A 57,671-nucleotide genomic window follows, 5' to 3' on the forward strand; every position below is an offset into this window, starting at 1 on the left:
TCCAGCTTGTTCTGCAGCACTATTCTCCATTACTTTTCCGACCATTGGTTTGTCAACAGGAACTCCTTGTACAAATCCAAGAATCACAAAAATAACAAATGCTAGAATAAAGTTCATTGCAGGACCTGCAAAGATTGTTAGAGCACGTTGGCCCAATTTTTTAGAGCCAAATTGTCTATTGTACGGAGCGATTTGAATTTCTTCTCCCGCAGAAATGATACGAGCTTTTTCATTTACTCGGAATGTTTGCAGCTCTTCCTCGTACTCTTCATAACCCAAAATTGTAAGATTATGCTCTAAATCAGCTTGTTCGACTTCAATGACACGAACATTTGGATATTTTTCATGTCCGTCAAAAACTAATTTCACAACTTCGTCTTTTTCATTTAATACAAGTCCAACCTTTTTTCCAGGTTTTAACTCAACTGTGTCCGCATCCTCGCCAGCCATTCTTACATAGCCACCAAGGGGCAGTAATCGAATCGTATACACCGTTTCATTCTTTTCAAATGAGAATATTTTCGGACCAAAACCAATCGCAAACTCGCGGCACAAAATACCTGCTCTTTTTGCGAAATATAGATGCCCTAGCTCATGGAAAAATACGAGTGCACCGAAAATTAATATAAAGGCAATCGCTGTATTCAATTCCATAACCACCTTTGCTAAATTTGTTCCATCACAAACCGTCTTGTGGCTGCGTCAATTTCCTGAATTTCCTCTAAGCTCGGACGTGCAATGACAGTGTGATGGTGCATTGCTTTTTCAATGAGGTCTTCCACTGTTAAGAAACCAATTCTCTTTTGTAAAAAAGCTTCAACAGCTACTTCATTTGCCGCGTTCATTACAGCCGGCATACTTCCACCTGTCTTTCCAGCTTCATACGCAAAACGTAGACAACGGAAACGCTCTTGATTCATTTTCTCAAAATGCAATGTTCCCATTTCCCATAAATTTAACTGTTTCGTGTCTGAAAGAGGTAATCTATCAGGATATGTAAGCGCGTATTGAATCGGTACTCGCATATCAGGTGAGCCAAGCTGTGCCATTACACTACGATCTTCAAATTCAACCATAGAATGAATAATACTTTCTTTATGTAGAACAACATCGATTTGCTCATAAGGGATACCAAAAAGCCAGTGTGCTTCAATTACTTCTAGCCCCTTATTCATCATTGTAGCAGAATCAATTGTAATTTTCGAACCCATTGACCAGTTTGGATGACGAAGTGCATCTTCTACGGTCACTTGATGCAATTCATCTCTCGTTTTATCACGAAAACTTCCGCCTGAAGCAGTTATAATTAAGCGAGAGATTCTTTTTTCATTTTCACCATTCAAGCATTGAAAAATAGCTGAATGTTCACTGTCTACTGGAAGTAACGATACATTATGTTTTCGTGCTGCTTCCATTACAAGATGCCCTGCAGTTACTAACGTTTCTTTATTTGCAATTCCAATTGTTTTTTTCGCCTCAATTGCGCGGAGTGTCGGTAACAACCCTACGCTACCTACAACAGCATTCACTACAATTTCTGTATCTGGGTGCAGCGCTACTTCTAATAAGCCTTCGCTACCATATACTACTTTTGTATTACCAGAAACAGCTTGTAATTTTAAAACATCTTCCTCTCTTTGCACAGAGACAATTTGCGGGGAAAATTCTTGAATTACCTTTACTGCATAATCAACATTTTTCCCTACAGAAAAAGCAACGAGACGGAATTGGTCTGGGTGCGAGCGTAACACATCTAATGTTTGTGTACCGATTGATCCGCTTGCACCTAGTAAACTAATGTTTTTCATGACTCCAACCCCTCGTTCATTTATTAATTGTATTGTAATAAGAAGTATAGAATTGGTAACACAAATAACCAACTATCTGTTCGATCTAAAATACCACCATGTCCAGGTAAAATTGTACCTGAATCCTTTACACCATAATGGCGTTTAAATGCAGATTGCACTAAATCACCAATTTGTCCAAAAATAGAAATGATAATCGTCAGAACGATTAAAACTCCTACATTCGCTTCAACTGGGAAGAACATATTGTAAACAAGTGCAACAACAATTCCACAAACAATACCGCCTAATGAACCTTCAATCGTTTTATTCGGACTAATTTCTGGCCATAATTTTCTTTTTCCAAATGCTTTCCCTATGAAATATGCACCTGAATCAGTTGCCCATATGACAAATAGTGCACAGAACACATATTTGATTCCTAATATTCTCGTTTCATTTAAATATAAGAATCCCATTCCAACATATGTCGTTGCCATAAGTAAAAATGAAGCATTGTCAAAAGTAAATGTATTCTTAGAAAGGACTGTATATGATAAAAGTAATAAAACAATCACAAATGTGATTTCTAATTTACCTAACCCAATCCACGTAAACAGATCTGATGCACTACTCGGAATTAAAATAATCCACAATAATACTGCAGCTAAAACTGTTGGTACCGAAATAAGCGTAAGCTTGTTCATACGAATTAATTCATATAAACCTATAGAAGCAAGTGCATACACTAAAACTGTAAAAGGCACGCCACCGTAAATTACGATGGGAATGAATAGCGCGGCAGCAATCACTCCAGTAATAATTCTCTGTTTCACTACCAAACCCTCTCTTTCTACACGCCTCCGAATCTGCGCCCTCTATGTTGAAAGTCTGTAATCGCATTTAGCAAATGTTCCTCGGTAAAATCTGGCCAATACACATCTGTAAACCAAAATTCCGAATAAGCAATTTGCCATAACATGAAATTACTAATACGTAGCTCTCCGCTTGTACGGATTAACAACTCTGGATCAGGTAAAGAACTCGTCATTAAGTAAGAAGAAATCTTTTCTTCACTTATTTCTTCCGAACGAATTTTTCCTTCCTCACTATCTTTCATCATATGTTGCACAGCAGAAACGATTTCATCTCGACTTCCATAGTTTAACGCGAAATTAAGAATTAATCCCGTATTCTCTTTCGTATCTTCCATAGCTTTTTCCATCGCTCTGCGCGTATGCGTAGGAAGACGATCTTTTTGCCCTATTACTCGGACTTGTACGTTTTCTTCAATCAACTCTGGTAAAAATGCACCTAAAAATTCTTCTGGAAGCTTCATCAAATAATCAACTTCTTTTTTCGGTCTTTTCCAGTTCTCAGTCGAAAAAGCATAAAGAGTTAATACTTTCACATCAAGCTTACTTGCAAATTTTGTGATTTTCTTCACAACTTGCATACCTTCATGATGACCAGCAATGCGAGGCATGGCTCTTCTCTTTGCCCATCTTCCATTACCATCCATAATAATAGCAATATGTTCTGGGATATATCCTTTTTTCACTTTTTCAATGAGATGATCAAACGATGTGACCTTTTTACTTTTAAAAAAAGGAAACTTTTTAAACATCATTCATACCCTCCAACAAGCAGACGTATGCCTAAAAGTGTAAAAAGACCCCCTTAAGAAGAGGGTCATATTTGCGAAATTATCGCTATTACACTTCCATAATTTCTTTTTCTTTATTTTTTGCGATTTCGTCAACTTTTGCAATATATTTATCTGTTTCTTTTTGGATATCTTCAGTATATCCTCTTAAATCATCTTCTGTAATGTCGCCAGCTTTTTCAAGCTTCTTAAGGTCATCATTACTGTCACGACGTACGTTACGAACAGCAACTTTTGCTTCCTCAGCATATTTCTTCACAACTTTTACAAGATCGCGACGACGCTCTTCTGTTAATGCAGGGAATGCAATACGAATTACAGTTCCATCATTAGAAGGGTTTAAGCCTAAATCTGCTTTTAAAATTGCTTTTTCAATATCACCGATAGAAGTTTTATCATAAGGTTGAATTACAAGCAAACGTGCTTCTGGAACTGTAATGTTCGCTAATTGCACAACTGGTGTTGGTGCACCATAGTAATCAACTTGTACCTTATCTAATACAGACGAGCTTGCACGACCAGCGCGAACTGTTGCTAATTCACGAGAATAAGCAGCAACTGCTTTTTCCATTTTTTCATTTGAAGACTTCAATACTTGTTGTCCCATAATTTATTTCCCCCTTACAACTGTTCCAATATTTTCGCCTAAAACGGCACGTTTAATGTTACCTTTTTCCATAACCGAGAATACAATTAATGAAATATCATTATCCATACATAAAGAAGAAGCTGTAGAATCCATTACACCTAAACCTGCTTTTAATACATCTAAGTAAGTAAGTGTTTCGTATTTCGTAGCTGTTGGGTCAATAGATGGATCTGCACTATATACGCCATCCACATTATTTTTCGCCATTAAAATAACGTCCGCTTCGATTTCAGCTGCACGTAATGCTGCTGTTGTATCTGTAGAGAAGTATGGGTTACCTGTACCTGCAGCAAAGATAACAACACGTTTTTTCTCTAAGTGACGAATTGCTTTACGACGAATGTAAGGCTCTGCCACTTGACGCATCTCAATTGAAGTTTGTACGCGAGTTTGAATTCCAATATTCTCTAAGCTATCTTGAAGAGCTAATGAATTCATAACTGTTGCTAACATGCCCATGTAATCTGCTCCTGCACGATCCATGCCCATTTCACTTCCAATTTTCCCACGCCAAATGTTACCGCCACCAACAACAACAGCAACCTCTACATCAAGTTCTGCAATTTCTTTCACTTGTTCCGCAACTGACTTAATAACAGCTGGGTTAATTCCAAATCCTTGCTCGCCAGCTAAAGCTTCTCCGCTCAGCTTTAAAACGACACGATTATATTTCGGTTTACTCATAATGAACCTCCAATTGCTTACATCTTTATTTTAAAAAAGGGAACACAATGTGTTCCCTAATCTGTATTAGTTGTTACCTTTTACTTGGTTCATTACTTCTTCAGCAAAGTTGTCTTCGCGTTTTTCGATACCTTCACCAACAGCGTAGCGAACGAATCCTTTTAATGTTCCGCCTTTAGACTCAACGAATTGACGAACTTTCATGTCAGGATTCTTAACGAATGTTTGGTCAAGTAAGCAAATCTCTTCAAAGAATTTGCCAAGACGGCCTTCTACCATTTTCGCAACGATTTTTTCAGGCTTGCCTTCGTTTAAAGCTTGTTGTGTTAATACTTGACGCTCATGCTCAACTTCTTCAGCTGTTACAGCATCGCGGTCGATGTATTTAGGGTTAACTGCTGCGATGTGCATTGCTACATCTTTAGCAGCTGCTTCGTCAGTAGAACCTTCAAGAACTGTTAATACACCAATACGTCCACCCATGTGTAGGTAAGCGCCGAATGCATCAACATCAGTTTTTGATACGATTTCGAAACGACGAAGTGTAAGTTTTTCACCAATTTTAGCGATTGCTTCGTTGATGTGCTCTTCTACTGTTTTGCCGCCTTCGATTGTTTGAGCCATAGCTTCTTCAACGTTAGCAGGTTTGTTAGCTAATAAGTGAGCAGCTAATTCTTTAATTAACGCTTGGAAACCTTCGTTTTTCGCAACGAAATCAGTCTCAGAGTTTAATTCTAAGATTAAACCTTCGTTACCGTTTGTTTCGATGAAAGTTAAACCTTCAGCAGCGATGCGGTCTGCTTTTTTAGCAGCTTTCGCAATACCTTTTTCACGTAAGAAGTCAATTGCTTTCTCCATGTCGCCGTTAGTTTCTGTTAAAGCTTTTTTGCAGTCCATCATACCTGCGCCAGTTTTTTCGCGAAGTTCTTTTACCATTTGTGCAGTGATTGCCATATTTTTCATCCTCCTAAAATATGTATTTATACCTTTTATAAAGGTGTTTATACCTTAAAAAAGGTGATAAAAGGCCGAACCCCTTATCACCTTTCCAAATTTGTTACGCAGTAACAGTTTCTTCACCTTGTTTTGTTTCAAGGATCGCGTCTGCCATTTTAGATGTAAGAAGTTTTACAGCACGAATTGCATCATCGTTTGCTGGAATAACGTGATCGATTTCGTCCGGATCACAGTTTGTATCAACGATACCGATGATTGGAATGTGTAATTTGCGTGCTTCAGCAACTGCAATACGCTCTTTACGAGGGTCTACTATGAATAATGCACTTGGAAGACCTTTCATATCTTTAATACCGCCTAAGAATTTCTCAAGACGCTCTAACTCTTTTTTAAGTTGAACAACTTCTTTCTTAGGAAGTACTTCGAAAGTACCATCTTCTTGCATTCTTTCGATATCTTTAAGACGCTTGATACGCTTTTGGATTGTTTGGAAGTTTGTTAAAGTTCCACCTAACCAACGTTGGTTAACGAAGTACATACCAGCACGAGTTGCTTCTTCTTTAATAGCTTCTTGTGCTTGTTTTTTAGTACCTACGAATAAAATGTCTCCACCTTCAGCAGCGATGTCACGCATCGTTCTGTAAGCTTCCTCAACTTTTTTCACAGTTTTTTGTAAGTCGATGATGTAGATACCGTTACGCTCTGTGAAGATGTAACGCTTCATTTTTGGGTTCCAACGACGAGTTTGATGTCCGAAATGAACACCAGCTTCAAGCAATTGTTTCATAGAAATTACTGACATAATTTAGTTCCTCCTAAATGGTTTTTTTGATATCCTCCGTTTACTTCATCTCTAAGCGAAACTACGAACGTAGCACCAACACTTAAATCAGTAAACGTGTGTACTTTGTACTGACACCACTGCTTACTATATCATACTGAAATATTACAATCAAGTCGAAAATGCGAACAATGTAAAACTTTCTTTTTTTCACGCTCAAATCCTAGTATTACCAACCTTCAATTCCTTTAAGCAAGGAATTGAAGGTTAATTAATAGTTTTCTAATGAATGTTGTCATGACGCCTTACGTAAGCAAAATCATTCACTTAAAAAAACAAAAAACTCTCCTCAAGCGAGGAGAGTTTTTTTATAAATTAGTTTGTTTTTAATTTAGCAAGTTCCTGTAGAAACTTGTCGTTTAGCACTTTAATGTATGTTCCTTTCATACCTAAAGAGCGAGACTCAATAACACCAGCACTTTCTAATTTACGTAGTGCATTTACGATTACCGAACGAGTAATTCCTACGCGATCAGCAATTTTACTTGCAACAAGTAAACCTTCTGTTCCATTTAATTCTTCGAAGATATGCTCGATTGCTTCTAACTCACTGTAAGATAATGAGCTAATCGCCATTTGAACAACAGCTTTACTACGTGCTTCCTCTTCGATTTCTTCTGCTTTTTCACGTAAGATTTCCATACCTACAACAGTTGAGCTGTATTCAGCAAGAATTAAATCATCGTCTAAGAACTCTTGACCAAGACGAGCTAATACTAGTGTACCTAGACGCTCACCGCCACCAACGATTGGTACGATTGTAGTTAAACCTTGACCGAATAATTCTCTATTTTCTACTGGGAATGCTGTGTAGTCACTATCCACACCTAAATTTGAAGATGTTTCTGTAACATTGAATAAACTTTGCGTATACTCTTCTGGGAATTGACGCTCTGCAAGCATGTGCTTCATACGTTCGTTTTCGATTTGTTGGTGAATCGCATATCCTAATAATTTACCGCGACGACTTACAACGAACACGTTCGCTTCAATTACTTCACACATTGTGTCAGACATCTCTCTAAAGTTTACAGGCTTTCCTGCTGCGCTCTGTAATAACGCATTTAATTTTCTCGTTTTTGCTAATAATTCCATTTCAAAATTTCCTCCTACATGTTACTTACATATTTTTTCATCACTTGGAAACTAGGGCGAGTCACCTGATGACACTATTACAAAATAAACTGGCTCACATCTTTATTTTTAGCTATTGTCGCTAATTTTTCCTCAACATATTGAGGTGTTATCGTTATTTTCTCTAACGTAATTTCAGATGCCTCAAACGATAAATCTTCAAGGAGCTTCTCCATAACAGTATGAAGTCTTCTCGCTCCAATATTATCTGTATCCTGATTAACTTGATAAGCAATCTCAGCAATCTTACGAATAGCTTCGTCTGAAAATTCAATTTCTATACCTTCAGTCGCTAATAACGCCGTGTACTGTTTAATTAGCGCATTGTCAGGCTCGATTAATATTTTAACAAAATCATCCGCCGATAATTTTGTTAATTCTACTCGAATCGGAAATCTCCCTTGCAATTCCGGAATTAAATCCGACGGTTTAGACATATGGAACGCTCCAGCTGCAACAAATAAAATATAATCGGTTTTTACTGATCCGTATTTCGTTGCTACATTCGATCCTTCTACAATCGGTAAAATGTCACGTTGCACACCTTCACGCGATACATCTACGCTATTCGACTGCTTACCAGCAATTTTGTCAATTTCATCGATAAAAATAATCCCGAGCTGTTCAGCACGATAAACAGCCTCTTGTGTAACTTCATCCATATCAATTAAGCGCTGTGCCTCTTCATTTGTCAAGAGTTTTCTTGCTTCTTTTACAGAAAGTTTACGTTTTTTCGTTTTTTTCGGCATGATACTTCCTAGTGCATCTTGGAAATTCATTCCCATTTGCTCCATGCCAGTTCCTTGCAACATATCAAACATAGAAGACTGTTGTTCCGTCACTTCAATCGATATCACTTCATCTTCAAGAAGGCCTGCCGCAAGCTTTCTTTCCACATCTTGACGTTTCTTTTCGATTTCATCATCTTCCTGTGCATCAGATGTTTGGTTTGAATTTTGATTACCACCAAAAAGCATTTCTAATGGATTTTTAAATCCAGATTGCTTCTCCGGACTCGGCACTAAAATTTCAACAAGACGTTGATTCGCTTGCTCTTCTGCTTTATCTTGAACTTTAACTACCATTTCCTCTTTCACAATGCGAACAGACGTTTCAACAAGGTCACGGACCATCGACTCTACATCTCGACCCACATATCCAACTTCTGTAAATTTCGTCGCTTCAACCTTAATAAAAGGTGCTCCAACGAGTTTCGCCATTCGCCGTGCTACCTCTGTTTTACCAACACCTGTCGGTCCAATCATTAAAATGTTTTTAGGTGCAATTTCATCACGTAAATTTTCAACTAATTTACTGCGACGGTATCGATTTCGTAGAGCTACAGCAACCGCTTTCTTTGCATCTTTTTGACCGATGATGTATTGATCTAATTTTTCCACAATTTGACGCGGAGTAAAATGTAAATGCATATAAAATGCCTCCCTTACGATTCTACAATTCTTCAACAATTATGTTGTGGTTCGTATAAACACAAATATCGCCTGCAATTTCTAAACTGGCCTTCGCAATTTGTTTCGCTGTTAAATGTTCACTTGCATGTTGCTTTAAAGCACGACCAGCAGCAAGTGCATAATGTCCGCCTGAACCAATTGCTAAAATACCATCATCTGGTTCAATCACTTCTCCTGTACCTGAAACAAGGAGCATCGTTGTTTTATCCATGACAATGAGCATTGCTTCTAGCTGACGTAGCATTTTATCACCACGCCATTGTTTCGCCATCTCAACTGCAGCGCGCTGCAAGTTGCCATTATACTCTTCTAATTTTCCTTCAAACATTTCAAAAAGAGTAAATGCATCAGCAACTGATCCTGCAAAACCAGCTAAAACTTTCCCTTGGAAAAGTTTGCGAACTTTGCGAGCTGTATGTTTCATTACAACAGCATTTCCCATCGTTACCTGACCATCTCCAGCCATTGCACATTCTCCATTATGATGAACTGCAAATATCGTTGTAGCGTGGAAATTTCCCATAGAAAAAACTCCTTTATATGTTTTTATAGCCTTAAAAGCAATTTATGCCCGCGGGTGATGCTTCATGTACACAGAACGCAATCTTTCTTTAGAGACATGCGTATAAATTTGTGTGGTTGACAAATTCTCATGACCTAATAGCTCCTGCACAGTACGTAAATCCGCTCCTTCATCCAACATATGTGTAGCAAATGTATGCCTTAACATATGGGGACTTATCCGCATTGTAAGTGAAGCTTTCTTAATGAGTTCGTTCAAAACATAACGTACACCCTGATCTGTTAACGGCTTACCTTTCGCATTTAAAAATACCATATGAGATTGTTCTTCAGTCTTTTGAGCTAACTGTTTTCTCCCGTTCTCTATATAAGTAATTAAAGCATCTTGTGCATAGCTTCCGAACGGAATATATCTTTGTTTTTTCCCTTTTCCCATCACTAAAATTGTTCCCACTGCAAAGTCAATGTCGGTAAGTTGCAAATTAACGCATTCGCTTACACGAATCCCAGTTGCATACATCAACTCTAATAAAGCTTGATTCCTTTGACCTAATGGTGCCCCTGTATCAGAAACTTCAAACAATTCCTCTAACTCTTCAGCATATAAAAACTTTGGGATTGACAATTCTTTCTTGGGAAGTGACGCAAGTGCAAACGGATTATCTTTTTGATAACCTTCACGCATCAAAAAACGATATAAACTTCGTAAGCTTGATACTTTCCTTGCGACAGATTTACGGGCTAACTTCTGATCGTGCAACGTCGTCAAGTATAAACGAACATCCGCGTATGTAACATCTAAAAAAGAGGATATGCCTTCTCGCTCCATAAATTGCACAAAATGTTCTAAATCATTTTGATAACTTGCAATTGTATATTTTGAATAATTTCTTTCAATTTGTAAATAACCAACGAATAATTGTAACAATTTCTTCACATTCACATCCATATAATTCACCTCAATAAAGGCTACTAAATCGTATCACAACTTAGTAGCCTTTGCAAGAAATTTAATTAAATATTTACAAAATTTTGAATTGTTTCCAAAGCGCGTGTAGCATATGCTTCATTTCGCTCTTGTTTCTTTTTAATTTTCTTCTCTAACGGTGTAAATAAACCGAAGTTTGCATTCATTGGCTGGAAGTTTTTCGCATTTGTCGCAGTAATATAATTTGCCATACTTCCCATTGCAGTTACAGGTGGTAATACAACTGGCTCTTCACCTTTTACAAGTCGAGCAGCGTTAATACCCGCTAATAATCCTGATGCTGCTGATTCAACATAACCCTCTACACCAGTCATTTGACCAGCGAAGAATAAATCATCACGTTGTTTATATTGATATGTTGGACGAAGTAAATTAGGCGAATTAATAAACGTATTACGATGCATTACACCATAACGTACAATCTCTGCGTTTTCTAGTCCTGGAATTAGCTGTAACACTTCTTTTTGTGGCCCCCACTTTAAATGTGTTTGGAAGCCTACAATATTATATAATGTTCCTGCTGCATCATCTTGACGTAACTGAACAACCGCATACGGTGTTTTCCCTGTTTTCGGATCTTCTAACCCAACAGGCTTCATCGGTCCAAATACTAACGTCTGTCTTCCTCTACTTGCCATAACTTCTACTGGCATACAACCTTCAAAGAAAATTTCTTTTTCAAATTCTTTTAAAGGCACTGTCTCAGCAGCAATTAAAGCCTCATAAAAACGATCAAACTCTTCTTCTGTCATTGGACAGTTTAAATATGCCGCTTCACCTTTATCATAACGGGATTTTAAATATACTTTATTCATGTCAATGCTGTCTTTCTCAACGATTGGCGCTGCAGCATCATAGAAATAAAAATAATCTTCACCTGTTAGTTTTTTTAATTGTGCAGAAAGATCCGGAGACGTAAGTGGACCTGTCGCGATAACAGTTGGTCCCTCTGGAATTTCAGTGATTTCCTCATTCATTACAGTTACGTTCGGATGATTTTTCACATATTCAGTCACTTTCGCCGCGAATTCATGACGGTCTACAGCTAAAGCACCTCCTGCTGGTACAGAGCACTCATCAGCTGCACGAATAATGACAGAATCCATTAGACGCATTTCTTCTTTAATAACACCAACAGCATTTGTCAATGTGTTTGCGCGAAGTGAGTTACTACATACTAATTCAGCAAATTTATCTGTATGATGAGCTGGTGTTTGCCTTACTGGTCTCATTTCATATAATTTTACTTGGACACCACGCTTTGCAATTTGGTAAGCTGCTTCGCTTCCTGCAAGACCTGCGCCAATGACGTTTACTACTTGTGTTGTCATATATATCACCTTTCCTTTTCTTCCCGAAAAAAATGTGAGCAGTTACGCTCACATTTGTTGTTCTTCTTCATAATCACACGAAATACATTGTACTTGCACGCCTTTTTTTAACTTTTTCTCTACGAGCATACCTTCACACTTCGGACATTTACGACCAATCGGCTTATCCCAAGATACAAAGTCACATTCTGGATACGTACCGCATCCGTAGAAAAGGCGTTTCTTTTTATTACTACGGCGTTCAATAATTTGCCCTTTATCACACTTCGGACAAGTAACACCGATTTCTTTTACAATCGGTTTTGTATTACGACATTCCGGGAAATTTGAACAAGCCATAAACTTCCCATATTTACCCATTTTAAAGACCATCGGGTGACTACATAATTCACAGTCTTCCCCAGCTGGTTCATCTTTAATTTCCACTTCACGCATTTCTTTTTCCGCTTTTTCTAAGCGCGGTTCAAATCCTACGTAGAAATCATCAACAATTTTCACCCAATTTGCATTTCCTTCTTCTACTTCATCAAGGCTTTGCTCCATATTGGCAGTAAATTCAATGTTAATAATTTCTGGGAAAAACTCTAAAATAAGTTCGATTACTATTCCACCAAGCTCAGTCGGAACGAAGCGTTTATTATCTAAAGCAACGTATCCTCGTTTTTGGATTGTTTCAAGTGTCGGTACATAAGTAGACGGTCTCCCAATTCCAAGCTCTTCAAGTGTTCTTACTAGACGAGCCTCTGTGTAACGCGGCGGAGGCTGTGTGTAATGTTGCTTTGGTTCTATATCTTTTGAAAATACAGTTTCACCTACTTCTAACGGTGGCAACATCTTATCCTTTTCTTCCGCACCATCATCTTTCGACTCTACGTACACTTTCATAAATCCTGGGAACTTTACAACTGATCCACTTGCACGGAACTGAACATTGTTATTAATGAGTTTCGCTGTAACAGTATCCATTATAGCAGATGCCATTTGACTTGCAACAAATCGCTCCCAAATCAGTTTATACAAACGGAGTTGATCACGACTTAAGAAACTTTTTAGTTCCTCTGGCTTTCTCATTACCGAAGTAGGACGAATCGCCTCATGCGCATCTTGTGCTTTCGACTTTTTCGTTTCTTTCCTCTTCTCTGTTCCTATGTATTCCGCACCAAACGCCTCAGTAATGTAATCACGAGCCTCTGTTTGAGCTGTTTCTGAGATACGTGTTGAATCAGTTCTCATATACGTAATAAGACCTACAGTCCCTTGTTTTCCAAGATCTATCCCTTCATACAGCTGCTGTGCAAGCATCATTGTTTTCTTTGCTCGCATATTTAACTTACGCGCTGCCTCTTGTTGCAAGGAAGATGTTGTAAACGGTAATGCAGGGTTACGCTTTCGCTCTTTTCGCGTTACATTTTCAACCGAAAACGCATTGTCTTTCATCTTTTCGATTATTTCGTTCACTTGTGCTTCGTTCGTTAATTGAACTTTTTCACCATCTACACCGTAAAAGCTTGCTTCAAATGTGTCTTTCCCTTTCACAAATTCTGTTTTAATTGTCCAGAATTCTTCAGGTTCAAAACTTTGAATTTCTTTTTCACGTTCGATGATTAAACGAACTGCTACAGATTGTACGCGTCCTGCACTTAATCCTTTTTTTACTTTCTTCCATAATAAAGGACTAATATTGTAACCAACAAGACGATCGAGTATACGCCTTGCCTGTTGTGCATCTACTAAATCCATATTAATTGCACGAGGATATTTAAATGATTCTTTTATTGCATCTTTTGTAATCTCATTAAATACAACTCGGCAATCTGATTCAACGTCCACATTTAACGTATTTGCTAAATGCCAAGCAATTGCTTCTCCTTCACGATCCGGATCGGCCGCGAGATAGACTTTCTTTGCTTTTTTTGCCGCTGATTTTAAATCTTTTAAAACGGGACCCTTACCACGAATGGTAATATACTTCGGAGTGAAGTTATTCTTTACTTCTATCCCCATTTGGCTTTTAGGTAAATCGCGGACATGTCCCATGGACGCGACGACTTTGTATTTTTTCCCTAAATATTTTTCAATGGTCTTCGCCTTAGAAGGCGACTCCACGATTACGAGGTAATCTGACATGCTAGTGCCTCCTTAAGAGGTGGATTCAAGTCTTCATCAATCTTATTGATTTCTCTTGTTTTTGTCAATCAAGAATGAATATACCATACAGCGACAATCTACCATTTGTCAATAATTGTTTAATAAAAACATAAAAATATATGGTTAATTTAAAATTTCTTCAAGGATATCCTCCGCATTTCTTACTAGCTTGGCGCCTTGTTGAATTAGATGATTCGTTCCTGCTGCACTCTCTATAAATATAGGTCCAGGAAGCGCAAACACCTCTCTATTTTGTTCTAGCGCAAGGTCTGCAGTAATAAGGGATCCACTTCTCGTTTTTGCTTCTACAACTAAAACACCTTTACTTATACCGCTAATAATTCGATTTCTTTTTGGGAAATACCATTTTTTCGGCACATAATGGGGCGGATACTCTGTCAATAACAATATATAATCTTTCCACGTGTCATATAAACCTCTATTCTCCTTTGGATACATATAAGATAATCCGTGTCCTAATATTGCAATGGTCGGGCAATGCTGCCTTACTGTAACTTCATGAGCAATTGTATCTATCCCTCTTGCAAACCCACTAACAATAAGCCATTCTTTTTCAAGTAAAGGTTGTAAAATAAACTTCATACTCTCCTTTCCATATAAAGACGGTTCTCTCGTTCCAACAATCGCTAATTTATTTACTTTATTTAGAAAATCTCTTTCTCCTTTTCCGTATAAAACAAAAGGGGGATCTTGTATTTCTCGCAGTAATTGTGGATAGTCCTTATCCCATATTGTTATATAAAATATTCTCTTTTTTTCTAACTGGGATACATATTGTTGGAGATTTGAAATTTGAAGAAAATTTACTAGTTCTAAAGATTTTTTCGAGGATATTCCAGCGTAATATTCAAATTGTTTCGGACTAAAAGTGTATATTTCCTTCAGTTCTGGATCAACATATAGTAGTCTATCCATCGCCTTCCAATGATCCGCCAACATGTAATGAAGGTGCAATAAACGTTCTCTTTTCATCTCAATTCTCCTTACCCATAATTTTTATTATGTAAACAAAAAATGTGTAAAAAGACACCCTCTAATAAGAAGGTGTCTTTCAAAAAGATTAGTAGTTTTTACAAGTCTCAAATAATCCCTTTTCTTTTAAAACAGAGATTAATGTTTCACCCATAACAGCTGGTGTTTCCGCTACTTTAATACCACAAGCTTCCATTGTTTTAATCTTTTCAGCAGCAGTTCCTTTGCCGCCAGAAATGATCGCCCCAGCATGACCCATACGTTTGCCTTCAGGCGCTGTTTGACCACCAATGAAGCCTACAACTGGTTTTGTCATATTAGCTTGTACCCATTCTGCTGCTTCTTCTTCTGCCGTACCGCCGATTTCACCAATCATAATTACAGCATGCGTTTCTTCATCTTCATTAAATGCTTTTAACGCATCAATAAAGTCCGTACCGTTAACAGGGTCTCCCCCGATACCTACAGCAGTAGATTGGCCAATACCTTCTTGCGTTAACTGATGTACAGCTTCATACGTTAATGTACCAGAGCGAGATACGATACCAACATGACCTTTTTTGTGAATATATCCTGGCATAATACCAATTTTACATTCGTCAGGTGTAATGACACCAGGGCAGTTTGGTCCAAGTAAACGTGTATGTTTACCCGCCATATATCTCTTTACATTTACCATATCTAATACAGGGATTCCTTCAGTAATACATACTACTAAATCAATCTTTGCATCAACTGCTTCCATAATTGCATCAGCCGCAAAAGCGGGTGGAACGTATACAACTGAAGCGTTTGCGCCTGTTGCTTTCACAGCATCTTCTACTGTATCAAATACTGGTACGCCTTCAATATCAGTGCCACCTTTACCTGGTGTTACACCACCTACAATTTTCGTACCGTATTCAATCATTTGTTTTGTATGGAATAACCCTTGAGAACCTGTAATACCTTGAACAATAACTTTTGTATCTTTATTAACTAATACGCTCATTTTTCTCCCCCGCTTTCTATTAGCCCACTAGTGAAACAATTTTTTGTGCACCGTCTGCCATAGATTCTGCTGCAACAATATTTAAACCAGACTCATTTAAAATTTTCTTTCCTAGCTCTACGTTTGTACCTTCAAGACGTACAACTAAAGGCAACTCAAGACCTACCTGCTTCGTCGCTTCAATAACACCTTCTGCGATAACATCACACTTCATAATGCCACCAAAAATGTTAACGAAGATACCCTTTACATTTTTGTCAGAAAGGATAATTTTGAATGCTTCTGTAACTTTTTCAGCTGTTGCGCCGCCACCAACATCTAAGAAGTTAGCCGGGTCACCATGGTAATGTTTAATGATATCCATTGTAGCCATTGCTAAACCTGCACCATTAACCATACAACCGATATTTCCATCTAAAGGAATGTAGTTTAAATCATATTTAGAAGCTTCAATTTCTTTTGAATCTTCTTCTTCAAGATCACGAAGTTCTAAAATATCTTTATTGCGATATAACGCATTAGAATCAAAGTTTAATTTTGCATCTAACGCCATAACTTTACCGTCACCTGTTGTAACAAGTGGATTAATCTCAGCGATAGAGCAATCTTTTTCGATAAACGCGCTGTATAAGCCCATCATAAACTTCACAGCTTGTCCTACAAGTTCTTTTGGAATATTGATGTTAAACGCGATTCTACGCGCTTGGAAACCTTGTAAACCTACTGCTGGATCAATATATTCTTTAAAGATTTTTTCAGGCGTTTTTTCTGCTACTTCTTCAATTTCTGTTCCACCTTCTTCAGATGCCATTAAAACAACTTGAGAAGTTGCACGATCTAATACAAGACCTACATAATATTCTTTTTTAATATCGCAACCTTCTTCGATAAGTAAGCGTTTTACTTCCTTACCTTCAGGACCTGTTTGATGCGTCACAAGTGTAGTTCCTAAAATGCTTTCTGCATATGTACGAACTTCTTCTAAATTTTTCGCAACTTTTACACCGCCAGCTTTGCCGCGTCCACCAGCGTGAATTTGCGCTTTAACTACACATACTTCCGTTCCTAATTCTTTCGCTGCTTCTACAGCTTCTTCTACTGTAAATGCAACCTTCCCGTTCGGAACGCTAACCCCATAGCTTCTAAGGACTGCCTTACCTTGGTACTCATGGATATTCATGGTCCCATCCTCCCCTGTTTTCCTGTTTTACTCGAAAAGTTTTTTAATGTTTAAAAAACATTACATTGCCATTGTATAAGATGATTGGCACGCTGTCTACAATAAAGTGTCAGAAAACTGAAATCGCTTTATTCTTTTTCGAAAATAATAATGTTTATATACCAAAATAAAAAATAAGCTGTGAATATACAGCTTATTTTTGAATCATATCTTTAATTGGCGCGAATGATTTTCGATGTTCCTCTAATACTCCATGTACTTCAATCGCTTCTAAATGCTGTTTCGTCCCATATCCCATATGTTGTTCAAATCCATATGCAGGATACTTTCCTCCTAACTCTTTCATCATGCGATCTCTCGTCACTTTCGCAATAATAGATGCAGCTGAAATAGAGACACTTTTCGCATCACCTTTAATGATTGATGTTTGCGGAATTGATGTAGGAAGCTTCATCGCATCGATTAATAAATATTCTGGTGTACATGATAAATTAGCAACGGCATCTAACATCGCTTGCTTCGTCGCTTGATAAATATTTATTTCATCAATAACTTGTGGTGATATAATTCCAACTCCAATCGCAATTGCATGCTCTTTAATTTCATCATAAAAACGCTCACGTTTCGCTTCACTTAATTTTTTCGAGTCATTTAATCCTGGAATATAAAAATCTTCCGGAAGGACGACTGCCGCCGTCACAACCGGTCCTGCTAACGGCCCACGACCCACTTCATCAATACCAGCAATGTATGTGAGCCCTTTTTCACGTAACTCATTTTCGTACTTTGACATTTCTAGAAATTTTTCTCTTTCTTTTTGCGCTAACTCTTTTTGTTTATACCACTTCAAAATTAGTTTTTGAACACCTTTTCGCTCATCTTTCACTAACATTTGAAAACGCTCGTCTTCTTCATTCATAATTTCTTGCAGCAAACATTCCGCTTCATGAATAGTCATTTTTTGCATCTATTTACACTCCTTTTAAACGTAACCAAAAAGAAAAGACGTACAAACGCACGTCTTATACTTCTTCTACTTTTTCCGCATCTTCTACCTGCTCTGCAAACTCTTCTGGTGTTTCAAATGTCATTTTTCCTAATCTTCCACCACGAAGCTCACGAAGTATAAGCTCAGATGTTTTATCATAATCAATCATTCCGCCGCCCATTAAGCAACCTCTATTTTTTCCAATTGCATCAAATAACTCCACAATTTCTTCTGGAATGTCATTTAAATTATATCGCTCTTTTAAACGTTCCGGATAATGTTTTTCCATAAAACGTAACGCATAAATAGCTACATCCTGTAGATTTAATATAGAATCTTTAATTGCACCAGTCGTCGCTAAACGAAGACCAACTAATTCATCTTCAAATTTAGGCCACAAAATACCTGGTGTATCTAATAATTCCATTTCTTTCCCAACTTTAATCCACTGCTGGGCCGTTGTCACACCAGGACGATCTCCTGTTTTTGCTATATTCTTCTTCGCTAATTTATTAATTAGTGTAGATTTACCAACGTTTGGAATACCTACAATTAAAGCACGAATTGCTCTTGGTCTAATGCCTTTAGCAACCATTTTATCGAATTTTTCTTTGACAAGAACTTTACAAGCTGCTGCAATTTCTTTCATACCTTGTCCAGCTTGCGCATTAATTGAAATTGCCTTTTGACCTCTTTCATCAAAATATGCAATCCACTGCTTTGTAAGACGATCATCCGCCATATCCGCTTTATTTAAAACAACAAGCCTTGGTTTATGTGTAATAATTTCATCAATCATTGGATTACGAGAAGATAAAGGTAATCGAGCATCTACAAGCTCAATTACAACATCAATTAACTTTAATTTTTCTGTTACTTGGCGTCTAGCCTTTGCCATATGTCCTGGGAACCATTGAATTACCATGTTGCCACCTTCTTTTTCTTTTATTTCACAATACGTGCATCTTTTAACGGCCAATATAGCATATTTGCTTTACCAATCACTTGGTCCATTGAAATTGTACCAATCGAACGGCTATCTTTACTAAAACGACGATTATCGCCTAAAACAAATAATTGACCTTCTGGAACAGTTTTCTTTCCTGTCATTTCTTCAAGAGTAAAATCATATGTAAGCGGTCCGTCAGCAAGTTGTTTTTTCTGCTTATCTAAATACGGCTCCTCATAAGGTTTCCCGTTAACATATAGTTTATCATTACGGTATTCGATTTCGTCGCCTGGCAGGCCAATAATACGCTTAATATAATCTTTTTCTTCCGTCGCTCGGAATACAATAATATCAAAGCGTTTCGGATCACCTATGTGATAGCCAATTTTATTAACAATCATTCGATCACGGTCATGTAAAGTCGGCGACATCGATACACCGTCTACGAGAATTGGGGCAAAGAAAAACTGTCTAATTACGCCCGCTAATACAACAGCAATCAAAATTGCTTTGATCCATTCCCAAAGTGAGCTCTTCTCTTTCTTCATGCTTTCCCCTCCACTGTTATGTAAGCTGCTCGTATTATACCAAAATTTCATATAGATTGGAAAAAGGGAGCTTGTGTATTTACAAGCTCCCATACATGTCTTATCGAATTTCTTTAATACGTGCTTTTTTACCGCGAAGGTTACGTAAGTAGTATAACTTAGCACGACGTACTTTACCACGGCGAAGTACTTCGATGTTCGCGATTCTTGGCGTGTGAACTGGGAATGTACGCTCAACACCTACACCGTAAGAAATCTTACGAACTGTGAATGTTTCACTGATTCCGCCACCACGACGTTTAATTACAACACCTTCGAAAAGCTGAATTCTTTCACGAGTTCCCTCAACTACTTTTACGTGTACACGTAAAGTGTCTCCAGGACGGAATGAAGGAAGGTCAGTTTTCAATTGGCCTTTTGTGATTTCTGTGATTAATTGTTGCATATTAAATTCTCTCCTTTAAACAGATGCTCTTATAAAGTCTTATTAAATTACAGCGGAACATCGTTAATACGGCTACTGATTTCAGTAGCACAAATGTTATAATAGCATATTGCTAGGACTGTTGCAATAGAAAATATATCAAGCCCTTATCGGTCTTCTTTAATCTGTTCCAGCCATTTCTCTTCTTGCTTAGATAATTCTCGTTCTTCCAGTAAATCCGGTCTACGTGTGTACGTACGACGTAGTGACTCTTTATGGCGCCATTCATCAATGTTTTTATGATTTCCTGACATTAGTACATCCGGTACCTTCATACCACGAAAATCAGCAGGACGTGTATAATGTGGGTGTTCTAACAAACCTGTGCTAAAAGAGTCTTCCACTTGTGACGTTTGATTCCCAAGCACTCCTGGCAAAAGACGTACAACACTGTCAGTGACTACCATAGAAGCCAATTCTCCACCCGTTAATACGTAATCCCCAATAGAAATCTCATCTGTTACAAGATGCTCACGAATTCGTTCATCGTATCCTTCATAATGGCCACATACAAAAATAACATGCTCTTCTCCAGCAAGCTCTTCTGCCTTCTTCTGCGTGAAACGCTCTCCTTGTGGACACATTAAGACGATTCTCGGCTTACGGTCTGTTTCCTTCGTTAACTCTTCTACTGCGTCAAAGATAGGCTGTGGGGTTAATACCATACCAGCGCCCCCACCATACGGATAATCATCTACACTATTATGCTTACTAGTTGTATACTCACGAAAATTGACAACACGAAGCTCTACCGCTTCTTTTTCTTGTGCTTTCTTTAAAATTGAAGACCCAAATACACCCGTAAACATATCCGGAAACAATGTTAAAATGTCAATTTTCATTATAGTAGCCCTTCCATTACATGAATGGTTACTAATTTATTTTCAATGTTAACTTGAAGTACAACGTCATCAATATAAGGAATTAACAAATCTTGACCCTTTGGACGTTTAATCACCCAAACGTCATTCGCACCAGGAGATAGAATCTCTTTGATTGTCCCTAACGCTTCTCCTTCTTCCGTTACAACGTTGCAACCAATAATTTCATGGTAGTAGTATTCACCTTCAGCTAGTTCGCCTAACTGCTCTTCTGGTACTTTTATTAAAGAACCTTTTAACTTCTCTACTTCATCTACATTGTTGTATCCTTCAAGTGTTAATAAATCAAATGTCTTATGTTGACGATGAGAAGTTACCTTCACTGTAAGGTAGTCTGTACCTTTCTCATCCCATATGTATAACGTGTTCCCTACTTTATATCGCTCTTCTGGAAAATCAGTACGAGAAATAACACGAATTTCTCCTTTTACGCCATGAGTATTTACAATTTTCCCTACATTAAACCATTTTGTCATAAATAGTATGTCACCCCTGGTTTCTATATAAATTAAGCATTTCCATTTTATATATGGAACATGCAATTTCTCTTTAAATGTTAAAAAAGGGAGAGGAAATAACTCCTCGCCCTTTTTACGTTTATTGAATTTCCAGTGTGACGTTCTCATCATTATGATGTCCCACTGAATACAAGAGCATTCTAATCGCTTTCGCAACTTTCCCTTGCTTTCCAATGACTTTTCCAACATCCTCAGGATGTACAGTTAATCGATACTTTATTTCTCCGTTGCAAAGTTCCTGTGTAACTTTTACATCTCCAGGATGATCCACAAGAGGTTTAACAATTGTCTCGACTAACATTTTCATTGTCATTGCCTCAATTACTTACCTTGTTTAGATAAGTGGAATTTCTCCATGATACCTTGGTTAGAGAAAAGGTTACGAACTGTATCAGATGGTTTAGCACCATTTCCTAACCATTTTAATGCTGCTTCTTCGTTGATCTTAACTTCCGCTGGTTGAGCAACCGGATTGTAAGTACCGATTTCCTCAATGAAACGTCCGTCACGAGGAGAACGAGAATCTGCAACAACTACACGATAGAAAGGAGTTTTTTTAGCTCCCATACGTTTTAAACGAATTTTAACTGCCATTTATAAAGCACCTCCGAATTTATTTCACACAGATAATTATATTAGCAAAAAGACTATTGCTTTGTAAAGTATTTTTTCTTAACAGAGCCATCTTTTTTCCTTACATGAATGGAAACTTCAATCCACCTAGTCCTTTTTTCTTACCTTTTTGCATTCCCGTCATCGTCTTCATCATTTTTTTCATATCATCAAATTGCTTGATTAGACGATTGATTTCTTGTACCGTTGTACCGCTACCTTTGGCAATGCGCTTTTTACGACTAGCATTGATTATTTCCGGTTGTTCTCGTTCTACTTTAGTCATAGAACGAATAATTGCCTCAATATGCCCAATTTGTTTTTCATCAACTTGTGCATTTTTCAGCCCTTTAATTTTATTTGCACCAGGAAGCATTCCTAACAATTCGTCAAGCGGTCCAAGTTGACGCACTTGTCCAAGTTGTTCTAGGAAATCGTCAAGCGTAAACGAAAGCGTACGCATTTTTTGCTCAAGTTCTTTTGCTTTCTCTTCATCAACTGTAGCTTGCGCTTTTTCAATTAATGTTAAGACGTCGCCCATCCCTAAAATACGGGATGCCATACGTTCTGGATGGAACGCTTCAATTGCATCTAGTTTTTCACCCATACCAGCAAATTTAATTGGTGTATTTGTTACAGCCTTAATAGATAATGCCGCACCACCGCGCGTATCACCATCTAATTTCGTTAATACAACACCTGTTAATCCTAACTGTTCATGGAAACTTTGTGCTACATTTACCGCGTCTTGTCCTGTCATCGCATCGACAACAAGGAAAATTTCATCCGGTTTCGCAACTTCTTTGACTTTTGCTAATTCACCCATTAGTTCTTCATCAATATGCAGGCGACCCGCTGTATCGATTAAAACGTAATCGTGATGATCTTCTTTTGCTTTCGCAATCGCTTGTTTCGCAATTTCAACCGGACTTACTTGATCTCCTAAGGAGAAAACAGGCATGTCCAATTGCTTCCCTAATGTTTCAAGCTGTTTAATCGCTGCTGGACGGTAAATATCCGCTGCAACAAGCATCGGTTTACGATTATGCTTTTTACGAAGTAAATTTGCAAGCTTACCTGTCGTCGTTGTTTTACCCGCACCTTGCAGACCAACCATCATTATAACAGTAGGTGGCTTATTAGCAACAGCAATTTTGCTTTGCTCTCCGCCCATAAGTTCTGTAAGTTCTTCCTGTACGATTTTAATTACTTGTTGTCCAGGTGTCAAACTTTTCATTACATCTTGTCCGACAGCACGCTCAGACACACGCTTTATAAAATCTTTTACTACTTTAAAGTTAACATCCGCTTCTAAAAGAGCTAGACGAACTTCTCTCATCATTTCTTTTACATCGGCTTCAGAAACTTTTCCTTTGCCGCGGATTTTTTGCATTGTCTGTTGAAGTCGGTCGGCTAATCCTTCAAATGCCATATTGCCGCCCTCCTAATCTAATTTTTCGATAGCTTCAACAACTTGTTTCATTTCTTCATTTACATGCTCTTCTTCGCTGATTAGCTGTTTTAGCTTTGCAACAAGTCGCTGTCGCTCTTGAAACTTTTGAAGTAATACTAATTTATCTTCATATTCTTCAAGCATCGCTTCAGTCCGTTTAATGTTATCATACACGGCTTGGCGACTTACATCAAATTCTTCCGCAATTTCACCAAGAGATAAATCATCTAGATAATAAAGCGACATATAACTTCTTTGTTTTTGCGTTAACAACGATTGATAAAAATCAAATAAATAGTTCATTCTCGTTGTTTTCTCGAGCATGTTGGATCATCCTTTGTTAAGTGATTTCCCTTTACATGACTTAGTTTACATGGAGTATAAAAGAGTGTCAAGTTTTTTTCTTAACATCACATATTTTTATAAAAAAAGAAGCGGAAATACCGCTTCTTTCACTTACACTTCTTCTGTTTCTACTACGTTCGCAAACAAACCATAAACATATTGTTCTGGATCAAACTGTTGCAGATCATCCATTTGCTCTCCTAGCCCAACAAATTTCACCGGAACATCCATTTCGTTACGAATCGCTAAGACGATACCACCTTTAGCAGTTCCATCTAACTTCGTTAAAACAATACCAGTAACATTCGTGGCTTCACGGAATGTTTTCGCTTGGCTTAAACCATTTTGCCCTGTTGTTGCATCAATAACAAGTAATACTTCATGAGGAGCCCCTGGTACTTCACGCTCAATTACGCGCTTCACTTTCTCTAACTCATTCATTAAGTTTACTTTATTTTGTAAGCGTCCCGCTGTATCACATAGCAATACATCCACTTTACGGGCCTTTGCCGCTTGTACAGCATCATACATAACAGCCGCTGGATCAGATCCTGACCCTTGTTTAATTACTTCTACACCAACACGATCGCCCCATACTTCTAATTGCTCAATCGCCCCAGCACGGAATGTATCTCCTGCCGCCAATAGGACAGACTTACCTTCTGATTTAAATTTATGTGCAAGCTTACCAATCGTCGTCGTTTTCCCCACACCATTCACACCAACAAATAAAACTACTGTTAATTGATCCTCTTGTATATTAACTTCATTACTAAAATCGCTGTCACCTTTGTAAATGCCCACTAGCTTTTCAGAAATAACAGCCTGTACTTCTTTCGGATCTTGAATGTTACGACGTTGCACTTCTTCTTTCAACTGATCAATTAATTCCATCACTGTCGAAACTCCGACATCCGCACTAATTAAAATTTCTTCTAATTCTTCAAAGAAATCTTCGTCTATTTTGCGGTAACGGTACACTAAGTCATTTACTTTATCAGCAAATGAATTTCTCGTTTTTTCTAATCCTTGTTTAAACTTCTCTGTTACCGTATCCGTTTGTTTTGAAATTTTTTCTTTTAATTTTTTTAAAAAGCTCATACTTCCCATCCTTCCTATCTACTTGCAACAAGTTCTTCGCCATCATCTAAACGAACAGAAACAAGCTTCGACACCCCTGATTCTTGCATTGTTACACCGTACAATACATCAGACTCTTCCATTGTACCTTTTCGGTGTGTAATTACAATAAACTGCGTTTCATCACTAAATTTCTTTAAATACTGCGCAAAACGAGCAACGTTTGCCTCATCAAGAGCTGCTTCCACTTCATCTAGAACACAGAATGGAACTGGGCGTACTTTTAAAATACCAAATAAGAGCGCAATTGCCGTTAAAGCACGCTCTCCCCCTGAAAGTAAACCTAAATTTTGTAGTTTCTTCCCTGGTGGTTGCGCTACAATATCAATACCCGTATTTAGTAAATCTTCTGGGTTTGTCATTACTAAATCCGCTCTTCCACCTCCGAATAATTCAGAGAATACAGATTGAAACTCTGTTCGAATCCCTTCGAATGTAGTAGAAAAGCGTTTTTTCATCTCTTCATCCATTTCCGTAATAAGTTGATGCAATGTCGATTTCGCTTCTTCTAGGTCATCTCTTTGCTCTAATAAGAATGTATGGCGCTCTGCTACACGTTCATACTCATCAATTGCCCCTAAATTTACTGCGCCTAACTCTTCAATGGATAGTTTAATTAGTTTCACCTTTTTACGTGCATCTTCTGCAGGCATCATCATTGTATACTTAAGTTTTGCTGCTTCAAATGAAATAGTATATGTTTCACGTAAATGTTGCAATCTATTTTCCAGCTCTACATCAAGTCGGTTAATTTTCACTTCTTGATCTTTCAGCATCTCAAGAATATATTTATGTTTACCTATTGTTTCTTTCACACCGCGCTCTAAATGCTCGACTCTTTCTTGCAATGATACGCGTTGTTCACGACGAGAACGAATTAACTCCGAAGTTTGATTACGATCATACGCTTTCTTCTCAATCATATTCGTAATTTGTTCTTCGCCACTTGAATTAGATGTCATCTCTTGCTTTAAGAACGCTAAATCTTCTTTCGTTTTTACAAGCGTCGCATCAGTCTCTTCTTTTTCCTTCGTCAATCGTTCGACTTTTTCTTTTTGATTAGACAAACGTTGTTGTTGTTCAGCAGCTTGTACTTTTAGCTCCGTCATTTCCTTCTGAACTTTTTCTTTTGAAGAATATTGTTCACTTTTTTGTTTCGTTAAAACGACGATTTTGCTATCTAATTCCCCAATCTCAGCTTGAAGAGTCGCTAAAATCTTTTCTAACTCTTCTTTGCGCCCTTGCATTTTTACTTGATCTTGTAAAAATCCTTCAATCTCTAAATCGTAAATCGATAAACGATCATTAATACGATGTTCATCTAATTCTAAACGATTAATTTCTTCTCTTAGCTTCTGTTCATCTACACGTTCGGTCTCTACACCTTGGCGTAGCTCTCGTATTTGTACTTCTTTTTCTTGAATCTCTTGCTTTACTGCTTTAACAAAGTTTTCTAGCTTTGTTGTTTTTTCTTCCATGTCAGTTAGTTTTTTAGTCCACTCTTCAAGTTCACGTTGACGTCCCAATAAAGAGGATTTCGCCTGTTTTACAGCTCCACCCGTCATAGAACCACCCGGGTTCACTACGTCACCTTCGAGTGTTACAATACGATAGCGGTATTGCAGTTGTTTCGCTAACTCATTTGCTCCGCGTAAATCTTTCGCAACAACAACTGTACCTAATAAACTTGAAACTACATTCTCATATTTATTATTGTACTGCACAAGTTCTGCCGCTACACCGACAAACGATGGATGCTGATTCACAATGCGTAATTGATCAAATGATAGCGATCGGCTTTTAATAACAGCTTGAGGTAAAAACGTTGCACGGCCATGTTTATTTTGCTTTAAAAATGCAATTGCATTACGAGCATGCTCTTCTGTTTGTACTACGATATGTTGCATCGCTGCCCCAAGGGCGATTTCCATTGCGATTTCATATTCTTTCGGCACAGTCAGAAGTTCTGCAACAGCTCCCTCAATACCTTGTAGTCTATTTTCTCTAGCCTTTAATACTTCACGTACCCCTTGATAGAAGCCAGAGTAGTCCTCTTGCATCTCTTCTAACATTTCTTTACGAGAGCGCGCCTGTTGCACAAATTGATACGCTTGATACAGTTTCGTTTCATTTTCACTATACTGCGACTTACATTTCCCAAGTGCCGTTTCTGTCTTCTGTATGTTAGAAATAATGCCAGCTATTTTCTCTCTCGCTTGCTCATAGCTGTCTACAAGTTTCGCCTTTTTCGCTGTAATTTCCACACGCATCTGTACATACTTTTCATTTTCTTCATCAAGTCGTTCGTTTTTAGAGTTTTGCTGTTTTGATTGTTCTTCAATCATAGATAATTCATTACGAAGACTTGCTTGTTGATTTAAAAGTTCAATATAGTCACCTTTTAAATTCTCAATTTGTTCCTCTAAATTCTCAGCAAAAGTCGCAAGTAATTGCTCGTTATCATGCAATTTCTTCTCCAATTCTTTTACTTGATTCACAAATTGCATTAAAGCTTCTGTACTTGTTTCAATTTCGCCATCATAACTTGTAGTTTTCTCTGTTAACTCAACAATTAGCTTTTCAAGCTGCGCACAATGTGTCGTTGCATTTTGCTTTCTTTCCTTTAACAGCTCGCGTTGCCCTTCTAGTTTTTCTAGTTCTTTACTAGACAGAAGTAGAACTTCTTGTAAGGAATTTACAGATTCATCAACGGCTTGTAATTGCCCGCGTAATTCCTCAAGCTCTTCTTCACTTTTTTGTAAGTTCGCCGACATTTTAGCTTCTTCATCTTTATTATGCCCAAATTGATTTCGAAGCGCTTCCCACTTTTCATGTAATTCTTCAATTTCATGTACAATAAGCGCAGCTTCTACTTTCTCTAATTCTTCTTTTTTCTCAAGATAATCTTTCGCAATAGAAGCTTGTCTTTCTAGTGGTTCTACTTGACTACTTAATTCGTGAATAATATCTTGTACACGATTTAAGTTTTCTTGTGTTTCCGCCAATTTCCCTTCAGCTTTCTTTTTACGAAGTTTATATTTCAGCACACCCGCAGCTTCTTCAAATACACCACGACGTTCTTCTGATTTACTACTCAAAATCTCTTCGACTTTCCCCTGGCTAATAATCGAAAAAGCTTCCCTTCCCATACCAGAATCCATAAATAAATCAATAATATCTTTTAATCTACAAGATTGTTTATTAATATAAAAATCACTATCACCCGAACGAGATACACGACGCGTTACACACACCTCGTTATACTCAATCGGTAAGCGTTGGTCTTCATTATTTAAAGTTAATGTAACTTCAGCAACATTAACCGCTCTTCTCGTATCACTGCCGGCAAAAATAATATCCTCCATCTTTGCACCGCGTAATGACTTTGCAGATTGTTCACCAAGTACCCAGCGAATTGCATCAGTAATATTACTTTTCCCGCTCCCGTTAGGTCCTACTACAGAAGTTACACCTGGAACAAAATCGACAGATACACGCTCAGCAAAAGACTTAAATCCTGCTATTTCTAATCTTTTTAAAAACACGAAAGGCCTTCCTCCTATTCCCCGTTGTTGTAAACGTTGTCTATACGAAAACAAACTACTATACGGATTTCCCACTCCTTTTATTTATAAATAAAAGGAAAGTTTCATTCTATGCATAAGGAATCCCCCTCATTCAAAGGGGGATTCCTCATGATTGTTCTTTTAATTTTTTCAATGCTTCTGCAGCAGCTTGTTGCTCTGCCTCTTTTTTTGACTTACCACTTCCAAGACCTAATGCCTCATTATTTAAAGTTACACGGGACACAAATTCTCGGTTGTGGGCCGGTCCTTTTTCTTGCAAAATTTGATACTCAACATTGCCACTACCATCACGCTGAATCAATTCTTGCAATTGACTCTTATAATCCATCACATGAGAAAAAGCACCTTCATTAATTTTTGGATATACAACTTCTTTTAAGTATCCCCAAACTGTTTCTAGCCCTTGATCAAGATAAAGGGCACCAATAAACGCTTCAAAGACATCCGCTAATAAAGCTGGTCGTTCACGTCCACCCGTCATTTCCTCACCTTTCCCTAATAAAACAAGGCTACCAAATGACATTTCGTTTGCAAAACGAACAAGAGATGGCTCACATACAATAGCTGCACGTAGTTTTGTTAACTCTCCTTCGCTCATTGTCGGATATTTTTGAAACAGATACTGTGATACAGTGAGTTCCAATACAGCATCGCCAAGAAACTCAAGACGCTCATTGTCCTCATGCGGTTTTTTTCGATGCTCATTCACATACGATGAATGCGTAAACGCTTGAATCAATAATTTTTCATCTGTAAACGTAATACCTATCTCTTCTTGAAATACTTTAAAAGCTTCACGATATTTTGCTTCGTATTTTTTTTCTCTATGTTTTCGGTACGGCATAGGTCCCTCCAGATATAAGCCGAGAAGCCCCGTTAAAAAACGGGACTTCACTTAAGCATTATAGATGACTCTCTATGTAAGTCACAGCATCGCCAACAGTAGCAATCTTTTCAGCATCTTCATCAGAAATTTCCATTTCGAATTCATCTTCTAATTGCATTACAAGTTCTACTACATCTAGGGAGTCTGCGCCTAAATCTTCTTTGAAGCTTGCAGCTGGTACTACTTCAGTTTCTTCTACTCCTAAACGATCAACGACAATTTTGGTTACACGCTCTAAAACATCTGCCATTCTATTCACCTCCCCTCAAATATTATATAAAATATTGTCCAAAAAAACTAGGTGAAATCGATTCTTTTATTACATTACCATACCGCCATCAACATTTAACGTTTGACCTGTAACATATTTACTTTGATCAGAAGCAAAAAACGTTACAGTATTTGCGATATCTTGTGCTTCTCCAAACTGAGCTGCAGGAATTAATTTTAACATTTCGGCTTTTATATTTTCATCTAATACATCCGTCATATCAGTCGCAATAAACCCTGGAGCAATTGCATTTACAGTAATATTTCGGCTCGCTAATTCTTTTGCTGATGTTTTTGTTAATCCAATTACACCAGCTTTAGCAGCAACATAATTTGCTTGTCCTGGGTTTCCTGTTACACCAACAACAGAAGCGATATTAATAATACGTCCATGACGTTGACGCATCATATAGCGCGATACTGCTTTCGTACATAAGAAAACACCTTTTAAGTTTGTATTAATAACTGTATCCCATTCTTCTTCTTTCATACGCATTAATAAATTATCTTTTGTTACACCAGCGTTATTTACAAGAATATCAACTTGTCCAAACGTATCTACAGTTTGTTTCACCATTGCAGTAACATCATCAGCATTTGCAACATCTGCTCTTACTGCAATGGCATCTGAACCTAATTTCTTTATTTCATCAACTACTTCATTCGCCTTTTGCTCATTACCAGCATAATTTACTACAACATTTGCCCCTTGTTTCGCTAAATCAATAGCAATCGCACGACCAATCCCACGTGAAGCACCAGTTACTAATGCTACTTTCCCTTTTAACATCAGCTTTCTCCTCTCAAATTTGAAATGGTATCTCTTAATGTCTCTTCATCATATACCGCATATGCTTTCACTGAAGAATCAATCGACTTCATAAGACCAGCAAGTACTTTTCCAGGTCCGATTTCAATAAATGTATCTACCCCTTGATTCACCATATACTCAATAGATGGGTACCATAATACAGGCGAATAGAGCTGTTCAATTAGCTTTGCTTGAATATCTGTACCACGCGTAATAACATCTGCCGTAACATTTGCAATAACAGGAATATTCGTGTCTTGAATTGTAATTTCATTTAAAACACTTTGGAATTTCTCAGCAGCTGGTTTCATAAGCGAGGAATGAAACGGTCCACTTACTTTGAGCGGAATTGCTCTTTTAGCACCATTTTCTTTCGCTCTTTGAGAAGCAAGTTCTACTCCTTGCTTTGTTCCAGAAATAACAATTTGCTTCGTACTATTCATATTAGCAATTTGTACTGCATATCCTTCACTTGTTACTTCTTCTGTAACTCGTTTCAGCATATCCGGATCCGCACCTAAAATAGCTGCCATTGCACCTTCCCCGCCTGGAACAGCTTCTTCCATATATTCCCCGCGTTTCCTTACAGCATATACAGCGTCTTCGAATGTTAATGCACCAGCAGCTACAAGAGCGCTATATTCACCTAAACTATGTCCTGCGACAAAATCAGGTGTAATATCATACTCCTTCAAAGCTGTTAAAATTGCAAAGCTCGTTGTTAATAGTGCCGGCTGCGCATTTGTTGTTAATGTTAACTTTTCTTGCGGTCCTTCAAAAATCACTTCTGAAAGAGAATCATGCAAAACCTCATCCGCTTTTGCAAACACTTTCGCAACCTCTTTATTATTCTCCGCTAACTGTCTACCCATTCCAACTGCCTGTGAACCTTGGCCCGGAAAAAGAAATGCTATTTTTCCCATTTCAAATCCTCCTCTTATTGAAGCGGCTCCTTCTCCATTACACTTGAAATTGTAGGAATTACTTCTTTCGCTACCATTTCTCTCGTTTGACGAATCGCACTAAATATCGATTGGTCATTAGAAGAACCGTGAGCCTTAATGACAGGAGCTTTCAATCCAAACAACGCCGCTCCCCCATACTCCGAATAATCCATTTTATCTTTCAATACCATAAGTTTTGGTTTTAATACCGCTGCTGCTAATTTGCTCGTAAACGAACTCATTAATTGTTCTTTTAACATAGAGAATAACGCAAGTGCTGTTCCTTCTAATGATTTTAGCGCTACATTACCCGTAAAACCATCACATACAACAACATCTGCTACACCTTGCAATAAATCTCTTGATTCAACGTTTCCAACGAAATTAATTGGTGCATCCTTGAGCATAGCAAAGACTTGTTTTGAAAGCTCGTTTCCTTTACCATCCTCTGTTCCAACGTTTAAAAGTCCAACGCGTGGATTTTTAATTCCTCTTACCTTCTCTGCGTAAACAGAGCCCATTACTGCATATTGATATAAATGAATTGGTTTTGCATCAACGTTGGCTCCAACATCTAACATAACAAAACCTTCTCCATCAACAGTTGGCATTGTAGGTGATAAAGCTGGTCGTTCAATTCCTTCCATACGACCAACAACAAACAATCCAGCTGCCATCAAAGCTCCTGTACTACCTGCTGATATACAAGCATCCGCTACGCCGTCTTTTACTTGCTGCGCCGCTAGTACCATTGAAGCTTGTTTTTTTCGACGAACCGCTCTTACTGGTTCGTCTGTCGATTCAATTTTTTCGTCCGTATGAAGTATAGTAATTCGCTCTTCACTCGTTAAATATTGACGAATTCCCTCTTCTTTCCCTACTAACGTAATATGTAAATCTGAGTATTCCTTAATAGCTTTCATTGCTCCTAATACTACAGCCTTTGGTGCATGATCGCCGCCCATTGCATCTATTGCGATTTTCATAAGTTGTTACCTTCCTCACTATAATTACTAGATCGATACATTTCAAAAGTGCCTGTAAAGACAAGTTCTTCTCCAACAAAACTACGCACTTTGACAACCGTCCGTCCTTTATCATTCTCTACATCTTCAACACGTACTTTTGCAACAACACGCTCTCCTAATTTTACAGGACGAATATATCGAATGGTGGACTTTGCAGTTAAAGCTAATTCTTCATCAATAACCGCAACAGCTAGTGAGTTTGCTTGTGCAAACAAATGATGCCCACGAGCAATTTGATTTCTTTTAAATACATGTTCTACCTTTACTTCAAAGATAGAAATCGCATGTCTATCTAATTCTATATCAATAATTTCTCCGACAACCTCTTCTAACGGTAAAGATTTCACGTCTTCTTCATGTTGTTTTGTAGCCACATGCTTAATTCGTTCTCTTAATTCAGGAATAGATAATTCCATACGATCAAGACGAACAGTTTGTATGCTCACTTGAAATTTTTCCGCTAAATCTTCATCCGTTATAAAAGGATTCGTTTCTATTGTTTGTTGTAATAATTCTTGTCTTTCTTTTTTACTTCTTCTTTTTTTCATACCGCACCATCCATTTTTATGACTAGGTACTAAAAGTAGTATATAATCATTAAAAGTAGAATGCAACAAAAACTTTTGCAGACTACTTTTAATCGAGCTTCTCTCCCTGGAACACACCTGTCCCATCAAGATAAGTACGCAGCGAAGCATACTGATCATTATGCCAAAACGCTTCTGAATCAACTAGTATCGCTGCATCTTGTCTTGCTGTTTCTAACGCCCGATAATCATGTACCATATCAGCAACCTTAAATTCTGGTAGACCACTTTGCTTACTTCCAAAGAAATCCCCAGGACCTCGTAACTCTAAATCTTTTTCTGACAATACAAATCCATCATTTGTTTCAGTCATAATGCGCATTCTTTCTTTTCCCGTTTCTGATTTCGGGTCCGCAATTAATAAACAATATGATTGTTCACTACCACGCCCAACACGCCCCCTCAGCTGATGGAGCTGTGATAAACCGAAACGTTCCGCGTCATAAATAACCATAACAGTCGCATTTGGTACATTCACGCCTACTTCAACAACTGTTGTCGACACAAGAATTTGCACTTTATTTTCACTAAACTGTCCCATTATCTCTTCTTTTTCTTGAGATGATAGTCTCCCATGCATTAATCCAACTTGGCATTTCCCTTGATAATGATGAGTCAGCATACTATGTAAGTCGATAGCATTTTGTACATCAAGCTTCTCAGACTCTTCAATAAGAGGGCAAATAACATATGCCTGTCTTCCTTTTTTTATCTCTTTCTCCACAAAGCCGAGGACACGATCTAACATATCATGTTTTGCCCAGTACGTTTCGATTACCTTTCTACCAGCTGGCATTTCGTCGATAATAGAAACGTCCATCTCTCCAAATGCAGTGATAGCTAACGTACGCGGGATTGGGGTCGCCGTCATAAACAATACATCTGGACTTTCACCTTTCTCACGTAAAACCCGGCGCTGCACCACACCAAATCGATGCTGTTCATCGGTAATAACGAGACCTAACCTATGAAATATAACTTCGTCTTGAATTAAAGCGTGCGTTCCAACAAGGATGTCTACTTCTCCCTGTTCTAATCTCGACAAAATTTCTCGACGTCTCGCACCTTTAACAGAACTTGTTAGCAATTCAACCTTCATACCGAAATGTGAAAACGTCTCCGCGAGCGACTGATAATGTTGCTCGGCTAAAATTTCTGTAGGAACCATCAAAGCACCTTGATAATGAGCCAATTTCGCCGCATAAAGAGCAATCGCAGCAACAACTGTTTTCCCAGAACCTACATCCCCTTGCAATAATCGATTCATTCGGTACGGAGATATCATATCTTTCATTATTTCATCTACAACCCGGCGTTGTGCGCCAGTTAATGGGAACGGAAGCGCATCAGTAAACTCTTGCAATTCTACTAATGAAATTTCCTTTTTCGTCCCTTTCGAGTTTTCCCTTTCCATTTTCCGTAATGTTTGCATTTTCAACTGAAACAAGAAAAACTCCTCATATACAAAACGGCGACGCGCTTGCTTTAAGTCTTCCTGTCCCACTGGAAAATGTAACCCTCTGAGCGCTTCATAGCGTGATAATAATTTATATCGACTTAACAAACCATCTGGTAACACTTCGACTATAGAATCTCCATACTCCTTAAATGCTTGTGCAACAAACCGGCGCATCTGTTTTACTGTCAGTTTTCCTTTCACTGAATATACAGGTTCTACTTCTTGTTGTCGTACAACCGGTCCAAAATTCAGTTCTGATACAGCAATTGTTTGGCGATGCTGATCCCATTTACCAGTAATCGTTACCGTTTCATCTAAATTTAACTTTTGTTTATAGTATGGTCTATTAAAACATACAGCTGTAATTAAATAACGACCGACGAGAACACGAACTGTAAGACGTGACTTCTTCTTCCCATAATATTGCAGTAAAGGAGCACTATGAACTTTCCCCTCAACCGTTACACGCTCGTCATGCTTTACTTCAGCAAGATCTTTCATCGCATAGTCTTCATAGCGGTACGGAAAATGTTCTAATAGATGAGAAACTGTATAAATTCCCATCTCGTGTAACAACTCAGATGTTTCTCCTCCGATTCCCTTTACATCCGTAACAGGAACTTGTACAACTTCATTCAATATTCTCACGCTCCGTCACATTATTTTCTTTGATTCATTCTATTGATTATCCATTATTATCATTGACATCTGTAATCGCTCTCTTTCACCTTATATATTCTATCATAGGCATTCTAAGAGAAACTACTCTAATCCCTCTATATAAAGTGAAACTATAATCAGTGGGCGCTTACGGGCAGTTAATCTCCCACTTAACTTCTTTGCTCCAGCCGAATATAGGGGTGGAAGTTTTACTGCCCACAAATAGCGGGATAAAACAAAGTTGTACAATACGTAAGAAAAGAGCCTCACTATTAGCAGCAAGGCTCTTTTCTATCATCAATATGCTAGCCTTTTGAATAAAAACTAGTAATAAACTTCATATCACTATTTCTTATCCATTAGCTAGTAAGTAACCCATTTATTTTCAAATCGAATCTTTTCTTATTCTACAGAGAAGATGAAAGAATACACCGGTTGGTTCCCTGCATGTACTTCTACTTCTGCATCTTCAAAGTTCTCTTCTACAAACGCAACTAATTTAGCCACTTCTTCATCTGTTGCATCTTCACCTTGTAGAATCGTTACGATTTCAGAATCCTCATCAATTAGCGCTTCTAGTAATTGCTTTGCAGCTCCTACTTTCTCAGCATTTGTAGATACAATTTTCCCATCTGCAATACACATAAAATCATCTTTTTGAATCGCTACACCGTCAATTTCCGTATCACGAACAGCATACGTAATCTGACCTGTTTTCACATGAGCTAAAGCTTCTTTCATGTTTTCTTCATTCTCTTCTAGCGTTCCAACTGGATTAAATGCTAACATTGCAGCCATACCTTGAGGAACTGTTTTTGAACGAATAACAATAACTTCTTGTTCTACAACTGACGCTGCTTGTTCTGCTGCCATCACGATATTCCCGTTATTTGGTAAGATGATGATTTTTTCAGCATTCGCCTCTTCAATCGCCTTCACAATATCCTCCGTACTCGGATTCATCGTTTGGCCACCTTCGATAACTTTCGTTGCACCAATGCTCTCAAATAGAGTTTTAATACCCGATCCCATAGCTACAGTTACAATACCATACGGTTGTTTCTCTATTGGCTGATTCGTTTGTTCAGGTACCATGCTAGGTTCATCTAATAAAGCAGTATGCTGTTCACGCATATTTTCTACTTTGATCTTAATTAGACTACCGTAACGTTGTCCATAGTTCATAGGATCTCCAGGATGTTCCGCATGAATATGAACCTTTACAACCTCATCATCCGATACAACAAGTAGTGAATCTCCGTACACACTAATATCTTCACGGAATTTTTGTTCAGAGAAATTATGTTCCTTCATTTTTCCAGGCTCTAATTTCACCATGAACTCCGTACAATATCCATACTTAATATCTTCTGTACTCAATTGGCTTTGTACACTACGGTGATGTTCTGCACGTACCATGTCATTCATAGATGGTTGGGCAGGCATATCAGAAGAAATCGTTTCTCCTTTTAAGTCAGCTAAAAATCCTTCATATACAACAACAAGACCTTTACCACCGCTATCTACAACGCCAACTTGTTTTAATACAGGTAATAAATCTGGCGTACGATTTAACGATGCGTTTGCTTCTTTTACAACGTCTTCCATAAACAAAACAAAGTCGCGCTGTTTTTTCGCAACTGTCACTGCATATTTACCCGTTTCTCTTGCAACCGTTAAAATCGTTCCTTCAATTGGTTTCATAACCGCTTTGTAAGCTGCCTCTACTCCAGCTTCTAAAGCTGCAGCAAAATCAACTGTCGTTAATTCTTCTTTTTGTTCAATGGATTTAGAGAAACCACGGAATAACTGAGATAAAATAACCCCAGAGTTACCACGAGCTCCCATTAATAATCCTTTGGCTAAACTTACACCGACTTTACCAGCATGCTGCGAAGGATTTGCTTTCACTTCACGTGCGCCTGAAGTCATTGATAAGTTCATGTTTGTACCGGTATCGCCATCTGGAACTGGGAATACGTTTAATGCATCAACAAGCTGAACATTATTTGTTAAATTATTGGCTCCTTGAATGATCATTTGTGATAAACGTTTTCCATCAATTTTTTGAATTGACACAGATTTTCCTCCTTAATGCACATTACAAGTTTATTACTTTAACTCCTTGTACGTAGATGTTTACAGAATCTACTGCTAGTCCTACAGTTTGATCTAATGTATATTTCACTTTAGTCTGCACGTTATGTGCTACTTCTGAAATTTTCGTACCATAGCTCACAATAATATACATATCAATATGTACTTCATCTTCATTTTTACGAACAATAACGCCTCTAGTGAAGTTTTCTTTTCGTAAAATTTCTGTTAATCCATCTTTTAACTGATTTTTTGATGCCATACCTACGATACCGTAGCAATCTACTGCGGCACCTCCAGCAATTGTTGCAATTACATCTGTACTAATATCAATTTGACCGTACTTCGTTTTAATTTCAATTGACATCTCGTTTCCCCCTTCATAAATGGTGAAAGTGAGCTAGACTACTTTAGTTACTATCATATAATCTTTTTAAAGAAAATTCCATCGTTCTTTCTTTTTCACTCTCATATTTTATGTTTTAAATTACATTTTTTTATGATGAGCAAAATAGTCCATTGTTATTATACAACATGTACCACTATAATATGTCAAGCAATTTTTCTTGATTTCACCTTTTCTTCATTGACATATAGTGTCAAGTATTTTTTCTTGATTTCTTTTTCCTACGGTGTTGCATTCTCTTTTTAGTTGTGTTAAATTATAGTAGTGTTTTTAGCATCGCATAAAAGACTAATATTGAAAAATTACGTATGTTACGGTAGTTAAGGGAGGGAAATATAAATGGCTCGTGTTTGTGCTATCACTGGAAGAAAAGCTCGTTCTGGTAACTCTCGTTCTCACGCAATGAACGCTACAAAACGTAAATGGGGCGCTAACCTTCAAAAAGTTCGCGTACGCATCGACGGAAAAGTTCAACGTGTTTACGTTTCTGCTAGAGCATTAAAATCTGGCAAAATCGAACGTGTTTAATAATAAAAAAAAGAGCCGCTAGGCTCTTTTTTTATTATACCATTGGAAAAAGCACCGGTAATAGGTGCTTTTTTTAGTCTTTTTTGAAGGTATTTAACATCGCACGAACAATTCCACCAAGAAATTTAGGTAACTTAATTGTATAAAATCTCATGGTTTCCCTCCTAATCCCCATTACTCCACTTGTTCACTATATGATGCAAGGAGCAAAATTGTTTCTTCAATCAGTGCTTCTTATCATCATTAATATGCCAGAAGTGAATGAAAAAGTACCTTTTTCCTCAACGAGTTCATTACTAATACAAAGTGTCGATCCCCACTCTATTGTTTTATTAGTAAGGGGATACTTAAAACCGTGAAGTGTAATACCTTCTACCCTTTCAGTAACTGGTACAAATGATACGTATGGAAAATGTTCGTTTCCTTCAATTATATACATACCAAACTTTTTCACCATTATTTCATTTTTATTGTCCACAATACACATTTCTATATTTACTTCTAATCCCTTTAAAAGCATCTGAATATTTGCTAAACCATGATCAAGTCTTCCACCAGTAGCACCAAAAATACGAATTAATTTTGGTTTCTGTTCTAAAGCCCAGCTAATTGCAATTTCTAAATCTGTTTGATCTTTTTCTCGCGGGACGATATGTAATTCATTTGTTTGTTGCCTCATCCATGCTAATTCCTCATCAGTAACTGAATCATAATCCCCAAACGCAACAGCCGGAGTGATTCCTCTTTTCAACAAACGGTACACTCCTCTATCAACGGCCGCCCAAACTACTTCTTCATTTTCATACCGCGAAAAATCTGCGCAGTATTCTGCAGGTCCTCCCGCTAAAATATGAATAATCATTTTTCCTTCCCCTTCTATTGTAAAAAGGCAATCTGCCATTCGGTAGATTGCCTTTCTCCTTATTTGCCACTCTAACATGTATAAATAGTGAAGTCTTAATGAACTAGAAGCTTCACTAGGATAAAGGTTCGTTCATTCTTTATCCGCGAATTACACGAATTGCTTCACCACGGTCTTTTTGATTGTATACTGCTGATCCCGCTACAAGAACATTCGCTCCTGCTTCAATACAAAGTCTTGCCGTTTCAGCGTTGACACCACCATCAACTTCAATTTCCACTTCTAGATTTCGCTCTTTAACCATTTCTGCAACTTGTTTGATTTTCGGTAATACAGAATGAATAAACTTCTGCCCGCCAAATCCAGGATTTACTGTCATAAGTAATACCATGTCTATATCTTCTAATACATGCTCAATCGTTGAAACTGGAGTATGCGGATTTAATACAACCCCTGCTTTAATGTCATGAGATTTAATTAACTGAATTGTACGATGTAAATGAGGACACGCTTCTACATGAACAGTAATAATATCCGCTCCCGCTTTTGCGAAAGTTGGGATATAGTTATCAGGATTTTCAATCATTAAATGTACATCTAACGGTAATGATGTAATCGGACGGATTGCTTCTACAATTAATGGTCCAATCGTAATATTTGGTACGAAATGCCCATCCATTACATCGACGTGAATGTAGTCAGCTCCGCCTTTTTCTACATCTTTAATCTCTTCCCCTAATCTTGAAAAATCTGCTGATAAAATCGATGGTGCAATTTTAATCATGACTAATACCTCGGCTTTCTCTCTCTAATTTCTTCTACGAATTGTTTGTAATTCTTATAACGATATTCGGTAATCTTTCCTTCTTCAACCGCAGCTTTCACCGCACATTTCGGTTCAGCAAGGTGTGTACACCCTCTAAATTTACAGTATTGGCTCGCTTCTTTCAACTCTGGAAAACAATATGTAAGATCTTCTACCTCTATATCTATGAAATCAAGCGAACTAAAACCAGGTGTATCCGCAACAAGTCCGCTTCCAACTGTAATTAATTCTACGTGTCTTGTCGTATGCTTTCCACGTCCTAAATGTGAAGAAATATCATTAGTTTTCAACTCTAAATCTGGACGTAATACGTTTAGCATTGAAGATTTCCCAACACCAGATTGGCCTGCAACGACGGAAATACAACCTTCTAAGAATGGTTTCAGAATATCAATACTTTCCGATGTATTTATAGAAGTAAACAACACATCATAACCCATTTCACGATAATCATTTGCATAAGATTCAACAGTTTCTCTCATTTTTTCATCTACTAAATCCATCTTACTAATACAAATAATTGGTTTAATGTTATGATATTCAATTAATACTAAAAATCGATCTAACAGTCCTGGATTAAAATCTGGTTCTACCGCAGAGAAAACAAGAATAGCTTGATCAACATTAGCAATAGGAGGTCTAACAAGTTCATTTTTCCGATCAAATACTTCTAACACATAACCTTCATTCGGATTATCCGCTTGAAAAACAACTTGGTCTCCTACAAGTGGCGTAATTTTATTCTTTCTAAATACACCACGCCCACGACATTGTGTAATCCCTTCCTCATTCTGCACATAATAAAACCCACTTAGAGCTTTTACAATTTTTCCTTCTGGCATATAATTCTCCTTTATTTTGTATAAAATGAAACTGCAATTAAATATGAATAGACTAGCGTTCTTTAAACAATTAGTTCAAAGCCCACCAAATATATATCCAGGTTCATATATTTAATCTACCATCAAATTTGAAATATTATTTACAACAGTATCACTTTTACAGCTTTTTGAATCATATATTTTTGCCTGTTATACAGTCCACGATGTAGACAGCATAACAGGCAAGAGTAATAAATTCCATTTTCTATATAAGGACGATGGAATTCACTATTATTGAGCTGGATATGGTACTTCCTTGTCCATAATCGTTACTCCATCTCGGACAATTTTATAGTGTCCCTTTGCACCTTCTTGAATTACAAATTCTAAAGAAATAATCGCTGACTCAGTAATTGTTCTCGTTTCAACTGGTTTATCCATTTTTTGCTGCATATCTTCTTTATAAATTTCTATTGTTTGCGGCTTTTTCTCACCTGTTGCAGAAGCTTCATATGGGATAGAAATGTTATCCACTTTTACCGTTTTCGTCACTTTAGGCTTCGGACCATCGGAGATAACAATCGATACTTTATCTCCTTCTTTTAAAGGTGTCCCAGGCTTTGGTAACTGTGAAATAACAAGACCTTTATCAACCGTATCTGAATACTCTCTTTTTATATCAGAAACAAGCTTTCTTTCATTTAAATAACCTTTTACACTATTTTCAGTCCATCCTGAAAAATCACCTGGTCTTATTTGATAAGGTCCTTTACTTACCCAAATTTTCAGTTCTTGTTCTGTCTCTATAACCATTTGATCAGGCGTTGGTATTTGCTCTACAATTTCACCTTTCGGCTTATCATTTTCAATATAATTTATTGTAACTTGTTTATATTCTTCTTCTAACTCAGCTCTTATACTCTCGAAATCTTTTCCTGTCAAATCACGCATCTTACTTTTCTTTTTCCCACCTGATTGATAGATAGTAATTTTAGAGTTTTCTTTCACTACTCTTCCTGCTATAGGATCTGTTTTTATCACTTTTCCGGCTTCAACATCATCTGTATATACAAGATTAGGTTCAGTAACTTCAAAACCTTTTTCAACTAATGTATTTACAGCTGTCGTATATTTCATACCAGCCACATCAGGAACCTTCACATCTTTCGGAATAAAGAAGCCTGGAATAACAGTAAGTGCTAATGTTATCCCTATCGCTAAAAGTAAAAATGTTGTAATTAAAACTTTCAGCCATTTATTATTTCGCTTTTTCTTCTTACCTGATTTGGTCTCTTCTTTTCTTACTTGTTCATCCACTTTACTTCCTTTTAATACAATCGTTTCATCACTTACATTTTGAAATAGTTGTTCTTGTTGAATAATTGGAATCGCTTTCGTTGCTTCCATATCTTCTGGTATGTAAAATGGTTGTTCATTTATTCGTTCTGGGTATAGTGCTGTTTCAATATCTCGTTTCATCGCGTTAGCAGATTGATATCGATGGAACGGATCTTTCGCAGTTGCCTTTAATATAATATTTTCAACACTTTGTGGAATATTGTCATTCCATCTTTTTGGAGATGGCATTTCATTTTGTAAATGTTTTAACGCAATTGCAACAGCAGATTCACCAGAAAACGGTTGTCTTCCTGTTAACAATTCAAACATAACAATCCCAAGTGAATAAATATCTGATTGTTTATTCGCTATACCGCCGCGCGCTTGTTCTGGTGATAAATAATGCACCGAACCGAGCACCGAATTTGTATGTGTAATTGTTGCTGCACTTGTAGCTGTCGCAATTCCAAAGTCTGTTACTTTGACCACTCCGTCATCTCGAATCAAAATATTGTGCGGTTTAATATCACGATGTACAATCTCAAAATGATGGGCGTGTGCCATAGCGGACGTTAACTGCTCCATTATATCAAGAGCCTCTCCTATCGGTAACATCCCTCGATCAATTATGTATTGCTTCAATGTTCGTCCAGGTACATATTCCATTACAAGATAATATATATCATCCTCTTCCCCAACATCATACATATTCACAATATTTGGATGCGACAACGTTGTAACAGATTGCGCTTCTCGATGGAAACGTTTAATAAACTCTTCGTTATTTGAATAGTCGAGTCTTAATATTTTTACCGCTACATCTCGGCCGAGTATATCATCATGAGCTAAATATACATTGGCCATTCCTCCACCGCCAATCATTTTCAGCAGCTTATAACGGTCATTTAAGCGTTTTCCAATCAGCACGTTGCACTTCACCTACTTTCGTTTGTCGAATCCGTATAATCAATAATAACGAGGGTAATATTATCTTCTCCACCACGATCATTTGCTAATTGAATGAGATGCTCTCCCTTCGCCTCGAGCTGTTCATTCAATTGTAAAATTTGTTGCATATCAGCAATAGAAACTTTGTTAGACAATCCATCTGAGCAAAGAAGTAATTGATCATCTTCTTCAAGCACCAATGTTTTAACATCTAATCCAACTGTTTCTTCATTTCCTAATGCTCTTAACAAAACATTCTTTTTCGGGTGATATTCTGCATCTTCCTTTGAAATTTCGCCATGTCTTACAAGTTCATTTACAAGCGAATGATCTTCCGTTACAAGCGTCATTTTCCCCTCTGATACCATATAACACCGACTATCTCCTATATGACCTATCGTCACAAAATTCGATGTACAAATGGCTATTATAAGTGTTGTTCCCATGCCATTACATTCTGCATGCTGCTTAGAGTAAGCATATATGCGCTCATTAATAATTCCAACGTTAGTATGTAACCACTTTTCTACCTTTTTAGGCTCATTCATATTATGCGTTTGCTTCCAATAATCATGGAATAATTGAATAGCCATCGAGCTAGCTACATCGCCAGCTCGATGACCTCCCATTCCATCTGCTACTACCGCTAAAATATTTCCATCTAAATTGCGAAAAACTCCTGCACTATCTTCATTATGTTGACGAACTTTTCCTTTATCCGATAGAAACACGGCTTTCATCTAGTCACCTCGTCTCTTCTTTGCGCTCCTTTGCACGCAACTGACCGCAGGCTGCATCAATATCATGACCTTGTTCACGGCGAATGGTTACATTCACTCCACGATCTTTTAGCGTCTTTTCAAATAAGAAAATTTGCTCTCGTGGCGTACGTACATAATCACGTTCTGGCACGTAGTTTACCGGAATTAAGTTTACATGACATTTTACACCTTTTAAGAGCGCAGCAAGTTCTTCAGCGTGCTCAACTTGGTCATTTTCTCCTCCAAATAAGCCATATTCAAATGTAATACGACGCCCTGTTCTATTTACATAGTATTTAACAGCTTCCATTAAATCAGGTAGCTTATAAGCACGGTTGATCGGCATTAATTTTGAACGTATCTCTGTATTTGCAGCATGCAATGAAATCGCAAAATTAATTTGCATATCTTCTTCAGCGAACTTATAAATTTTTGGAACAATTCCACTTGTTGAAACTGTCATATGTCTTGCACCAATATGAATTCCTTTTTCATGATTTACAATGCGTAAGAATGACATTAAGTTATCATAATTATCAAATGGTTCTCCAATTCCCATAACAACAAGAGAACTTACACGTTCTTCTGTTTCATCAAGCGCACGCTGAACTTCTACTACTTGCGCTACAATTTCTCCAGCCTCTAAGTTTCGTTTTAACCCACCAAGTGTAGAAGCACAGAACGTACAGCCAATGCGGCAACCCACCTGTGTTGTTACACAAATGGAATTTCCATATTCATGTCGCATTAGTACAGTTTCAATAGAGTATCCATCGTATAACTGGAATAGGAATTTAATCGTTCCATCCGAAGACGTTTGTTTTACTAAAGTGTTTAAAGTAGTAATATCAAAGGAATTCGACAATTTATCGCGCAATCCTTTAGCAAGGTTTGACATATCCTCATAATTTTTTACACGTTTTTTATATAGCCAATCAAAAATTTGTCCTGCACGGAACTTAGGTTCTCCTTGTTCCTTTAACCAATCTTGCATTTCATGAAGTTGTAAAGAATAAATTGATGGTTTCTTTGTTTCTAGATTTTTCTTTTGTTTTTTTACAGTCGTTTCCATGATGCTACACCTTCTTTCTTAAACAAGCAATATAAAAGCCATCTGTTGCAAAATAATGCGGTAAAATTCGTACTTGACCTTCATCAATATACGGATTTAACTTTTCTGGCATGCGATCTTTTATCGTAGTATCCCATTCAAATTCAGGATGCTCTTGTAAAAATTGCTTTATTACTTGTTCATTTTCTATTTTTTCAATTGTGCACGTACTATAAACAAGGCGACCACCTTGTTTTAACAATGGTGCTATTTTTTCTAGTATCGCAAGTTGAATCGTTGATAACCTTTCACTATCGCCCTTATCTTTACCTAACTTAATATCAGGTTTACGTCTAATAACACCAAATCCAGAACATGGTGCATCTACTAATATTTTGTCAAAAGATTCATTTGCAAAATGCTCTTGAACTTTTCTAGCATCTAAAGCCATCGTTTCTACATTTTCTAAACCAAGTCTCTTCGCCTGTTGTTCAATTAAACGTACTTTATGTGCGTGTAAATCAAGCGACATTACCTTACCAGTTCCGTCCAAACGCTCTGCAATATGAGTTGTTTTTCCGCCAGGAGCAGCACAACTATCTAGAACTGTATCTCCTTTATTCGGTTCTAAAGCACGTGCTACAAGCATTGAGCTTTCATCTTGAATAGAAAGGAAACCTTTTTTGAACGCTTCTGTATGTGCGACATTTCCTCTTTCAATTTGAATTGCATCCTCTGACAATTCACCACGTTTTGCTTCTATACCCTCATCAGCTAATAACGCAACCGCTTCTTCTACCGTTACTTTATCAACATTTACACGTGCTGTTGGTACAGGTGGCAACATATTTACTTCACACATTTTCTCTGCTGTCTCTAAACCATATTCGGATGCCCATTCTTGTACAAGCCACATTGGATGACTCGTTGCAATCGCAAGACGTTCTACTGGATTTTCGATTTCTTCTAACGAAGGTACACCTTCTCGCTGAATTGAACGCAATACTCCGTTCACCATGCCTGAAATCCCTTTATGCCCACGACGCTTTGCAATCTCAACTGCTTCATGAATAGCGGCTCTTTCTGGAACTCGGTCTAAATATAGCATTTGATATAGAGATAGGCGAAGCAACACTCTTACCCACGCTTCAACCTTTTTTCTTAAAAATGGTTGTAAATAATAATCTAGTGTGTCACGACGTTGAATTGTTCCATATACCATTTCAGTTAATAAACCAATATCTTTTCTGTCAATTGTATTTTTTTCAATCAAATTATTTAAAAGTAAGTTGCTATATGCACCACTTTTTTCTACTTGAATTAAGCCATCCAGAGCTAACTCACGAACATTTTGTCTCATGCATTTTCTCCTAACTTCGTACCAATTTCAGGTTTTGTTCCACGTAAAAATTGTGAACAACTCATACGCTTTTTACCAGATGGTTGCAATTCAGTGATTTTAACGCCTGTCTCGTTCCCTGTTGCAACAACAAATCCATCTTCTTCAAGAGCTACTATTGTACCTGGTTCAGCTTTCTCTGTAATAGAGACCTTCTCTCCCCACCATACTTTAATAACTTGTCCTGCCAAAGTCGTATAAGCAACTGGCCATGGATTCAATCCGCGAATGTGATTGTATACTTCTTCACCTGTTTTTGTCCAATCAATTATCTCTTGCTCACGTTTTATATTATATGCAAACGTCACTTCAGCTTCACTTTGTTTAATTGGTTCTAGTTTACCCTGAATTAGTAAAGGAACCGTTTTAGATAACAGGTGTGCTCCTGCTTCGCTTAACTTATCAAATAATGAACCTGTTGTTTCACGCTCTTCAATTTCTACTTCTACTTGCGTTAATATATCGCCCGCATCTAATTTTTCTACCATATACATAATTGTAATACCTGTTTTCTCTTTACCTTCCATGATCGCATAATGAATTGGTGCACCACCGCGAAGTTCTGGAAGTAATGATGCGTGGACATTAATACATCCATACTTTGGCGCTTCTAAAATTTCATTCGGTACGATTTGTCCAAATGCTGCTGTTACAATTAAGTCTGGCTCTAGTGCTAATACTTTTTCATATTCGTCTTTTTCACGAATTTTTAACGGCTGTACTACTGGAATACCATGTTTCTCCGCTTCTACTTTAACAGGAGTAGGTGTTAAAACCTTTTTTCTACCAACTGGACGATCAGGTTGCGTTACAACACCAACTACGTCATATCCGTCCTCGATAAGACGACGAAGCACCGGCACAGAAAAGTCCGGTGTCCCCATAAATACTACTTTCATCATTCAAAAACCGCTCCTTTTAAACCTATTCTAATTCGCCTGCTTCATAATACCTTTTCACTTTAGATGTAAATAAAACACCGTGTAAATGATCGATTTCATGCTGAATTGCACGCGCTAAGAAGTCATCCGCTTCTAATAAAAATATTTTACCGCGACGATTTTGTGCACGTACTTTAATGTAATCTGCACGCTCCACTTCACCATAAAGTCCCGGAAAGCTTAAGCAGCCTTCGGGACCTACTTGTTCACCACGTTTTTCTAAAATAACAGGATTAATTAATTCAATTTTACCCGTATCATCACCTATATCAACAACAGCAACTTGTAAGCTTACACCCACTTGTGGCGCAGCTAAACCAACTCCGTCTGCAATTAACATTGTTTCATGCATATCTTTTAACAATTTCACTAACTTTTTATCAAAGTTAATTACTCTTTCGCATGGTGTTTCTAACACTTCATTTGGATGCTTTACAATTTCTAAAACTGCCATATTTCCCTCCGCTACATTAACATTGTTGGATTAAAATCAATTGAGATTTGTAGCTCTTTTTGCATTTCTGCTTGATAATGTTCATTTACCATTTTGAGCACGTTCTTTAAGTTTGGTTCCCGTTTGTATTTTATCATGCATTGGTAACGATATCTATCTTTTATCCTTGGAATTGCTGAAGCAACCGGCCCTAACACCATCGTTTGCCTTGAACAATGCGTTCGTAAATGACCGACAATTTTTTCCGTCACTTGGACTGCCTTTAATAACTCCGGATGAGATACAGTTACAAGTACAACGTAGTAATATGGCGGATATTGTCTCATTTGCCTCATTTGCATTTCGTGCTCATAAAATACATCATATTGTTGATTCTTTGCTAATTCTACACTGTAATGTTCCGGCGTATACGTTTGAATTACAACTTCACCTGGCAATTCATGTCTTCCTGCACGTCCACTCACTTGTGTCAATAGCTGATACGTCTTTTCACTCGCCCGAAAATCAGGTAGATGAAGCATCGTATCCGCCGTTAAAACGCCAACAAGCGTCACCTTCGGAAAATCAAGCCCTTTTGCAATCATTTGTGTTCCAAGTAATATATCTGCTTTCTCTTCACCAAACGCCTTTAATAATTTTTCATGCATTCCTTTACGGCTTGTTGTATCCACATCCATTCGAATGACCCGCGCCTCAGGGAATAGTTTTGTGATTTCTTCTTCAACCTTTTGCGTCCCTGTACCAAAGAAACGAATATACGTACTATTACAAGCAGGACACTCCGTTGGCATATTTTCCTCATGACTACAATAATGACACTTTAAACGATGGTTCATTTTGTGATATGTCAACGAAATATCACAATGCGGACATTGTACGACATACCCACAATCACGACACATCACAAACGTAGAATGACCCCTTCTATTTAAAAAGAGAACCATTTGTTCTTTTTTTTCTAATCGATCTGCTATTTTTTCATGCAGTGCCTTTGAAAACATTGAGCGATTTCCATCACGAAGCTCTTCACGCATATCAACAATTTCTACAGTCGGCAAAGCTTGTTTGTTCATACGTTTTTCCATTGTAAGCAACCCATAGACACCTTTTTTCGCTCTAGCAAACGATTCAAGTGTCGGCGTTGCACTTCCGAGAACGATTGGACACTTATGGTATTGTCCTCTCCACACTGCTACATCTCTTGCATGATACTTTGGGTTATCCTCTTGCTTATAACTTGATTCATGCTCTTCATCAATAATAATGATTCCTAAATTTTCGAATGGAGCAAAAATAGCTGAACGCGCACCAACTACAACTTTCACTTCTTTTCTTAATATCTTTCGCCATTCATCATATTTCTCGCCAACAGAAAGCGCACTGTGAAGAACTGCAACTTGCGAACCGAACCTACCTTTAAAGCGATCTACCATCTGGGGCGTTAGCGCAATTTCAGGAACAAGCACAATTGCTTCTTTTCCTTTCTCGAGCACCGCTGCTATAGATTGTAAATACACTTCAGTCTTACCACTTCCTGTAACACCATATAGTAAAAATGGATTGTAAGTTTCATTTGTAATTGATGACAAAATCGGTGTAATTACTTGTTTTTGTTCCTCAGTAAGCGGAAATGGTTTCGTTTGTTCAAAATCATCATCGTCATACGGACTCCGGTATACCTCTACATACTTTTCTGAGATTAGACCCTTTTTAACAAGTGCTTTTATTGGAGCATCTGTTATTTGTAATTCTTCTGTTAAATTTTTTAACGGTACACTTTTGTAGTTTTCTACAAAATAATAGAGTACATCTTGTTGTTTTTTACTTTTCAGTTCAAATGCTGCTAATTCCAATTTATCTGCCGGCAACTCCGGTTGAACTACTCTTTGTTTCTTCTTCTGCACTTTATCCTTTACTTGATAAACCACTTCAGTCGTACCATTTTTAATTTCTTGTTGAATAGTGCGATATAGGTGCGGCTGTGCTTCGATAACTTCCCAATCTATCGTTTCCTTCCCTTGAAATAAAGAAAGAATTTCTGGTGCTACTTCTTCTCGGTTACGAAGTTGCAGACGCTTTTTATATGTTGCTTTAATCGCCGTCGGAAGCATCACCTGAAAAGCTGAAATCATATAACATAACGTTTCACTTGTAAGCCAATACCCAAGTTTTAATAATTCATCATTTAAAACCGGAGTGACATCTAATATTTCATACAACGCTTTTAACTTTTTACTTTCTAGTTCAACCGAATCCTTTATGCCAATAATAAAACCTTGCAATTTCCTCGGACCGAATGGGACTACTACACGCATTCCTGTTTGCACGATATCTTCCCATTTTTTAGGGATAATATAATCAAACGGTCGATCTGTTTGACGTGCAGGTACATCAACAATTACACTTGCAAACTTCATACATAATCATCTTCTAACATCATTTCTATTTGCTTTAATATTTCACGAGCCACTTCTTTCTTCGTTAAAAGTGGCAGCTCAATGATTTCTCCATCTTTTCTATACATTGTCACAATATTTGTATCCGTACCAAACCCAGCTCCTTGCGCTTTCACGTCATTCGCAACAATCATATTTGCATTTTTCTCACGTAATTTTCTCGTTGCGTATTCCTCTATGTTTGTCGTTTCAGCTGCGAAACCGATAAGTAACTGTCGGTCCTTCTTCTCACCTAACGTTTTTAAAATATCCACTGTTCTTTCTAATTCAATTACAGCATCGCCATTTTTCTTTTTCATTTTATTATCATGAACATATTTCGGACGGTAATCTGCAACGGCTGCTGTTTTGATGACAACATCCACACTCTGATAATGCTGAAGGACTGCCTCTAACATATCTTGTGCAGATTCCACTTGTATTGTTGTGACATGTAATGGTGACTCTAATGCTGTCGGTCCTGACACAAGTATGACATCAGCACCTAAGCCTGCTGCAACTTCTGCGATCGCATACCCCATCTTTCCAGAAGAAAAATTCGTCATAAAACGAACCGGATCAATCTTTTCACGTGTCGGTCCAGCTGTTATTAATATTCGTTTTCCTTGCAATGGTTGTTGTTCCGAGAAAGCCTCTTCTAATCGTCCAATAATCGCTTCAGGTTCTTCCAGTCTTCCTTTTGCTACATAACCACATGCTAAAAAACCTTCCCCAGGCTCAATAAATGTATATCCTAATGTTTTTAACGTCATCATGTTTTTTTGAACAATTTTATTTTCATACATATGCACATTCATAGCAGGTGCAATCCACACTGGAGCTGTAGTAGCTAACAAAGTAGTTGTAATCATATCATCAGCAATACCGCCAGCTAACTTTCCAATGCAATTAGCTGTAGCAGGTGCAACAAGTACAACATCTGCCCAATCCGCTAAATCAATATGAGCAATAACAGCGGAGTCTCTCTCATCAAACGTATCCGTATATACATCATGGCGAGAAAGTGCTTGAAATGTAAGAGGCGTAACAAACTTCATTGCCGACTCACTCATCATTACTTTTACAAGAGCGCCAGCTTGTGTCAATTTACTTGTTAACGCAGCCGCTTTAAAAACTGCAATGCCTCCTGTTACACATAGAAGTATCTTTTTCCCTTTTAGCATATGACTCGTCCTCTTTCTTTTTCAAACTTATTCTACTGAAATAGAATTTCCAGCTCGTCAGTACCAGTATTTCGTTCCGTCTTTTTCGATTCCTTTTCATCCCTATCGTAAAAAAATAACAACCTACTTGTAAATAGGTTGTTACCGTTACATAGAAAATTATAAAGTCTATGTTTTAATTTGTCGAAAAGAATGTCTTAATCAATTATTGTGTCATCGCTTGGTACATATTTTAATACTTCTAAATCGATTTCTTCTAATGCTTTACCTACACATTTATAAGAAACAGGCTTTTCAATAACACAATTGTCAGCAATTTGCATTTCACGTGCACGCTTTGCAGCTACTGTTACAAGTGTATATTTAGAATCGATTTTTGTTAATAATGAGTCAATTGATGGATTTAACATAATTATAGACCCTCCGTCATTTCTTTATAGTATTTTGCCACTCTTTCGCGGCGGCAATGTTCACCAACCACAATTGCTTTAATTCGGTCGCAAGCTAATTCAACTTGATCGTTTTCTACAACATAGTCATAAGCGTCCATCATTTCGATTTCTTCTTTCGCTACAGTTAAACGATTTTCAATAACATCTTCAGTTTCTGTACCACGGCCGACAATTCGGTTCTTTAGTTCAGATAAACTTGGAGGTGCTAAGAAAATAAATACACCTGCTGGGAAGGCTTTCTTAACTTGAATTGCTCCTTGCACTTCAATTTCTAAGAACACATCTTTTCCTTCTTGTAACGTTTTTTCAACATAATCAATCGGTGTTCCGTAATAATTACCAACGAACTCAGCCCATTCAAGTAACTTTTCATTACGAATCATTTCTTCAAATTCTTCTCTCTCTTTAAAGAAATAATCCACACCATCTACTTCACCTTCACGCGGTTTACGTGTCGTTACTGAAATAGAGTACTGAAAACGTGTGTCTTCATGGCTAAACAGCTCTTTTCGAACCGTTCCTTTCCCGACACCAGAAGGTCCCGAAAGAACGATGAGCAATCCTCTTCTACTTCTCATAAATATGTAAAACCTACCCTTCCTCACTTAAATCTTCTTTATTATTCAAACGATGTGCAATCGTCTCTGGCTGAATTGGACTTAATACTACATGCCCATCATCCATAACAATAACCGCCCTTGTTTTTCTCCCATACGTAGCATCAAGCAAAGCATTATGTTCACGCGCTTCCTGTACTGTCCGTTTAATAGGAGCTGACTCCGGACTTACAATAGCAATAATTCGATGAGCAGATACAATATTTCCGTATCCAATATTTAAAAACCGCATGGCCATAGTTTGCGCCTCCTAGTAAGTCTATCCGATTTCTCCACCACGTATAACTTTATATATTTTTTGAAAGCTACTCAATATTTTGTACTTGTTCACGAATTTTTTCAAGGTTATTTTTCATTTCTACGACATATTTTGAAATTGTTAAGTCATTTGCCTTAGAACCTATCGTATTAACTTCCCTATGCATCTCTTGCACGATGAAGTCCATTTTCCTTCCAACAGGCTCTGTAATTTGCAGTGCTTCACGAAATTGATCTAAATGACTTTGTAATCGAACTAATTCTTCGTGAATATCTGAACGCTCTGCAAATATTGCTACTTCTGTCAGCAATCGTTGTTCATCTAAATCTTGGTTATGTAATTCTTTTAAGCGATTTTCTAATCGTTCACGATATTTTTGTGTAACAATTGGTGCATGTGGAATAATTGCATTTACACAATTATGAATCTCTTGCAAACGATATGCTATATCTTTATGTAATCGTTCTCCTTCGCCATCTCTCATCGTTTTCAACATATGAGCAGCTTGACGAACAGCTTCATATAAACCGGTTTCAAATTGTTCATTTACATTTTCTATTTCTTCAACTGCCGTTACTTCTGGCATTCCCATTAGTTGCCCGAGTGTAATAGAATCTTGTAATTGAAATTTCCCTTTTATATCTTCCATAATGGATTGGTACTGCTTGAGAAGTTCCCAATTCACAGTTAGTTTTCTTTCAACAAGCCCTTCGCCTGTTATACTAATAGACACTTCAATACGTCCACGGCGAACTTGCTTTGCAATTATTTTACGAATCTTGTCTTCAAACGCCATCATTTGCTTCGGAAGCCGAATACTCATTTCTAAAAAACGATGGTTCACCGACTTCATTTCTACTGTTATTTGAAAAGTATCGTTTTCTACCTTCGATCTTCCAAATCCTGTCATACTACAAATCATCTTTATCACATCCAAGCCATGAAATAACTCAATGAAAAAGGCAATAGAGATGCGACTCTACTACCTTCTGTAAATTATATCATATTTTCATATCATTGACTATTTCAAGTTTAATCCCTTCTTATATAACAGCTGCTTTTTCTTTTTCCCCTTTTTTCTTGTTAATAAGGATCCTACTAATAAGAAGGTCGGAATAGATGATAATCCTCCAATTAACAACCAATCTCGTGCTTGTATCGGCATTGTGCTAAAAATCGGCTGTAATGGTGGATAATATATAACTACAAGCATTAACAGTAAAGAAATAATAACCGCCCCTACTAAATATATATTTCCAAACGGGTTGCGGTGAAATATAGAATGTTCACTACGACAATCAAATACATGAATAAGCTGAGCCAGTACTAATGTTGCGAAGGCTACCGTTTGTGCATACTTCAATTCATTCGGATGCTGGTTAAATGCAATAATAAACGCTACTAATGTCACTGCTCCGATTAAAAAACCACGACTTATAATTTTCCACGCAAGCCCTCTAGCGAACACCCCTTCTTTCGGATGGCGTGGTGTTCTCTTCATCACATCTCCTTCAGCCTTATCCAAACCTAATGCCATCGCTGGTAAACCGTCAGTAACTAAGTTCACCCATAAAATTTGAATTGGAACCATCGGCAATGGCAGTGCAAGTAACATCGCAAATAACATAACTAAAATTTCACCAACGTTAGATGCTAACAAATACCGAATAAACTTCCGAATATTTTCATATATGTTTCTACCTTCTTTAATCGCCGATTTAATCGTAGCAAAGTTATCATCTAACAACACAAGTGAAGAAGCTTCTTTTGCAACATCTGTCCCTGTAATTCCCATCGCAATCCCTATATCAGCTGTTTTAATAGCTGGAGCATCGTTCACTCCATCACCTGTCATAGCTACTATATGTCCCTTATTTTGCAGCGCCTTAACGATTTTCAATTTATGCTCAGGAGACACACGAGCGAATACATACGTATCTTCTACAATATCTTCTAATGCCTCTACATCCATATTCGTAAGTTCTACACCTTCAACAACGCGTCCACCCGCCGGTAAAACCCCTAGCTGTTCCGCAATTGCCATTGCCGTCACTTTATGATCTCCCGTAATCATTACCGTTCTAATACCAGCTTCCTTACACTCTTTCACCGCTTGCGCCACTTCTAGTCTTGGCGGATCTATCATTCCTTGTATTCCAACAAGCATAAAATCCTGCTCGACTTCTCTTTCATGTTCAATTGAATCTGTAGCTTTTAACGGTTTAAATGCCACCGCAATCGTTCGTAAAGCTTGACTTCCTAAACTATGAATCGCTGCCTGCACTTCTTTTCGATACATTTCACTTAAAGGCTGCTGCTTATTTCCCCACAAAATTGTTTGACTCATCTGCAAAAGAACATCTGGTGCTCCTTTTGTAATAACAAATTTTTTACCTTCACGATCACGAACGATAACGCTCATCATTTTTCTAGTTGAATCAAAAGGAAATTCACGAATGACTTCAAACTTTCCTTTAAGAGCTTCACGTGATATTCCCGCCTTCATTGCAGCAGCAACGAGAGCTCCCTCTGTTGGATCTCCATCTAACACATACGTCTTTTTCTTTTGAATAACATTCGCATTATTACATAAACAGCCAAATGTAAGTAGTTGATACAGTGATTTCGTCTTAGTAGGGTCAATTACTTCTTCACCTTTCATAAACGAACCTGTTGGCTCATAGCCTTGACCTGTTACTTTCCACAATTCTCCGCCTGACCACATATGTGTTACCATCATTTTATTTTGTGTCATTGTTCCTGTTTTATCTGAGCAAATAACAGAAGCACAGCCTAACGTTTCTACAGCTGGCAACTTTCGCACAATTGCCCTCTTTTTAATCATACGCTGTACACCAAGTGATAGCGCAACCGTAACGATAGCTGGCAATCCTTCTGGAATAGCTGCAACAGCAAGCGAAACCCCAGCCAAAAACATGTGATACACTTCATTCCCTTGATATACACCAGCTAGTACAACAAGAGCCGTCAAAATAAGAGCAACAATAATTAAAATTTTTCCAAGCTGTTCTAATCTTCTTTGTAATGGCGTTTCCATTTGCTCAGCATTTTGCAACATATTTGCAATTTGCCCCATAGCTGTATTCATTCCAGTTGCTACGACTACCCCTGTTCCAGCACCTCTCGTTATCATCGTCCCCATAAATGCCATGTTTTTTTGATCACCAATTGAAACATCTTGACCTTGTAACGCATCTACCCTCTTTTGTACAGGCAATGACTCTCCTGTAAGAGCCGATTCTTCAATATATAAACTTGAAGATTCCACAAGGCGAACATCCGCGCCAATACGGTCACCACTAGAAAATTTAATAATATCACCCAGTACAAGCGCTTTTGACGGCGCTTTTATCCACTTCCCATTTCTTAGTACAGTAACTTGAGGAGCTGCCAATTCTTTTAAAGCTTCCAACGATTTTTCAGCTTTCCTCTCTTGGAAGAAACCGAGGACACCATTAATAATAACAATTGCAACAATTGCAATCGAATCAATATACTCTCCTAAAAAAGCTGAAATAATTGTAGCACCAAATAAAACAAGTACCATAAAATCTTTAAATTGCGCTAAAAACACCATAAGCGCAGAAGGCCGCTTTGCTTCTTGCAATTCATTTGTACCAAATTTCTTTAATCGGCCCTCTGCTTCTTGCTCTGTAAGACCTACCTCCACATTCGTATTCGTTCTTTCCTCCACTTCATGTGCTCGCATTTCATACCAGTTCATCCTGCCATCGACCTCCTGATTCCAGACATACTCTAATGAAAGCTTATTCAGCCTCGTCCAAAAAAATGCTATAATTAACTTTTAGTTAGAAAGGAGTGTTCATTCATGGCATTCGATGGATTATTTACAAGAGCAATTACACATGAAATTGCAAATTCTCTTCAAACAGGAAGAATTTCAAAAATATATCAACCCTCAAAATATGAAGTTTTATTACATATTCGAGCAAACGGAAAAAACCAAAAGCTAATTCTTTCATCTCACCCTACATATGCGCGTATGCACTTAACAAATCAAAACTACAATTCACCAGCGCTACCGCCGATGTTTTGTATGCTTCTTCGCAAACATTTAGAAGGTGGATTTATTGAAAAAATTGAACAAATTGACTTAGAACGTATTATTCAAATTACAGTCCGCAGTCGCAATGAAATCGGTGACGAATCAGTAAAAACATTAGTAATCGAAATAATGGGACGACACAGTAATATTATCTTAGTAGATACGAAAACAAATGTTATTTTAGATAGCTTAAAACACGTTTCTTTAGCGGTAAACCGACATCGTACTGTATATGCTGGAGCTGAATATGTTGCCCCACCGGCACAACATAAAGTTAATCCGCTTCTTATCGAAACAGAAGATGATTTTATTAAACCGCTAGACTTTTTATCTGGCAACATGGACAAACAACTTGTCGGAGCATTCATGGGGATTTCCCCATTATTTGCAAAAGAAGTTGTAAAAAAAGCAGGTATGGCAAATGAAAAAGCATTATCTGAAGCTTTCTTCAGCTTGCAAAAACCTTTGCTAACACATCAGTACGTGCCAGCAATGATAACAGCAAATGGAAAAGAGTTCTTTTACCTATTCCCTCTTTCTCACTTACAAGGAAACGAAAAAACATTTTCATCTGTTAGTGAATTATTAGATCGTTTCTTCTTTGGTAAAGCAGAGCGCGATCGTGTAAAACAACAAGCTCACGATTTAGAACGCTTTATGCAAAATGAAAAAACAAAAAACGAAAAGAAGCTAATTAAACTAGAAAAAACAT

Annotated in this window: 57 protein-coding genes (2 of these 57 cut by a window edge); 2 read left to right on the forward strand and 55 right to left on the reverse strand. The window is 37.6% G+C overall.

The window, feature by feature from the left end; translation table 11 throughout:
* From rseP to CQ058_RS20805, 38 genes are all read right to left on the reverse strand, one after another.
* Positions 1-648 carry the 5' portion of an RIP metalloprotease RseP gene (rseP, locus tag CQ058_RS20620; protein ID WP_002088169.1) on the reverse strand. The gene continues 609 nt to the left of window position 1, outside the view, so 648 of the gene's 1,257 nt are visible here — the first part of the coding sequence; it begins with the start codon at positions 646-648; the stop codon falls past the left edge of the window.
* Between the two features lie 17 nt (positions 649-665).
* Positions 666-1,808 carry a 1-deoxy-D-xylulose-5-phosphate reductoisomerase gene (gene dxr, locus CQ058_RS20625; RefSeq protein ID WP_002014547.1) on the reverse strand — a complete coding sequence of 381 codons (1,143 nt, stop codon included), beginning with the start codon at positions 1,806-1,808 and terminating at the stop codon, positions 666-668.
* Positions 1,809-1,831: 23 nt separating this feature from the next.
* Positions 1,832-2,623: a phosphatidate cytidylyltransferase gene (gene cdsA, locus CQ058_RS20630; protein WP_105589952.1), complete on the reverse strand. Its 792-nt coding sequence runs from the start codon at positions 2,621-2,623 to the stop codon at positions 1,832-1,834.
* A 17-nt stretch (positions 2,624-2,640) separates the two neighbouring features.
* A complete protein-coding gene (locus CQ058_RS20635; RefSeq protein WP_002014545.1) occupies positions 2,641-3,417 on the reverse strand; it encodes an undecaprenyl pyrophosphate synthase in 777 nt (258 codons plus the stop codon).
* An 85-nt stretch (positions 3,418-3,502) separates the two neighbouring features.
* Complete coding sequence (gene frr / locus CQ058_RS20640; protein ID WP_000531506.1) at positions 3,503-4,060, reverse strand: ribosome recycling factor; 558 nt, start codon at positions 4,058-4,060, stop codon at positions 3,503-3,505.
* Between the two features lie 3 nt (positions 4,061-4,063).
* Positions 4,064-4,786, reverse strand: a complete 723-nt coding sequence (gene pyrH, locus CQ058_RS20645; protein ID WP_002014544.1) for a UMP kinase — start codon at positions 4,784-4,786, stop codon at positions 4,064-4,066.
* A gap of 66 nt (positions 4,787-4,852) precedes the next feature.
* Complete coding sequence (tsf, locus tag CQ058_RS20650; protein WP_105589953.1) at positions 4,853-5,740, reverse strand: translation elongation factor Ts; 888 nt, start codon at positions 5,738-5,740, stop codon at positions 4,853-4,855.
* 103 nt (positions 5,741-5,843) lie between these two features.
* Entirely contained in the window at positions 5,844-6,545 is a 702-nt protein-coding gene (rpsB, locus tag CQ058_RS20655; RefSeq protein WP_002088178.1) for a 30S ribosomal protein S2, read from the reverse strand.
* A gap of 354 nt (positions 6,546-6,899) precedes the next feature.
* Positions 6,900-7,679, reverse strand: coding sequence for a GTP-sensing pleiotropic transcriptional regulator CodY (codY, locus tag CQ058_RS20660; protein WP_002014541.1), 780 nt, complete (start codon positions 7,677-7,679; stop codon positions 6,900-6,902).
* Positions 7,680-7,756: 77 nt separating this feature from the next.
* A complete protein-coding gene (hslU, locus tag CQ058_RS20665) occupies positions 7,757-9,148 on the reverse strand; it encodes an ATP-dependent protease ATPase subunit HslU (protein WP_002014539.1) in 1,392 nt (463 codons plus the stop codon).
* Positions 9,149-9,170: 22 nt separating this feature from the next.
* Positions 9,171-9,713, reverse strand: coding sequence for an ATP-dependent protease proteolytic subunit HslV (gene hslV / locus CQ058_RS20670; RefSeq protein WP_002014538.1), 543 nt, complete (start codon positions 9,711-9,713; stop codon positions 9,171-9,173).
* A gap of 42 nt (positions 9,714-9,755) precedes the next feature.
* On the reverse strand, positions 9,756-10,655 hold the full coding sequence (gene xerC / locus CQ058_RS20675; RefSeq protein WP_078175468.1) for a tyrosine recombinase XerC: 900 nt from the start codon (positions 10,653-10,655) through the stop codon (positions 9,756-9,758).
* Positions 10,656-10,726: 71 nt separating this feature from the next.
* Positions 10,727-12,031 carry an FADH(2)-oxidizing methylenetetrahydrofolate--tRNA-(uracil(54)-C(5))-methyltransferase TrmFO gene (gene trmFO / locus CQ058_RS20680; protein WP_002014534.1) on the reverse strand — a complete coding sequence of 435 codons (1,305 nt, stop codon included), beginning with the start codon at positions 12,029-12,031 and terminating at the stop codon, positions 10,727-10,729.
* A gap of 48 nt (positions 12,032-12,079) precedes the next feature.
* Complete coding sequence (gene topA / locus CQ058_RS20685; RefSeq protein ID WP_002088184.1) at positions 12,080-14,158, reverse strand: type I DNA topoisomerase; 2,079 nt, start codon at positions 14,156-14,158, stop codon at positions 12,080-12,082.
* 144 nt (positions 14,159-14,302) lie between these two features.
* Positions 14,303-15,172: a DNA-processing protein DprA gene (dprA, locus tag CQ058_RS20690; protein WP_002190502.1), complete on the reverse strand. Its 870-nt coding sequence runs from the start codon at positions 15,170-15,172 to the stop codon at positions 14,303-14,305.
* 88 nt (positions 15,173-15,260) lie between these two features.
* A complete protein-coding gene (sucD, locus tag CQ058_RS20695; protein ID WP_000115186.1) occupies positions 15,261-16,163 on the reverse strand; it encodes a succinate--CoA ligase subunit alpha in 903 nt (300 codons plus the stop codon).
* 19 nt (positions 16,164-16,182) lie between these two features.
* Positions 16,183-17,343 carry an ADP-forming succinate--CoA ligase subunit beta gene (gene sucC / locus CQ058_RS20700; protein ID WP_002014529.1) on the reverse strand — a complete coding sequence of 387 codons (1,161 nt, stop codon included), beginning with the start codon at positions 17,341-17,343 and terminating at the stop codon, positions 16,183-16,185.
* A 193-nt stretch (positions 17,344-17,536) separates the two neighbouring features.
* Positions 17,537-18,310: a ribonuclease HII gene (locus CQ058_RS20705; RefSeq protein WP_002014527.1), complete on the reverse strand. Its 774-nt coding sequence runs from the start codon at positions 18,308-18,310 to the stop codon at positions 17,537-17,539.
* Positions 18,311-18,365: 55 nt separating this feature from the next.
* Positions 18,366-19,256 (reverse strand): ribosome biogenesis GTPase YlqF, encoded by an 891-nt coding sequence (ylqF, locus tag CQ058_RS20710; protein ID WP_002014526.1) that lies wholly within the window; start codon positions 19,254-19,256, stop codon positions 18,366-18,368.
* 20 nt (positions 19,257-19,276) lie between these two features.
* Complete coding sequence (lepB, locus tag CQ058_RS20715) at positions 19,277-19,828, reverse strand: signal peptidase I (protein ID WP_002066791.1); 552 nt, start codon at positions 19,826-19,828, stop codon at positions 19,277-19,279.
* 100 nt (positions 19,829-19,928) lie between these two features.
* Positions 19,929-20,273 (reverse strand): 50S ribosomal protein L19, encoded by a 345-nt coding sequence (gene rplS, locus CQ058_RS20720; protein WP_002014524.1) that lies wholly within the window; start codon positions 20,271-20,273, stop codon positions 19,929-19,931.
* Positions 20,274-20,419: 146 nt separating this feature from the next.
* On the reverse strand, positions 20,420-21,154 hold the full coding sequence (gene trmD, locus CQ058_RS20725; protein ID WP_002014522.1) for a tRNA (guanosine(37)-N1)-methyltransferase TrmD: 735 nt from the start codon (positions 21,152-21,154) through the stop codon (positions 20,420-20,422).
* Complete coding sequence (rimM, locus tag CQ058_RS20730) at positions 21,154-21,669, reverse strand: ribosome maturation factor RimM (RefSeq protein ID WP_002014521.1); 516 nt, start codon at positions 21,667-21,669, stop codon at positions 21,154-21,156. The genes trmD and rimM overlap by 1 nt, the downstream gene beginning before the upstream one ends.
* A gap of 121 nt (positions 21,670-21,790) precedes the next feature.
* A complete protein-coding gene (locus CQ058_RS20735; protein WP_002088196.1) occupies positions 21,791-22,018 on the reverse strand; it encodes a KH domain-containing protein in 228 nt (75 codons plus the stop codon).
* Positions 22,019-22,032: 14 nt separating this feature from the next.
* Positions 22,033-22,305, reverse strand: a complete 273-nt coding sequence (rpsP, locus tag CQ058_RS20740) for a 30S ribosomal protein S16 (RefSeq protein ID WP_000268750.1) — start codon at positions 22,303-22,305, stop codon at positions 22,033-22,035.
* A gap of 100 nt (positions 22,306-22,405) precedes the next feature.
* Entirely contained in the window at positions 22,406-23,755 is a 1,350-nt protein-coding gene (gene ffh / locus CQ058_RS20745) for a signal recognition particle protein (RefSeq protein WP_002014519.1), read from the reverse strand.
* A 12-nt stretch (positions 23,756-23,767) separates the two neighbouring features.
* Positions 23,768-24,100 carry a putative DNA-binding protein gene (locus CQ058_RS20750; protein ID WP_000891061.1) on the reverse strand — a complete coding sequence of 111 codons (333 nt, stop codon included), beginning with the start codon at positions 24,098-24,100 and terminating at the stop codon, positions 23,768-23,770.
* A 132-nt stretch (positions 24,101-24,232) separates the two neighbouring features.
* Positions 24,233-25,222 carry a signal recognition particle-docking protein FtsY gene (gene ftsY / locus CQ058_RS20755; protein WP_002088200.1) on the reverse strand — a complete coding sequence of 330 codons (990 nt, stop codon included), beginning with the start codon at positions 25,220-25,222 and terminating at the stop codon, positions 24,233-24,235.
* Positions 25,223-25,236: 14 nt separating this feature from the next.
* Entirely contained in the window at positions 25,237-28,806 is a 3,570-nt protein-coding gene (smc, locus tag CQ058_RS20760; protein WP_002014517.1) for a chromosome segregation protein SMC, read from the reverse strand.
* 148 nt (positions 28,807-28,954) lie between these two features.
* A complete protein-coding gene (rncS, locus tag CQ058_RS20765; RefSeq protein WP_002033792.1) occupies positions 28,955-29,692 on the reverse strand; it encodes a ribonuclease III in 738 nt (245 codons plus the stop codon).
* Between the two features lie 58 nt (positions 29,693-29,750).
* A complete protein-coding gene (acpP, locus tag CQ058_RS20770; protein WP_002014515.1) occupies positions 29,751-29,984 on the reverse strand; it encodes an acyl carrier protein in 234 nt (77 codons plus the stop codon).
* Between the two features lie 69 nt (positions 29,985-30,053).
* The gene (fabG, locus tag CQ058_RS20775; RefSeq protein ID WP_002014514.1) at positions 30,054-30,794 is read right to left on the reverse strand and encodes a 3-oxoacyl-[acyl-carrier-protein] reductase; all 741 of its coding nucleotides are present in this window, start codon (positions 30,792-30,794) and stop codon (positions 30,054-30,056) included.
* Positions 30,794-31,738, reverse strand: coding sequence for an ACP S-malonyltransferase (fabD, locus tag CQ058_RS20780; protein ID WP_002190506.1), 945 nt, complete (start codon positions 31,736-31,738; stop codon positions 30,794-30,796). The genes fabG and fabD overlap by 1 nt, the downstream gene beginning before the upstream one ends.
* A gap of 14 nt (positions 31,739-31,752) precedes the next feature.
* Entirely contained in the window at positions 31,753-32,745 is a 993-nt protein-coding gene (plsX, locus tag CQ058_RS20785) for a phosphate acyltransferase PlsX (RefSeq protein ID WP_002128828.1), read from the reverse strand.
* Positions 32,742-33,335: a transcription factor FapR gene (fapR, locus tag CQ058_RS20790; protein ID WP_000747354.1), complete on the reverse strand. Its 594-nt coding sequence runs from the start codon at positions 33,333-33,335 to the stop codon at positions 32,742-32,744. The genes plsX and fapR overlap by 4 nt, the downstream gene beginning before the upstream one ends.
* An 88-nt stretch (positions 33,336-33,423) precedes the next feature.
* Positions 33,424-35,472, reverse strand: coding sequence for an ATP-dependent DNA helicase RecG (gene recG / locus CQ058_RS20795; RefSeq protein ID WP_002190508.1), 2,049 nt, complete (start codon positions 35,470-35,472; stop codon positions 33,424-33,426).
* Positions 35,473-35,895: 423 nt separating this feature from the next.
* Complete coding sequence (locus CQ058_RS20800) at positions 35,896-37,572, reverse strand: DAK2 domain-containing protein (RefSeq protein ID WP_002014508.1); 1,677 nt, start codon at positions 37,570-37,572, stop codon at positions 35,896-35,898.
* Between the two features lie 22 nt (positions 37,573-37,594).
* Positions 37,595-37,957, reverse strand: a complete 363-nt coding sequence (locus tag CQ058_RS20805) for an Asp23/Gls24 family envelope stress response protein (RefSeq protein ID WP_002014507.1) — start codon at positions 37,955-37,957, stop codon at positions 37,595-37,597.
* A gap of 378 nt (positions 37,958-38,335) precedes the next feature.
* Between CQ058_RS20805 and rpmB the strand changes: the two genes are divergently transcribed.
* The gene (gene rpmB, locus CQ058_RS20810; RefSeq protein ID WP_000124776.1) at positions 38,336-38,524 is read left to right on the forward strand and encodes a 50S ribosomal protein L28; all 189 of its coding nucleotides are present in this window, start codon (positions 38,336-38,338) and stop codon (positions 38,522-38,524) included.
* A 73-nt stretch (positions 38,525-38,597) separates the two neighbouring features.
* Here the strand turns inward: rpmB and spoVM are convergent, their stop codons facing one another.
* The 17 genes from spoVM to CQ058_RS20895 all read right to left on the reverse strand — a co-directional run bounded on the left by spoVM (position 38,598) and on the right by CQ058_RS20895 (position 56,617).
* Positions 38,598-38,678: a stage V sporulation protein SpoVM gene (gene spoVM, locus CQ058_RS20815; protein ID WP_001213599.1), complete on the reverse strand. Its 81-nt coding sequence runs from the start codon at positions 38,676-38,678 to the stop codon at positions 38,598-38,600.
* A gap of 66 nt (positions 38,679-38,744) precedes the next feature.
* Entirely contained in the window at positions 38,745-39,425 is a 681-nt protein-coding gene (locus tag CQ058_RS20820) for a thiamine diphosphokinase (protein WP_002014506.1), read from the reverse strand.
* A 100-nt stretch (positions 39,426-39,525) separates the two neighbouring features.
* Positions 39,526-40,170: a ribulose-phosphate 3-epimerase gene (rpe, locus tag CQ058_RS20825; protein WP_002014505.1), complete on the reverse strand. Its 645-nt coding sequence runs from the start codon at positions 40,168-40,170 to the stop codon at positions 39,526-39,528.
* A gap of 2 nt (positions 40,171-40,172) precedes the next feature.
* Positions 40,173-41,054, reverse strand: a complete 882-nt coding sequence (gene rsgA / locus CQ058_RS20830) for a ribosome small subunit-dependent GTPase A (RefSeq protein WP_002014503.1) — start codon at positions 41,052-41,054, stop codon at positions 40,173-40,175.
* A 270-nt stretch (positions 41,055-41,324) separates the two neighbouring features.
* A complete protein-coding gene (gene pknB / locus CQ058_RS20835) occupies positions 41,325-43,298 on the reverse strand; it encodes a Stk1 family PASTA domain-containing Ser/Thr kinase (protein WP_002014502.1) in 1,974 nt (657 codons plus the stop codon).
* A gap of 8 nt (positions 43,299-43,306) precedes the next feature.
* Entirely contained in the window at positions 43,307-44,059 is a 753-nt protein-coding gene (locus tag CQ058_RS20840) for a Stp1/IreP family PP2C-type Ser/Thr phosphatase (RefSeq protein WP_002014501.1), read from the reverse strand.
* Positions 44,060-44,063: 4 nt separating this feature from the next.
* Positions 44,064-45,152, reverse strand: a complete 1,089-nt coding sequence (rlmN, locus tag CQ058_RS20845; protein ID WP_002014500.1) for a dual-specificity RNA methyltransferase RlmN — start codon at positions 45,150-45,152, stop codon at positions 44,064-44,066.
* Between the two features lie 4 nt (positions 45,153-45,156).
* Positions 45,157-46,491: a 16S rRNA (cytosine(967)-C(5))-methyltransferase RsmB gene (gene rsmB / locus CQ058_RS20850; RefSeq protein WP_002128834.1), complete on the reverse strand. Its 1,335-nt coding sequence runs from the start codon at positions 46,489-46,491 to the stop codon at positions 45,157-45,159.
* Entirely contained in the window at positions 46,488-47,432 is a 945-nt protein-coding gene (gene fmt / locus CQ058_RS20855; RefSeq protein ID WP_002014498.1) for a methionyl-tRNA formyltransferase, read from the reverse strand. Before fmt ends, rsmB begins: the two co-directional genes overlap by 4 nt.
* Positions 47,433-47,454: 22 nt before the next feature.
* Entirely contained in the window at positions 47,455-47,925 is a 471-nt protein-coding gene (gene def / locus CQ058_RS20860) for a peptide deformylase (protein WP_002014496.1), read from the reverse strand.
* 11 nt (positions 47,926-47,936) lie between these two features.
* Entirely contained in the window at positions 47,937-50,342 is a 2,406-nt protein-coding gene (priA, locus tag CQ058_RS20865) for a primosomal protein N' (RefSeq protein ID WP_002128835.1), read from the reverse strand.
* The gene (gene coaBC, locus CQ058_RS20870) at positions 50,339-51,544 is read right to left on the reverse strand and encodes a bifunctional phosphopantothenoylcysteine decarboxylase/phosphopantothenate--cysteine ligase CoaBC (protein ID WP_002014494.1); all 1,206 of its coding nucleotides are present in this window, start codon (positions 51,542-51,544) and stop codon (positions 50,339-50,341) included. Before coaBC ends, priA begins: the two co-directional genes overlap by 4 nt.
* A 197-nt stretch (positions 51,545-51,741) precedes the next feature.
* On the reverse strand, positions 51,742-51,954 hold the full coding sequence (gene rpoZ / locus CQ058_RS20875; protein WP_002014493.1) for a DNA-directed RNA polymerase subunit omega: 213 nt from the start codon (positions 51,952-51,954) through the stop codon (positions 51,742-51,744).
* Between the two features lie 2 nt (positions 51,955-51,956).
* Entirely contained in the window at positions 51,957-52,574 is a 618-nt protein-coding gene (gene gmk / locus CQ058_RS20880) for a guanylate kinase (RefSeq protein WP_002014492.1), read from the reverse strand.
* A 13-nt stretch (positions 52,575-52,587) separates the two neighbouring features.
* Positions 52,588-52,851, reverse strand: coding sequence for an extracellular matrix/biofilm regulator RemA (gene remA, locus CQ058_RS20885; RefSeq protein WP_001251456.1), 264 nt, complete (start codon positions 52,849-52,851; stop codon positions 52,588-52,590).
* Positions 52,852-52,918: 67 nt separating this feature from the next.
* Positions 52,919-53,794, reverse strand: a complete 876-nt coding sequence (locus CQ058_RS20890) for a YicC/YloC family endoribonuclease (protein ID WP_002088227.1) — start codon at positions 53,792-53,794, stop codon at positions 52,919-52,921.
* Between the two features lie 99 nt (positions 53,795-53,893).
* Complete coding sequence (locus CQ058_RS20895; RefSeq protein WP_002190511.1) at positions 53,894-56,617, reverse strand: calcium-translocating P-type ATPase, SERCA-type; 2,724 nt, start codon at positions 56,615-56,617, stop codon at positions 53,894-53,896.
* Between the two features lie 105 nt (positions 56,618-56,722).
* Here CQ058_RS20895 and CQ058_RS20900 point away from each other — a divergent pair, with 105 nt between their 5' ends.
* On the forward strand, positions 56,723-57,671 hold the 5' portion of the coding sequence (locus CQ058_RS20900; protein WP_002190512.1) for an Rqc2 family fibronectin-binding protein. The gene runs 761 nt beyond the window's last position; only the first 949 of its 1,710 coding nucleotides appear in the window; the start codon lies at positions 56,723-56,725; its stop codon lies off the right edge, out of view.

Source organism: Bacillus sp. MYb56 (assembly GCF_002976445.1).
GTDB classification, from domain to species: domain Bacteria; phylum Bacillota; class Bacilli; order Bacillales; family Bacillaceae_G; genus Bacillus_A; species Bacillus_A mycoides.

Bases quoted from the DNA above. Each gene is read 5' to 3' on its own strand.
- dxr (WP_002014547.1), bottom strand. From the start codon at position 1,808: ATGAAAAACATTAGTTTACTAGGTGCAAGCGGATCAATCGGTACACAA.
- CQ058_RS20635 (WP_002014545.1), bottom strand. From the start codon at position 3,417: ATGATGTTTAAAAAGTTTCCTTTTTTTAAAAGTAAAAAGGTCACATCG.
- frr (WP_000531506.1), bottom strand. From the start codon at position 4,060: ATGGGACAACAAGTATTGAAGTCTTCAAATGAAAAAATGGAAAAAGCA.
- pyrH (WP_002014544.1), bottom strand. From the start codon at position 4,786: ATGAGTAAACCGAAATATAATCGTGTCGTTTTAAAGCTGAGCGGAGAA.
- tsf (WP_105589953.1), bottom strand. From the start codon at position 5,740: ATGGCAATCACTGCACAAATGGTAAAAGAACTTCGCGAAAAAACTGGC.
- rpsB (WP_002088178.1), bottom strand. From the start codon at position 6,545: ATGTCAGTAATTTCTATGAAACAATTGCTTGAAGCTGGTGTTCATTTC.
- codY (WP_002014541.1), bottom strand. From the start codon at position 7,679: ATGGAATTATTAGCAAAAACGAGAAAATTAAATGCGTTATTACAGAGC.
- hslU (WP_002014539.1), bottom strand. From the start codon at position 9,148: ATGCATTTACATTTTACTCCGCGTCAAATTGTGGAAAAATTAGATCAA.
- hslV (WP_002014538.1), bottom strand. From the start codon at position 9,713: ATGGGAAATTTCCACGCTACAACGATATTTGCAGTTCATCATAATGGA.
- trmFO (WP_002014534.1), bottom strand. From the start codon at position 12,031: ATGACAACACAAGTAGTAAACGTCATTGGCGCAGGTCTTGCAGGAAGC.
- topA (WP_002088184.1), bottom strand. From the start codon at position 14,158: ATGTCAGATTACCTCGTAATCGTGGAGTCGCCTTCTAAGGCGAAGACC.
- dprA (WP_002190502.1), bottom strand. From the start codon at position 15,172: ATGAAAAGAGAACGTTTATTGCACCTTCATTACATGTTGGCGGATCAT.
- sucD (WP_000115186.1), bottom strand. From the start codon at position 16,163: ATGAGCGTATTAGTTAATAAAGATACAAAAGTTATTGTTCAAGGTATT.
- sucC (WP_002014529.1), bottom strand. From the start codon at position 17,343: ATGAATATCCATGAGTACCAAGGTAAGGCAGTCCTTAGAAGCTATGGG.
- CQ058_RS20705 (WP_002014527.1), bottom strand. From the start codon at position 18,310: ATGCAAAAAATGACTATTCATGAAGCGGAATGTTTGCTGCAAGAAATT.
- ylqF (WP_002014526.1), bottom strand. From the start codon at position 19,256: ATGGTAATTCAATGGTTCCCAGGACATATGGCAAAGGCTAGACGCCAA.
- lepB (WP_002066791.1), bottom strand. From the start codon at position 19,828: ATGAAGAAAGAGAAGAGCTCACTTTGGGAATGGATCAAAGCAATTTTG.
- rplS (WP_002014524.1), bottom strand. From the start codon at position 20,273: ATGCAACAATTAATCACAGAAATCACAAAAGGCCAATTGAAAACTGAC.
- trmD (WP_002014522.1), bottom strand. From the start codon at position 21,154: ATGAAAATTGACATTTTAACATTGTTTCCGGATATGTTTACGGGTGTA.
- rimM (WP_002014521.1), bottom strand. From the start codon at position 21,669: ATGACAAAATGGTTTAATGTAGGGAAAATTGTAAATACTCATGGCGTA.
- CQ058_RS20735 (WP_002088196.1), bottom strand. From the start codon at position 22,018: ATGAAAATGTTAGTCGAGACAATTGTTAAACCTCTTGTGGATCATCCT.
- rpsP (WP_000268750.1), bottom strand. From the start codon at position 22,305: ATGGCAGTTAAAATTCGTTTAAAACGTATGGGAGCTAAAAAAACTCCT.
- ffh (WP_002014519.1), bottom strand. From the start codon at position 23,755: ATGGCATTTGAAGGATTAGCCGACCGACTTCAACAGACAATGCAAAAA.
- CQ058_RS20750 (WP_000891061.1), bottom strand. From the start codon at position 24,100: ATGCTCGAGAAAACAACGAGAATGAACTATTTATTTGATTTTTATCAA.
- ftsY (WP_002088200.1), bottom strand. From the start codon at position 25,222: ATGAGCTTTTTAAAAAAATTAAAAGAAAAAATTTCAAAACAAACGGAT.
- rncS (WP_002033792.1), bottom strand. From the start codon at position 29,692: ATGCCGTACCGAAAACATAGAGAAAAAAAATACGAAGCAAAATATCGT.
- acpP (WP_002014515.1), bottom strand. From the start codon at position 29,984: ATGGCAGATGTTTTAGAGCGTGTAACCAAAATTGTCGTTGATCGTTTA.
- fabG (WP_002014514.1), bottom strand. From the start codon at position 30,794: ATGTTAAAAGGGAAAGTAGCATTAGTAACTGGTGCTTCACGTGGGATT.
- fabD (WP_002190506.1), bottom strand. From the start codon at position 31,738: ATGGGAAAAATAGCATTTCTTTTTCCGGGCCAAGGTTCACAGGCAGTT.
- plsX (WP_002128828.1), bottom strand. From the start codon at position 32,745: ATGAAAATCGCAATAGATGCAATGGGCGGCGATCATGCACCAAAGGCT.
- fapR (WP_000747354.1), bottom strand. From the start codon at position 33,335: ATGAAAAAAAGAAGAAGTAAAAAAGAAAGACAAGAATTATTACAACAA.
- CQ058_RS20805 (WP_002014507.1), bottom strand. From the start codon at position 37,957: ATGTCAATTGAAATTAAAACGAAGTACGGTCAAATTGATATTAGTACA.
- rpmB (WP_000124776.1), top strand. From the start codon at position 38,336: ATGGCTCGTGTTTGTGCTATCACTGGAAGAAAAGCTCGTTCTGGTAAC.
- spoVM (WP_001213599.1), bottom strand. From the start codon at position 38,678: ATGAGATTTTATACAATTAAGTTACCTAAATTTCTTGGTGGAATTGTT.
- CQ058_RS20820 (WP_002014506.1), bottom strand. From the start codon at position 39,425: ATGGCAGATTGCCTTTTTACAATAGAAGGGGAAGGAAAAATGATTATT.
- rpe (WP_002014505.1), bottom strand. From the start codon at position 40,170: ATGATTAAAATTGCACCATCGATTTTATCAGCAGATTTTTCAAGATTA.
- rsgA (WP_002014503.1), bottom strand. From the start codon at position 41,054: ATGCCAGAAGGAAAAATTGTAAAAGCTCTAAGTGGGTTTTATTATGTG.
- CQ058_RS20840 (WP_002014501.1), bottom strand. From the start codon at position 44,059: ATGAAAGCCGTGTTTCTATCGGATAAAGGAAAAGTTCGTCAACATAAT.
- rlmN (WP_002014500.1), bottom strand. From the start codon at position 45,152: ATGGAAACGACTGTAAAAAAACAAAAGAAAAATCTAGAAACAAAGAAA.
- rsmB (WP_002128834.1), bottom strand. From the start codon at position 46,491: ATGAGACAAAATGTTCGTGAGTTAGCTCTGGATGGCTTAATTCAAGTA.
- fmt (WP_002014498.1), bottom strand. From the start codon at position 47,432: ATGATGAAAGTAGTATTTATGGGGACACCGGACTTTTCTGTGCCGGTG.
- def (WP_002014496.1), bottom strand. From the start codon at position 47,925: ATGGCAGTTTTAGAAATTGTAAAGCATCCAAATGAAGTGTTAGAAACA.
- priA (WP_002128835.1), bottom strand. From the start codon at position 50,342: ATGAAGTTTGCAAGTGTAATTGTTGATGTACCTGCACGTCAAACAGAT.
- coaBC (WP_002014494.1), bottom strand. From the start codon at position 51,544: ATGCTAAAAGGGAAAAAGATACTTCTATGTGTAACAGGAGGCATTGCA.
- rpoZ (WP_002014493.1), bottom strand. From the start codon at position 51,954: ATGTTAAATCCATCAATTGACTCATTATTAACAAAAATCGATTCTAAA.
- gmk (WP_002014492.1), bottom strand. From the start codon at position 52,574: ATGAGAAGTAGAAGAGGATTGCTCATCGTTCTTTCGGGACCTTCTGGT.
- remA (WP_001251456.1), bottom strand. From the start codon at position 52,851: ATGGCCATGCGGTTTTTAAATATTGGATACGGAAATATTGTATCTGCT.
- CQ058_RS20890 (WP_002088227.1), bottom strand. From the start codon at position 53,794: ATGATTTGTAGTATGACAGGATTTGGAAGATCGAAGGTAGAAAACGAT.
- CQ058_RS20895 (WP_002190511.1), bottom strand. From the start codon at position 56,617: ATGAACTGGTATGAAATGCGAGCACATGAAGTGGAGGAAAGAACGAAT.